The following is a 57,671-nucleotide window of genomic DNA, read 5'->3' as shown; positions in this document are numbered from 1 at the left end:
TTTCAAATAAAAATAGCGGTTGGTCGAAACGATCTTTTGCTAAAATATTACGACTGGAGCTCATTTTTTCATCTAAATCTTTTGGATCAATCCAACGGGCGATTTTATTGCCCATCGGTGTCATAATAACTTCGGCATTGTATTCATTTAGCATCCGGTGTTGAAAGACTTCAAATTGCAATTGACCGACTGCCCCGATAATATATTCATCAGAAAGATAGGTTTTGTATAACTGAATCGCCCCTTCTTGTACCAGCTGATTAATACCTTTATGGAAGGATTTTTGCTTCATAACATTTTTAGCTGTCACCTTCATGAAAAGCTCCGGCGTAAATGACGGCAATTCTTCATAGGCAACTTTTAATTTGCCTTCGTACAGAGTATCGCCGATTTGGTAATTTCCGGTATCATATATCCCAATAATATCACCAGCTACCGCCTCTTCAACATTTTCTCTAGCATCTGCCATAAATTGGGTGACGTTGCTGAGTTTTAATTTTTTGTTAGTTCTTTCCAAATTGACATCCATGCCCCGTTCAAAGGTGCCTGAACAAATTCGCAAAAAGGCAATCCGATCTCGGTGGGCTGGATTCATATTGGCTTGAATTTTAAAGACAAAGCCAGAAAATTCTTCTTCAAAGGGACTGACCTCTTCTCCTTCCACCGTTTTATGGGCGTGGGGTTCTGGAGCGAATTGTAAAAACGTCTCTAAAAAGGTTTGCACACCAAAATTGGTTAAGGCTGAGCCGAAGAAGACGGGTGTTTGATCGCCTTTTGCAATTTTTTCTGGTGAGAATTCATCGCCAGCTTCCTGCAATAGTTCGATTTCCTCTAAAACCTGCTGATAAACACTGTCGGTGTGTAATGGATTGTCAGCGGGAATATCACCATCGACTAAAGGAATCAAGCGTTCGCCGCCGTAGTTTTCCGGGCGGTATAATTCAACGCGTTTGTTATACACATCATATAAACCAGCTAAACCTTTTCCCATGCCGATGGGCCAGTTCATTGGATAAGATTCAATATTTAACAATTCTTCTAACTCTTCTAATAAATCCAACGGTTCACGGCCATCTCGGTCCAATTTATTGATAAAGGTAAAAATCGGAATGCCCCGACGTTTAACTACTTGAAAGAGCTTTTTCGTTTGGGCTTCAATCCCCTTCGCGCTATCAATCACCATCACGGCACTATCGACAGCCATTAAAGTCCGATAAGTATCCTCAGAAAAATCCTCGTGTCCTGGGGTATCCAAAATATTAATTCGTTTGCCTTCGTAATCGAATTGCATCACCGAACTCGTTACGGAAATTCCCCGTTGTTTTTCGATATCCATCCAGTCAGATTTAGCAAAGTTACCGGTCTTTTTTCCTTTGACGGTCCCTGCTTGGCGGATAGCCCCGCCAAAAAGCAGCAGCTGCTCAGTAATTGTTGTTTTCCCGGCATCCGGGTGAGAAATAATTGCAAAGGTCCGGCGGCGCTTGACCTCAGAAACTAAATTAGGGTTGTTCATTTTGTTCTCCTTTAAAATCGTAAATTTATCTTTTACCACAGGGAAATCCCTGTCAGTCAGTCTTTTTCAACTCACCTAGTATAGCATGATAGCAGGCGCAATTCAAAAAAATCCCCGTTAAATTTTACCAACAGAAACTTTTGGCAAAATTTTGGGAGATTTTGGATAGCTCGTTAATTTGTGATAGAAATTTTTATCTGCATCTTGGCTAATTTTTGTGGAAGTGCCTTGTCTGTGCCAGAATAATTTACAAATACGTGATGTATAGTTTTTGTTTGCTAAAAAAATCATGTTCTTCGTAATTTGGCTTTACTGATAAATTATCAATTGCCGAGCTTAACTTCAGCTAACAGCTTTCCAATTTTTTTCTATCAAAATTTCTCAGTCGAGACAAATAAAATCTGATTTGCCTCACTTAGCTAGTATTAACGCTAGCTTTCAACTAAGCTCACTGAAATAGTAAATTCAAAAAATCTTGATTGCTGAAATTAAAAATATATTCAGACACAGAATTTTTCTGTAAAAATTCTTTTAAGGCTGCTTCATTAAATTCCTGACCAATTAAGGTGCTAGTCAGCTCATGAATATCTTTTTCACCAAAGAAATCTCCCAGGATTTCAAAGGCGCTGATTTTGCCAGCTGCAATTGAAAAATGCAGCTCGACAATGCCAACTCCGGCTAAGCGAATTCTACGGCTGATTTGGTAATCTGGGGCAGCCCCGTATACCCACTGGTCATTGGCATAACGTTCAGCAAAAAGTTTTTCAATCGCTGCCTCATCTTCCGTTGTTAAGACGATTTGCTGCTGAGCAATCTCTGCTAAATCCTCGACTGAAAAAATTTGTCGCAATAATTCATCACGAAAATCAGCCGTGTCAGCAAATTGGAATTCAGGATTCAGATATGGTTTGATATTAGTGACATTTTTACGGACAGATTTGGTAGCTTTCGAGGCGATTTTTTCCGGATCAACTTTTAAAACATGGTCCAGCACTGATAAATCTACATCATACATTAAAGTGCCGTGGGAATAAGTTCGCTCCCCTTTTGAATACATGGCATTACCAGAGAATTTTAGGCCCTCAATATACAAGTCATTGCGGCCACCAACTTCAGCTTGCTTAGCACCCATCTGTTGCAAGACCTGAACAATCGGTGCAGTTGCTCCAGCATAGTCACCGAAGTCGCGTCGATTTTTGGCGGTCACAAAGCTAAAGCTCAGGTTGCCCAAATCATCATAGACCGCACCGCCGCCAGAAGTTCTTCTAGTCAGAGTTATTCCCTGCTCCTTTAAATACTGAAAATCAATTTCAGCGTAAGCATTTTGATTGCGCCCGATGATAACACAGGGCTTTTGGATATATAATAGTAAGGTCGGCTCAGTAATCGGCAAGGTCTTCATCAAATATTCTTCTGTCGCCAAATTGTAGCGAATGTCTTGGTGCGGCATTATAAAGTAACGCATTCTTGTATCAACCCTTTGAGTAAATTTAGTTTCGTTAGTCATTTTATGATGGGGGAAAGCCTGAAAAAAATCAAGAATTCTGTCCGTCTTTTCGTCGGCGAAATAAAAAAGGAATTCGCCTTTTTTCTATGAACGAAACAAAGAAACCCAGCCTGTTTCCTTTATTTTGTGAGAAATTCTAAACAAATCAATAAAGGAACTTTCATAATGGCGAATGATTTCTTCTGGCGTGTTATAATAACTAACTGAATAACAATCCAATTTTTATTAAGCCAAAAAGAGGTTAAGTCTAATGGAACAATTAAAATATAATAGTGTTTTTGATATCATTGGGCCAATTATGATTGGGCCCAGCAGCTCCCATACTGCCGGTGCTGCTCGCATCGGAAAAGTTGTCCGTAAAATTTTCGGGGAACAGCCGGATTCTGTTGATATTTACTTATACGAATCTTTTGCTAAAACTTATCGGGGACACGGCACTGACATCGCTTTAGTGGGTGGACTTTTAGGCATGGAGCCAGATGACCCTCATCTGAGCGATTCTTTGAAGCTGGCCTTTGAAGCGGGGATGGAGGTTCTCTTTGTTCCCAAACAAGAGCAGGCCGAACATCCTAATATGGTGCAGATAAAGTTGACCAAAGGCAGTCATGTTTTGACAGTCACGGGCATTTCGATTGGCGGTGGCAACATTCAAATTTCTGAAGTCAATGGCTTTAAGCTGTCACTGTCTTTAGGTGTGCCGACGTTTATCATTGTGCATCAAGATTTACCGGGAATGATTGCCCATGTCAGTCAATTTTTCTGTGATGCCAACGTCAATATCGGGACGATGACTGTTACCAGAGAAGCGGTTGGCGAGCGGGCCATCATGGTGATTGAAACCGATGAGCGTAATGAAGAAGTCCTAAGCAAAATTCAAAATCTCGAGCATGTTTTTAGTGCCTCGTATTTCGGTTAAGGAGGAGTCGCATGTTTTATAGTATTGAAGATTTAGTCGAGCAAAGTCAAAATTATTCTAGCATCAGTGAGCTGATGATTGAAACTGAAATCAAATTAAGCGGCCGCAGCCGAGAAGAAATTATTGAATTGATGGATAGAAATCTTGTCGTGATGGAACAATCGATTGACGAAGGTGTTGCCGGCGTGACCTCGGTAACGGGTTTAACTGGTGGCGACGCAACTAAGATGAATAATTATCTCGCTGAAGGCAATTTCCTCAGCGGTGAAACTATTTTGACCGCTGTTAGAAATGCGATTGCGGTGAACGAAGTCAATGCTAAGATGGGCTTGATTTGTGCAACACCAACTGCCGGTAGTGCTGGCGTTGTCCCGGGTGTTTTAATGGCGTGCCGGGAGCGCCTTAATTTATCCCGCAGCCAGCAAATTGATTTTCTTTTTACAGCAGGCGCTTTTGGTTTAGTCATCGCCAACAATGCCTCCATCTCCGGGGCTGAAGGCGGCTGCCAAGCCGAGGTCGGTTCCGCCAGTGCCATGGCGGCAGCGGCACTCGTGCAGGCCAATGGCGGCACACCTCACCAAGCAGCCCAAGCGGTGGCGATTACTTTGAAAAATATGATGGGTTTAATCTGTGATCCCGTAGCCGGACTAGTTGAAGTTCCCTGCGTTAAACGAAACGCCTTGGGCTCATCGCAGGCCTTTATCTCCGCTGATATGGCTTTAGCTGGCATCGAAAGTGTTATTCCGCCTGATGAAGTCGTTGAAGCGATGTATCGCGTTGGCCGGCAGATGCCAAGTATCTTTAAAGAAACTGCTGAAGGCGGTCTGGCAATGACGCCGACAGCCCAACGATTGACAAAAGAATTATTAGCAAAAGAATAAGACAAATTTACTAAAACTCCAGAGGGGCTTTTTGAAATTTAGACTCCGGTCTAAAGATTTGAAATGACTCGCTGGAGTTTTTTTCGAACAAGCACTAAGTAACTCACCGGCAAAAAGAAGCGACAGCCTTGGTAAACTTAGCTCGTTACTGCTGATATTTTATAATCCCTTAGAAATTAAAAAAACATCCCAGCGACTAGCTGAGATGTCTAAAAATTAAAAATACTTAAATTAACGACGAGGCTCATCCTCTTCAAATTCTTTACGGAATAAGCGGCGTTCTTCCTCTGGTTCCGTCGGTTCTTCCTCTTCATCGTGGAAGATGACCCGCAATTTACGAATGCGTGAGCCATCCATTTCCTCGCTGATTAAAGTCAGGTTGTCGATGTCAAAGGATAATTTTTCACCGGCATCGGGAATTGTTCCGAGAGCCGTAATCAAATAACCGGCCATCGTATCTACGTCGCTCATATGCAAATCAGTTTCAAACTCTTCATTGAATTCGTCAATCAGCATACGGCCTTGAACCAAATATTCTTTATCGCCAACTTTTTCGTAGAGTTTTTCCACTTCATCAGATTCATCGTCGATTTCGCCGACGATTTCTTCTAATAAGTCTTCTAGAGTAACCAAACCAACGACACCGCCATATTCATCTAAGAGCACGGCCATTTGATTTTGCGTTTTCTTCAATTCATACAGTAAATCATCGATAAAGATTGTTTCTGGTACAAATAAAGGTTCCTGCATGACTTTGCGTAAATCAAGATTATCAAAGCCTAATCTATAACCAGCCTTTAATAAGTTTTTCGTGTGCAAAATACCAATAACCTTATCCTTATCCTCTTGATAAAGAGGAATACGGGAAAAGTTTTCATTTAAAGCTTTTTCAATATTTTCTTTGACATCATCTTCAATGTCTAGCATAAAGGCATCGGTCCGGGGCACCATAACTTCCCGCGCCACTTTGGTATCCAAAGAGAACACACCTTGTAGCATTTCCAATTCGTCGTTGTCTAAAACGCCTTCTGTTTCCAGCATGTAGCGCATTTCATCCCGGGTCATCTTAGAGTCTTCGTCATCGAAGTCCATCGGGGTGATGCGGGCTAGCAAACTAGTAGAGGCTGAAAGCAACCAAACGAAGGGTTTAGCGATAATTCCCACCACGCGAATCACGCCAGAGGTAAATTGCGCCACCTCTTCTGATTTGTTTAAAGCAATTCGTTTTGGATATAATTCCCCAAAAACGATTGAGACGTAAGTCAAAATTGCCAAAACAATAATGTTTGCGATGCTGCGGGCCGCTGTGCCGCCGCCTAAAATTGGTGCTAAACGTGACGTCAAATTATCCGCCAGAGAGGCCCCTGACAAGATGTTGACCAGTGTAATACCGACTTGGATGGTGGATAAGAAATTTGTCGGATTATCTAGGATTTTTAATAATTTCTGGGATTTTTTATTGCCTTCCTCAGCCTTTTGTTCCACCCGATTTTTATTAATCGATACCACGGCAATTTCAGAAGCCGCTAAAAAGGCATTTATCAAGGTTAAGACAATTAATAAAAGGATTTGAAAAACAATCGACTGACTATCAGGGTCAGCATTCATAATACATTTCTCCTATTCAAAAAAAATCGTGGGTTATACCCACGATAAAACTTTATCATAAAGCGATTTTTTTGGCAATATCTGAAACTATAATTGTATTTGGTCAGCAGCCTGCTTGGTCTTGCTGTCTCTAAACATTCGAATCACAAAAATAACAATCGTCCGACAGATAGCGTAAAAAGGAACCCCCAAGAAAATGCCTAGTAATCCAGCTAGATTGCCAGCCACCAATAAAATCAAAATAATTGTTAAGGGATGGATGGCTAAAGATTTACCAATCACATTTGGATAAATTACATTACCGTCCACCTGCTGAACAATTAAAACAACAACACAGCATAGTAGCGCGCGAATTGGTGAATCAAACACTGTCACCACCACAGCCGGCGCTAATCCGATGTATGGACCTAAGTATGGAATCAAATTCGTTAGGCCGGCAATGACGCCGAATAAAAAGGCGTAATCGACACCAATTAACCAATAGCCTAAAAAGGTAAAGGTCCCAACAAAGAGACACTCAATTGCTTGTCCGCTAATATAATTGGACAAAGTTTTATTCAATTGGCCTAATAATTCCATAATTTGCGTTTGACGCTTTTCCGGGAAAACCTTCTGAATGCTTGGCGCAAACCGTTTGCCGTCCTTTAACATGTAGAACAAAACAAAAGGTACGGTGATAATCAGCACCGTCGCTGAAGCGATTGCCGACACTAATGAGCCTAAACTGCTAGATAGACTGCTGACAAACTGTTGGATAATTGAACCATAAGATAAATTCAACTGATCCAAATAGCTGCTTAAATCTAAGTTTTGCATCAGCGGTGTACTCGCAAAATCATTGACCCAAGTCTCCAATTGGCGAATAAAGCTCGGCAGGCTCGCCGACAATTGAGCCAGCTGATTGATCAAGCTAGGAATCACACTGAATAAGATTAAAATTATCGCCCCTAAAAGAACTAATAGCATAATCACCACTGCTAAGGTCCGCTTGATGTGGAATTTTTCCAAAAGTTCCACGACGGGATTTAGTAGGTAATAGAGAAAACCTGCCGTCAATAATGGCGCAAATAACGTTGAGAAGAAAGTCCCAATAGGTCCGTAGAGAAAGTTTAGATTGGCTAAAACAAAAATTAATGTTGCTACTACGAGCATTTCCACTGACCAGAAAAATAGTTTCGACTGGCGAAATTTATCAAACAAATTTCCATCCTCCTTATATAAATGATATCTTAATAAACTGCTGGTAAAAATCAGGTATCTTTTCGATTATAGCTGAAATCTTAAAAAAAAGCTTCTCAAAAAGTAATCCAACGAGCAGAATTCGCAAAGATTTGCTAAAATAGAAAAAAATTGAATTGAATCGAGGCTTACCATGAAAATTCTCCACTCCAAAGATACCATGAGTCCCATCTATTTAGACGCTTTAAAAATTCGCAACGAAGTTTTTATGAAGGAACAAGGCGTGCCCTTTGAAAGGGAAGTCGATAAAGACGAAGCTTTATCAGTCCATTTCGTCATGTACAATGACGAAAATCAAGCGATGGCCACCCTGCGCTTACTACCAATTTCACCAACAACTTTGAAACTACAGCGCATGGCGGTTTCAAAACCTTATCGCCAATTAGGCTTGGGCAAAGCTTTGATTGCTGAAGCTGAAAGATTCGCACAGGAGCAAGGTTTCAAAGAAATTGAATTAGGCGCACAAAAAACGGCCATCTCATTTTACGAAAACTTAGGTTATCACAGTTTCGGCGAAGAATTTATTGACGCCGACATGCCCCATCTGGCAATGAAAAAATTCTTTTCTGAAGAATAACTCTTGTTAGCCTATAAATTAGAATTCAGCATAGCATGAACTGTATTGAAAAAAATCCTGCTTAAGTAGGATTTTTTTATTAGGATGAACTGCTTGTCATAGCAAATAATTTCTGCCAATACTTTATCTTTTTAAAATCTATAGCATCTGGAAGTTTTTCTACAGACAAGAAAAAAAGCCCAGAAACTTTAAAAAGTTTCTGGGCTTTTGAATTAACCTTGAAAATATTTCTCCAAACCAGAGACAATACCGCTGGCGACTTGATCATAATATTCTTCATTCGTAATCGATAATAAGTCCGCATACGTATTGATATAACCTAGCTCCAATAATAGTGATGGATAAGGCGTTTCGCGAATAACCTCAAAGTTTTCAGTCCGCACCCCGATATTGCTTAAGGCATTGATGCTGCTGGTCAAACCAGAATTAACATCTTTGGCTAAAGCTTCTTCGTTTTCATAGTAGTAATAAGAAGTATAGCCGGACATGGTATTGGCCGTATCAAAACTGTCATAGTGGAGGCTGATAAAAATATCTGCATTTTCATCAATTCCCTTTTGTACTCGATCATCCAAGCTCACGTAAGTATCATCAGAGCGGGTCAAAAACACCATCGCACCTTTTTCCTCCAATGCGGCTTTAATGACTTCAGCTGTTGCTAGCGTTAAATCTTTTTCATAAAATTGTTCATTGGTACTGACAGCCCCGGCATCATTGCCCCCGTGACCAGGATCAAGAACAACAACGGCACCTGCCAAAGAAATATTAGAAGACTTATCAGAGACAGTCTGCACAGCACCGTTTTCAGCTAAGATATAGCCTTCATTGCCGGCATTGGTTTTAATATGAATAAAACCATCCGCTTGACCAATATAATCCGCCCATTCTCCGGTGAAAACTTGTTCGACGATAACACTGGCCGTATCCGCTTCAGTATAAACAGAAATATAGCTGGCTGTATCGTCTGTATTGTCAACGCCGCTATCTGAACTAGCGGCTGTACTATCTTCCGTTGCCGTCACCTGTAATTTTACCATTTCTTTAGTGGCGACCGGCTCAGCCTCAGCTGTTCCTTCTTCATCATTGGTCTTCGCTTGAGTCACCAATAATGATTCGGCATTGGCCGTAAAAACTCGGTCAAAGCCGTAACCTAATAAAATTGTCGCAGCACAAAGAATCGTCACAAATAAATTGAATTTTAATCGCAGCAAACGTGTGTTTTTTTTCATAGGCTTTATCCTCGGTGTTATTATGTATAATAAATAGCAATTATTCGGCTAAATAATTTATTAGCATTGTTATCTATTATTATACACGGTTTGCCTATAAAAACTATAAAAAAACTTTTAAAAAACTAAAAAAAGTTGACTCAAGGTCAACTTTTTTCGCTCATTTTTTCGACAATTGCTTGTAACGGTCATACCACACATCAATATAGCCTTCGCTAAAGGGGCCACGTTCATTATTAATCCAATCCACTAAAATTTTGACGTTCTCTTTTAAAATAAAGTCAATATCTTGCGGATAATGCATTTTTTTACGATGCATTTCATATTCATCTACATCTAAAAGACGTTTTTCACCATCAGGAAATACTTTGATATCTAAATCATAATCAATATATTTCAAGGCTTCTTCATCTAATAGAAAAGGTGAGGCTAGATTACAATAATACGACACTCCCTTTTCACGAATCATTGCTATTACATTGAACCAGTATTTGCGATGGAAATAAACAATCGCTGGTTCTCGAGTAACCCAGCGGCGGCCGTCAGACTCTGTCACCAAAGTATGATCGTTGACGCCGATGATTGAATACTCGCTTGTTTTTAAGACCATGGTATCCCGCCACGTTCGATGCAAATTGCCGTCATGCTTGTAACTTTGAATCGTTACAAACTCGCCCTCTTTAGGAACTCGCATTATAACCCTTCCCTCGGCAGACTTAACTGCTTGTGTTGGGTGTGCATTACACCGATATCAGAATTATTATATCAATAATTCTCGGCTTTGCCTACTAATGATTGTTGTGATTCCGCTTACTAGCTAGACTTTCCTAAAAAACTACGACTTTTTCCAACTTTCAATCATTTTATGTTGAACTTTTGGAAAAACAAAATCGGGAAAAACTTCTTGGTTGACCCACATTTCATTGTCCTTTATTGGAAAATTTTTCAAAGCTCGACCATAAAAGGGCAACACATGCCATTTTAGATGGGAATAGACATGGGTGACCTCTCTAAAGTGCCGCTTTTGCCAGACCACCGGCAAATCAGAAAAAATTGCCGGGCTTTCTTCTGCCACTAAATCCAAAGTTAATTGCTTATCATTAGCTTCGGGCCCTTGCCATTTTTCCTGCAACTCTTTAAAAAATTCTTGACTCACTTCAATCATTGGAAAAGTCCACATATTGGCAATTAAACCTTCTGCTGGCCGTTGTGCTAGCAGGTACTCTCCTGCTTGATTTTCGATAATCCCAGCGACTAAATACACATCTTTTGGCTTAATTTTTTTACTCTTCACCGGAAAATTTTCCTGCTGCTGAGTTGCATAAGCTAAGCAATATTGCTGAAGCGGGCAGCGTTGACAATCAGGCTTTTTTGGCGTACAAATAGCCGAACCCAAATCCATCAAAGCTTGATTGAAATCACCAGGGGCCTCATGGCTGATAATCAACCGCATCTTTTCATCAAAAACTTTACGGCTGCTGGGCTTGCTGATATCCTCTGACAAACAAAAAAGACGGCTGACCACCCGCATGACATTGCCATCAATTGCCGGTTCCGGTAAATTGAAAGCAATGCTAGCAATTGCGCCGGTTGTATAAGGACCAATTCCTTTTAAAGTTGCTATCTCAGCAGCTGTTTTGGGCATCTCTCCAGCAAAATCAGCCATAATCTGCTGAGCGGCGCTTTGAAGATTACGGGCTCTTGAATAATAGCCCAAGCCCTCCCAAGTTTTTAGTAGTTCAGCTTGATCAGCTTCTGCTAAGGCTTGGATCGTCGGAAACTTTTCCATAAACCGATAATAATAGTCAATCACGGTATCGACCCGTGTCTGCTGCAGCATAATTTCAGAAATCCAAACCCGATAAGGATCAGTATTTATCCGCCAGGGCAAATTTCTTTTTTCATGTTGGTACCATGTTAAAAAGTCTTTTTGAAACTGCTGGATTTTTAAAGAACTCCATTCAGAGTCTTTAGGAAGTTCGGGACCTTTATCAAAAGTTTTCTTCATCACTAGCTTCCTTTTCATCTAAAAATATTTGAATTGTATCTAACGCAAAGCCTTTTTGATAGAGGCTTTGTTTGATTTTCATATTGCGCTTTTTAGGCTCCAAACGCTGATGACGCCGCCAAAGTTTTTCTCCCTGACTGACTAAAGCCTGATACTCGCTTTCTTCGTCCGGCTCAGTTTCCAAGAGACTGAGCACCTCGTTAACAATCTCTTTGGAAAAACCTTTTTGCATTAATTGCAGCCGAAGCTTTTGTTGACTCTCCCTCAGACTTTTATTCCGTTGCACTTTAAAAAACTTTTCACCGCTTCTCAGAGCAATGGCCAATTGCTCTTTTTGAGGATAAAAAGTCAGCGCATTTTCAATCACTTCTGGCGCTAGACCTTTTTTCTTTAATTGCTGACTTAAATAGCCGGGGCCCTTATCACTCAGACGTACTTGGGTTCGAATGTAGCTGTCCCCAAAGTTTTGATCGTTGACTACGTCTAGCTCTTTTAAGGTTTCGACAATTTGATTTCGGTCGGCAGTTTCGATTTCTTTTTCCTTTAAGTATTTGCGGACTTCCATCTCAGAATGCATCTGGTAGCTGAGATAATTCATCGCCATCTGTAAGCCCATATCGTAGCCAATTTTCTTTTTGATTTCGTTAAATTCGGCTTCATCGAGTTCCTGGCCTTTTAATAGGCGATAACGGACTAACAAGTCTTCACTAATCCGTAGCTCCTCGCCATTTGAAAAAGCTGCTTTATAAAAATTACCCTTGACCTTCCGCAGGCTGACAACAGTAATCATCTGCATTCCTCCTTCTGCTGATAAGGTTTTTTTACAAAATTTCCACTACTGGCCTATTCTAACATAGGCAAATTAAAAATGAGAAAACTTTTTAATTATGGTAAAATGCTGACTGAAGCATCTGTATTAGATTTCAGAATTTATGGGGGAAATTATGGCAGTAGTAAAAGAAGCCCAACAAATAAAGCTTAAAATTAAACGCCTGGGTATCAATGGCGAGGGTATCGGCTATTTCAACCGGCTGATTGTTTTTGTACCCAAGGCTTTACCGACTGAGGAAGTTACCGTAAAAATTACTAAAGCAACGGAAAAATTCGCTGAAGGCGAGCTCATGACGATTCATAAAGCCAGCAAGGAACGAGTAACACCTCCTTGTAAAGTTTACGAGACTTGCGGCGGCTGTCAGCTTCAGCATTTGAGCTATCAGGGGCAGCTGGATTTTAAAGTGGACTTATTGAAACAAGCCTTGGCAAAATTCAAACCAGCCGGCTACCAAAACTATTCATTACACAAAACAATTGGCATGGATGACCCTTGGCATTACCGCAACAAAGCGCAATTCCAATTGCGCTATAACGGCAAACAACACAAGGCAGAAGCTGGTCTTTATCAGCCGAACAGCCATCAGCTAGTGGCTATCGACGATTGTTTGGTGCAGGAGCAACCAACCCAAGATGTGATGAACACGGTTGTTCAGTTAATCAACAAGTATCAAATTCCAATTTACGATGAGCGGAAAAACAGTGGTATTTTGAAAACCATCATGGTACGGCTAGCGATTGAAACCGGCGAAGTCCAAGTGGTCTTGATTTCCCATTCGAAAAAAATTCCTAGTGTTAATCCGTTAATTAGAGAGTTGACGCAACGCCAAAGCAAAGTCGTTTCTGTGATGCAAAATATCCAAAGCAAAAAAACTTCGTTGATTTTCGGTGAGGAAACACTGCTGCTTTATGGCAAGCCAGCTATTCACGAAAAAATCAATGAGGTCAGCTTTGAATTATCAGCTCGTTCCTTCTTCCAGTTAAATCCCCAGCAGACAAATCGTTTGTATCAAGAAGGGATTAAGGCTCTAGACCCGCAAGCGACAGATACAATTGTCGATGCTTATTGCGGTGTTGGCACCATTGGTTTAAGCTTTGCCAAGCAGGTTAAAGAAGTACGGGGGATGGACACGATTCCGCAAGCAATTGCTGATGCCAAAGAAAACGCTCAAAAATTAGGTGTTACCAATACGCATTATGAAACAGGTACGGCTGAAGATTTACTGCCAAAATGGTTGGCATCAGGTTTTAAACCAACGGGAATTGTCGTGGACCCACCCCGCACTGGTTTAGATGAAAAACTGCGGCAGGCCATTTTACAGGCCGCACCAGAAAAGCTGGTTTATATTTCCTGCAATGTGTCAACCTTGGCGCGAGACTTAGTTATGCTCAGCAAAAAATATCAAGTGGAATATTTGCAAGCCGTCGATATGTTTCCTCAAACTGCCCGCTGTGAAGTCGTAGTCAAACTGAGATTGAAATCCGCAAAATAAGTTAGAAAATTTCTGTCACAAGACACAGCATGTTGGTGATGGATAGAGTAAAAAACATCCGCAAAGATACTCTCGAACAACTGAGTGCCTTTGCGGATTTTTTGTCGGTTTTTTTAAACTGCGAAACTTTGGTTGCATTTTTTATACTGTTAAACTTGAGCTGCATTTTTGAAGTTGCTAAACTTTAGTTACACTTTTTTAAACTGTTAAACTTGAGCTGCATTTTGAAACTGCTGATTATTATAGAAATTTCTACAGCGCCTCGCGAATATCAGCAACGTTTTTTTGTGAAGTCTCAGATGCTGCTAACAAATAACACCTTGCAAAATTGCGCAAAAAAATCCTTCGTTTCTCGACAACTTCATTCTGCAAAACTACTACAAAAACAAAAAAATCCCCTCTCATCTCAAAGGCAATTGCTTTTTGAGAAGAGAGGGAAAGAATTTAAAATTTAATAACCATAGCTCGTGCTATCATCATAGGTGGTGTCGTTACCATAAGTGTAGGTATCAGAACTTGTAGTCCCATAGGTGGAGGTTGTGTAGCTATCCGCCAAAACTTCTAAATCAGGATAATCAGAAGCCAGTTCCGTAATGGTCGCTTCATTCAATTGTTCCTTCAATAGGTTTTGAACTCGGATAATTTCTTCTTCGGTCACTTGTTGGAAAGAAATACCACTTTCGCCGATATAACCATCACCAGTGTAATCCACACCTTGTAGTTGATCCGTCACAAAATTGCTTAAAGCCGGTGTATAATTTTGAACCAATGAGCTAATGGTTGACCAGTCTAAGTCGGTTTTGCCATTTTCACCCAATACATCCAGCAGGTTTTGATAATTGCTTAATGTGCCAACAGAAGTAATTTGGTTAAACAATTGCTCTAAGACTTCCCGCTGTCTTTCTTGACGGCCGTAGTCGCCATTAGGATCTTCGTAACGCATGCGGGCGTATTCAACCGCACGCTTACCAGTCAATTGTAATTCACCTTCATCAAAGTGTTCCATGTTTAAATCAAAAGCAAAAGCATTATTGACAGTCACACCGCCAACAGCGTCAATTAAATCGGCCATGCCGTCCATGTTGACCGTTGCATAGTGATCAATTGGAATATCTAATAAATCTTCGACAGTCTTCATGGCTAAAGCTGCTCCGCCATAAGCATAGGCTGCATTAATTTTATCGTACTGAATGTAAACATTTCCGTATTGATAATCCATTTCCACCAATGTATCCCGGGGAATGCTGACCATTGTTGTTTGACCAGTTCCTGGATTAATCGTGACTACCATCATGGAGTCGGTCCGGCCGGTGTCGCCTTCTTCAGTTCGTTCCACGTCGGTATCGACACCCATCAATAGAATTGAGATAGGTTCCAAGGAGGAGTAATCGACTTCCTCAGAGCGCTTCGTTTCAGAGATTCGTTCTACTGATTCATATGTTTGGGATGCTGTTGCTTTCAAATCATAATACGCCTTCGTACCATAGGCCACGACGCCGATGACAACTAAAAGGACTGCAAAGACAAATCCCAACACGATCTTTTGCCAAACTCGCATTTGTTCGCTCCTCTTGTGACTGTGAATCACATTTCTTTTTTCATTAAAGGAATATTTTTCCTTGTAAATTACATACGTCTAACAAACGATACCAAAAAATAGGCCCGATTTCAATCAACTACAGGAAATCCGGCCCGATTACAAACTTTATTTAACTCTTTTGTAATCTATGAAATATTTTCGTAAAATAAATGCGATATAAATTCTTTCAACGAAATTTCATGAATTTCACGAAAAAAATGAAAATAAATAAAGTGGTTGGACATAAGTTGAAACAGTAAAGAATTATCTGAACCCCATCAGTACAGGTACAAAATAGACTCGTTTGTCCGAGGCCCATTGGACCGCCAAAACAAAAAATAAATTCAGATAATTCTACTGTCAAAGACTTGTGTCACAACCACTTATAAAATATCAAAGATTATAATTTAACAACGTCAGCCGCTTGTGGTCCCCGTGCGCCTTCAACGATTGAAAATTCAACTTCTTGGCCTTCTTCTAAAGACTTGAAGCCATCCCCTTGAATAGCTGAGAAGTGTACGAATACATCATCGCTGCCGTCAGTTTCGATAAAGCCGAAACCTTTTTCATTGTTAAACCATTTCACTTTTCCTTGATTCATAATAATAATTGCCTCCAAATTTTCATTTGAGATAGTTAGTCTCTGAGGATTATTATAACGAAAATAGAAAACGTTAACAAGAACAAAATTTTAATTATTTTTCAATATTATTGAGAAATTTTTGATAGTCTGCCTGTTCATCCGTTTCAACAATCGTCAGCTTATCAAAATTTTGCTGCATAAAATCGTCCAGCTCACCTTCAATCAAATGGGTGTTGGTAGCATTACCAACTAGCTCCATCCAATAGCCGCCATCAGGATTTTCATGGACGACTGTTTGCACCATCCCGCCAGGGTTTTTAACATTAATCGGCTGCATAAAACGGCCGTCATTTAATAACACATGCATCAGACTGCTAGCACTCATCGCTGTGCCGCAAGCGTTGGTTAAACCAACACCTCGCTCAAAAGTTCTGACAAAAATCTCGTTTTGCCCTAAGACTTGGACAAAACTAACATTGACACCATCAGGAAATAAGTTATTTTCACCATTTACCTTTTGCGCAATTTCCTCTAGCAATGGACCTTTTAATGTCGTTTCATCGACAAAAGTGATTAGATGAGGATTGGGAACGGCCACCACCGAAAAAAGTAGCTCGTCAGATAGCTCAGGAATCTTTTGATTGATGACGCGGCCACCTTCGAGATTAGCCGGAACAGCCGCCAAATCAAAACTAACCGGTGAAATTTCGACTTGATAGGTCTCGATTTTTTCACCGAGGGCTGGTGCCTTACGCACTTTTAAATCCGCAAACATCGTTTCAACATTAAACGAATCCTGCTGATTCTTTTCCGCTAAATAGCGGGCCACTGTCCGCAGACCATTGCCGCACATGCTGGCTTCACTGCCGTCATTATTAATCACCCGCATCTGCCCTAAACTCAGACTGTTTTTAGCATCATCAACTAACAAAATGCCATCTGCTCCACCGACTAATCCACCCTCACGAGGTGTGATCGCCTGGGTCAGCTGATTGACTTGGCTGTCAGTTAATTTTTGTTGAAACTGGGTCTGATCCAAAATAAAAAAATCATTCTCTGAACCGTGCACTTTAATTAATTTCATCGTTTTTCCTTTCTTAAAGACCTTGACTAAATCCTGAACTTATTATAGTCAATTTTTGTCAAAAAAAAAAGAGTCCTGTCTTTTACTGACCTAAGAACTCTTTAAATCTATTTTGCTACCAAAACTTGAGGCTTTTTGCTGTCAGAATTTTTCTTTGCTTTTTTCAAACAAATATCTTTTCATCTCAGAAAATCCTACACTTTTAAACCCTCAACAAGTTTTGTCACAGCTAAGCCGCACTGTTTTCTATGCTTCTGATTTCCCCGGCAGCTGATGATGCTTGCCACTGAACTCAGAGATAACAATTTTGATAATCCCTGTCCGTTCCACCATCTTTTCAGGTATCGGGTCAAACTCAGTCAGAGCTTTTCCCGTTTCATGTTGCATCAGTAAAGCCAAGCCATGAAGTTTTTCGGTTGCATCCGTCACAATTTCTGCCTTGCCATAGCCGATAAAGCTCTCATAGGCAAAGGAATAGCCCTCGGCACGCATTCCCGTTTCAATTAGGGCATGCTTCCCATCAATTTCCACACAAACATGGGGATTTTTTTCAATCAAGCGAACTTTTTTACCAACGACTGCACCATGAATATAAAAAATAAGCTGATCTCCTTGCCACGCATAGCCATAATTTACCGGAACAACATAAGGAAATGTTTCATCAATCAGGCCAATTCTTAGCACATGCTGGGACTCAATTAATTCTTTGATAGCCCCCTGCTCCATTTGCCTTTTATTCCGGCGCATTTCTTCCATCTAAACATCCTCCTTTTTTCCAACAACTAAAAATGCAATGACTTGTAGTTTTAGCCATTATAAAGAAGTCTTTGCCACTGTGCAAGCGAAAATCAGCTCTTTAAACAGAAAGCTGATTGCATTTTTTCTACTATTATAAAAGCTACGCTCTACATACAAGAACATCCAAACTCTAAAAACCAAATTTAGAACAGGTTAAATACTTTTTTTGTAGTGGGAACTTTTTGAATACTTACCGCGGTGGAAATCGATTAAAGCCATTTACAAAACAACCTGCCATCAATAAAAAGAACAGGCTGTTGCTGTCTGCCTTTTTTTACTGAAAGATGCTGATTCCGGATAGCAATTGCTGCAGGTTTTCGGCATCCCAAGGCAAATATTCCGCGATAGTCAAGCCGACAATCTCACTGACTTCACTGATTGCGGCAAAAGTTGCCTGTACTTCCTTTAAACTCATTTGACCAGATTCTGATGGAAATTCGGTCACCCCTGGTTCTGTAAAATAAAGAGAGCGAAACTCATGGGGATTTAAGACATCTAAATCAAAATGAACCACTACTTTGGAAAAATGATTTCCCTTGAGCCATTTTTGAATGGCTTCTGACGAAAGTCGCTCGTTTTTTTGTACTTGATAGTTTAAATTTAAATCCGCTAATATCTTTTTCTCATCACTGGTCGGTTCCTGCAATCCGACATAAAGCACATCAGCCGCCTTAAATGGTGCTTTAACCTTGGCAGCAAGCACCGGGTCGCCTCCCGCCAGCAAATTGCCCAAGACCATCGCATGTTCATGGGAGAATACGTCTGGTGTAGAAATATCTGGATGGGCATCAATCCAAATGATGCCTAAGTCATCACCGTATTTTCCATGAAGATAATCAAAAGGCGCTTGAGAAACCAGACAATCGCCGCCAAGCGCAATAATTTTATCCGGTAGCTCCTCTTGAATTTTTTCATTGACTAAGTCGATATTGCCTGCAACAACACTTTGACCAACCACGCCATTTTCCTTTTCTAAAGGTCCACTATACTTAGGGATTGCCACATCAATTTCGACATGGTTGGCATTTTTTGGTGCTAACCAAGTCAATAGCTCTGAACCAAAAGCATAATTGGGATTGTTGCCTCCCTGCCATTGGGGAATTTTTAACCGAATTGTTTTCAAATTTCAAACACTCCTTTTTTTGCTAAGCTGTTCCATCTCAAAAATTCAAATGCAACTAAACTGGTGAAGCTAGCTTCACTATATCATCCAGGCTTGAAGAGAACAGTAGTAAAATCAAAAGTTGAAACATTGTCTCATTATTTGTCAGTTTCAGCTTGAATTTTTGAAACTTTGGTATCATTCACGTGATTATTTGCCAGTTCCTGTTTGATAACCATCAGAGAATTTTGGGTATTCTGCTGATAATCGCCAACCAGTTGAGAGACAAATAGAATATCTAAAACATAATTGACCGCTGTTATCGAGGTCATCACCTCCATACTTAAAATCGATTGTTTCTGTCTCAAAGCAATGTATTCATCCACCTGTTGTGCAAGTGCGTTTTCAGGATGATTGCCGATACCAATCACAAAGACACCCGCCTGCTTTAGATATTTGGCAGTCGTCGCCATCAAAGGATTGTTTCCAGAGAATGATAATAAAATAGCCAATCGATTTTCCTTTTGTCGCGTCGCAATCACATAATGTTCATTCAAGCCATTAAAGGCCTCCACCGGAACACCTAAAGTTGCAAACTTAAATGCCGCCATACTGGCAATCGAATAGGTGATGCCACTCCCGTAGATATCCAATTTTCCGATATGCTTGAAACGATTAATAATTCGTTTCAGCTGATTTTTATTTAATGATAGGCGGGCATTGGTCAAGGCATTTTCATAAATTGCCGGAACCAGCCCCATGACCTCTTCACTAGTTGTTTCTTGATTAACCGGCTCATCATCGATAATGTTGGCTAAATGCTTTCCAGCCACAAGTTCTTTGGCAATTTCCTTTTGCAAATCAATAAAACCCTTTAGCTTGAGCTTTTTACAAAAGCGAATAATGGTCGCCTTACTGGTAAAGGTAGCTTTTGCCAGCTCATCAATCGTCAAGTTTCCCAGTTCTTCAAGATGCAGCAGCAAATACTCAGCTATTTGCTTTTCTGATAGTGTAAAGTTTTTTCTTTTTTGTAATTGCTCAATTACCATGGCTATCCCTCCTTAATTTCTATTTATAAGCAAAATATAATCCGTATTCAACGAAAATAAGCATCAAAATCCAGCTTCAAAATTTTGAAGATTTTATTGGATTAACTATTTATCTCATGCGTGTTATTAAAAATATTAAAATGACTAAGCTGCTAGCTCTAACAAACTGAGTGTTCAGTAACAATTAAATGCTCTAGAAAATAAAACAGATGAAAAATCCAATCGAAATTAATTGTCATTTTCATCTTTTTGCTATTTATTTTTAGCTGTGCTAGCATAACAGAACCTAATGTTAACACAGCTTTTCCGAAAAATATTAAAAAAATTAATCATTACTGTTGGATTGTCAAGAGGAACTACTGGAACTCAGGAGCACACGATTTTAAGTCTCACTGATTTACTAGGCTACAGAAACTAATATTTAATTATCATTATGTTGACTTCAAGAAAATATTTCGTGTCACAGCCAGTTCCCACATCCTTCTATCCAACTTCTGACGGCAGTTCAACCTGCTCAGTTTCTTTTGTAATCAGCACCACGCCATCACCCAAAGGTAGTAAGGTCGAGGTTAAATCAGGATGCTGCATAATCACTTTTAAAAACTGATTTAGTTTACGATGAATCGCCCGTTGACCGCGAGGAATTTCTTCAATCGGCTGTAAAATTGTTCCAGCTTGAAAGACATCATCCACCATCAAGACGCCGCCCTTTTTCAAAAGTCGCAAACAGTCTGGTAAAAACTCAATATATTTTGATTTCGCGCTATCCATAAAAATAAAATCGTATGGACCGCTTAACGTTGGTAAAATATCAGCAGCTTGGCCTTCTAATAATTTGATTTTAACGGCATTCCCCAGCCGCTCATAAGTTTTTTTGGCCCTGCGAATCATCACATCAAAACGATCAATAGTTGTGACATGACCGCCATCTTGCAGTGATTCTGCCATTAAACTAGAGGAAAACCCAATGGCTGTGCCAATTTCCAAAATTTCTTTAGGCTTTAGCTGACCTAATAAAAATTGTAAAAAGACCACCGTCTCATGAGGGATGATCGGAATCTCCTCCTCATGAGCTTCCGCTTCAATTTTTCCCAGTTCTCCGGGTAATTGTTTTTGTTGGTTTCGCATAAAATCCAGTAAATCCTTTTTGACCACTGGCCGATGCATCATTTCATTGCGCACAAGACTGCTCCATTCTTCCTTTTGATATTTTCTTTAATATTATAGTGGTCTCCATCCCCGCTGGCAATAAAAAAGCAGCATTAGTGTTGGGGATGGAACTTTAGCCTAAATATCTTCCACCAAAGAAAAAGCTTTGGAGTCGATTAAACCCCAAAGCCATACATTTTTATGATACAGATTATCTAAAAGTTGCCATTAGCTTAATAAATTAAATCAACTAATTCCTCGGCTTCGATATTTCCAAAATATTTTTTGACATCAATACTGTCAATAATTTCTTTAATCGTCGCTTTTTCATATTTTTGACCAATTAATTTATCTTCTACATCGGAGATTTCTCCTAAGCCAAAGAAATCACCATAAATTTTGGCATCTTTAATCAAGCCGCTTTCCACATCTAAGCGCACTTCGACAGAACCGATTGGAAAACGATGACGTTTTTCAATATTGAAAGCCGGTGAATTGCCATAATTCCAGTCCCAGTTGCGATACATGCTATTGGAAATTTCTTCAATTTTTTTCCAGTCATCTGCCGTTAAATCATAGGTTTTAACATCGGCAATGTCATTGACGCCAAAAATTTTCAACAAAATTTCTTGCCGGAACTCTTTAGTGGTCATCCCTTGTTTATCCGCTGGTAAAAATGGTTTAATATTGGTCACCCGTGAGCGAATCGACTTGATGCCTTTAGATTCAATCTTGTCTTGGCGAACTTTTAGGGCATTCACCACTTCATTGATATCCGAATCAAACATAATCGTACCATGGGCAAACATCCGGCCATTGGTTGCATACATCGCATTGCCGGAGAATTTCTGGTCATCAATTACTAAATCATTACGACCTTTCAATTGTGCTCCCTCAACACCTAAATCATGGAGCGCTTGGACAATCGGCTGCGTTAATTTAGCAAAGTCTCTAAAGGAATTTCCGTCATCTGGCATAATAAAACTGAAATTTAAATTACCTAAATCATGATAGACGGCCCCGCCGCCGCTCAATCGACGAACAACATGAATACCGTGTTCCTCAACGTATTCTTTATTGATTTCTTCTATTGTATTTTGATTGCGGCCGATAATAATCGACGGTTCATTAATATAAAATAACAAAATTGGTTCATCCAATGGCATTTCCCGCAATAAATAAGTTTCAATAGCCAAGTTAATCCGCGGATCGATGTTTTCATTTGGTACAAAAATCATGTTTGATTCCTCCAATTTTAATTGTTTGTCATTATTTTCTATTGTAAAAATCGGCCTGCGTAAAAGGCAGATGCAATAGCTCAACATACTGGCTTAGATATCAAAAATTTTTCCAGTGGCTGCCAACTCGACTGGAATTTGTGGCCCAGCAGCTGCTTGAGCCTCCGCTTGTAAAAGCTTTAAATCACCGAATTGCGGTAAATGGGTCAAGACTAAGCGTTTTACCTTAGCCGCTTTGGCAATTTCCCCGGCTTCAAGGGATGTAAAGTGGGCCTTATGCCTTTCATTGCCTTTAAATAGATATGTGTCTGCCAAAAATAAATCGGCATCCTTGGCAAAATCATTAAATTTTTCCAAGTAACCGGAATCGCCGGTAAAGACCAAAACCTTGCCGCTGCTTTTTTCAACAAAGCGCATAGCATAACAAGGCACTGGATGAATCGTCTTCATAAATGTAACTAAAAACGGTCCTAAATTCAACTCATCTGTCTCGTAATACGGCTGTCCTTGGCTGACGCCCGCTAATGTCAAGTCATTGAAGTGAAATGAATCCTCTGTATGTCCGTGAATCGGCAAAATTTTCTCCTGATTGCGCTGGGGATTTAATTGCCAATCATATTGCAGCACCCCTAAATCAGCAATATGGTCGTGGTGATAATGACTTAAAATGACTGCATCCAGTGCCAACGGGTCTAAATATTTTTGCAATTGTAAAAGTGTGCCACTGCCAGCATCCAATAGTAAATTAAACTCCCCTGATTGCAATAAAAATCCCGTCGTTCCGTCCCCATCATAAGGGTACGCTCCTAAATAACCTAAAACCGTTAATTTCATTCGACAGCCTCCAAACAATTTTTGTTACTTCTATCCTAACACAAAAAGACGTCTTCAAAGGCTTTGAACCCCTGAAGACGCCGCTTAAAAATCAATTATACATTCATAAAGTCCCGTTCATTTTTCGCATTCAAGTAAAATTCAGCTAAGCTAGTATTGATGTACGGCACTACCCATAAAACTGGAATAATGAAAATACAGAAAATCCACCAGCCGATGAAGGAAAGATTCATCAAAATGTATTTACCAATCCGGTCCTTGATTAAATACCAAGCATAGGATAAAGCCTTTAATGTCGGCATTTCCGGATTTTCCAACTTCGCCCAAGCGGCAAATTTGAAAACCCCAGCAATGATATAAGAAACAATAAAGAATAACACAAGCACTGCTAAGATTAGCACCACAAAAATAATTGCAGTTGACGTGCTAATTTCGCCATCATTCAAGAGACGAGTCAGTCCATTCGTGCTACCACCAAGGGCAAAGGACATATAGGCGGTGAAACCAAAAATCAGCATAATTGGAACAAAAATAATCAAACTGATTAAGAAATTCAGCACCTCGCTAATTAAATTAAAGATCATCATAGGCACATAATATTTTTTATTGAAGATGGAAAAGACATCGCCGATTTCAGCTTTTTGCCCCTTCGCTACTTCTAGTGCAATATAATTTTGCCCATACGAGAATGCAAATAAAATAAAAATCGACAACGCATACGTAACTAATAGATAAAGCAGCCCATCCGAATTAGTGGCATTAAAACCAAATAATCTAGTCACGGCACCTTGAATCACCGTCGTAATAATGTAGACAAATAACGTAATAATTGCATTAATTCCCCATTGGCCTGCCAATGCTTCCCGGGCTTTTGCCCGCAGTTCATAATTTTCCATTTTTCTCTCCTTTTCTCACTTACCTTTTTTATAAAAATCAGAAAGATTTCCTACAGATGCAGAAAATCTTTCCTGATCATTCACCTGTGTTTAATAACTACGAATCTCTTTGACTTTATCACTGTCCAAGCGTTTTACCACTTCAGTGACTAGCTTCACCGTGTTAAGATAGTCATCCTCATGAATAACTGAAGTATGAGAATGCAAGTATCGCACTGGTACAGTAATCGCTAACGACGGAATCCCGTCTCTAGTCAAATGCATTTGTCCGGCATCCGTACCGCCGCCGGTAATCACCGTATATTGGAAGGGAATCTCTAATTCCTCAGCCGTATCAATCACAAATTTTAATAATTTTTTGTGAGGCACCATTGAAGCGTCAAAAATCAAAACTTGCGGGCCTTTGCCTAAAATTGAATCAGCTTCCTTAGGCGTCATGCCCGGAGTATCGCCAGCGGTTCCAGTATCCAAAGCAAAGGCAATATCTGGATTGACCAAATGGGTGCTGGTGCGGGCACCTCTTAAGCCCACTTCCTCCATAACGTCGCTGCCGGCAAATAAAACGTTAGGATGGTCTGCTTCAGCTAGATTTTCTAAAACTTTTAACGAAACAGCCGTGCCAATCCGATTATCCCAAGCTTTAGCGAGTAAAAATTTGGTATCGTTCAAGCGTTTGTATTCGATATAAGGTGTAATCATATCACCAGGCCGAACTCCCCAGCCCTTCACTTCCTCAGCACTGCTGGCGCCGACATCGATAAACATCTCTTTGACATCGTAAGGTTTTTGGCGAGCTTCTGGCGATAGCACATGCGGTGGTTTTGAACCAATCACCCCATGAATCACTTTATCGTCATCTGTAGTGATTTCAACTTGTTGTGCCAGCATAACCTGACCCCACCAGCCGCCTAAAGTTTGAAACTCAATAAAACCTTTATCCGTGATTTTCGTCACCATAAAGCCAACTTCATCCATGTGACCGGAAATAAAAATTTTTGGACCGCCCTTTGATCCGGAATGCTTGGCAATCACACTGCCCAATCCATCAAAGAAAACATCTTCGGCATAGTCTTTCGCATAATTTTTAAAAATCTCCCGGACTTGACCCTCATTTCCCGGAACACCTCTGGCACTCGTTAAATCAATTAATAATTGTTCTTCTTTTGAATCCATCGTTTCCCGCCTTTCTTTTCATAAAATTATAGCATAACGAACCGCTGATAAAAGCTTTTTTGCCCTTTTTCTGAAAATCTATAGATCCACCACTCGGCGATAAAAATTCGCCGTCAAGATGTAAAACATTAGATAGACCACCACGGTAAAAATAATAAAAATATTCGGTAGCCAAAAATTAGTAAAGGTTAGGTAACGGGACAACAGGTAAATCCCAAAAAAAGAATTTAGGACAATCACAGAAGTAATCGGAATAAAAACGAGGGCATTTTCCCAATACATGACCCGCAAGATTTTTCTTTTAGGAATTCCTAAAAGATGCAGCAGCTGATAATTTTCTTTGCCGTGTTCGGCCTCAGCAATCTGGCGTAGAGCAATAATACTGCCCGTTGTAATCAAAGCAATTAATCCGATAAAAACCGTCACATAAATCACTAAGCCTGATTGTCGGCGGGTCAGCCGCCAATTAGGATACTGACTAGAATAATTTAATCTTTGTACCATCGACGGGCCTTGGTTTCCACTGGCAATTTCGCCGACCACTGCTGAGCCATTCCAATTAAGGTCATAGCTAAGGGCGTAATCGTAAGCCACTGGCAAGTTTTCCGAAACAGCTTGCACTAAGGCCTCCAAATTTTGATTATTGGTGTTAAAGGCTGCTATTTGATAACTATAGCCCTCCAGCTGGTCAAACAGCTCATCTGAAACAACAAAAGTCACATAACCATAACGTAGAAGCGTCAATCCCAAGCGATCCGCTGTCGCCCGCTGAATCGTCACCGGCTGATTACCCAGATATGCTCTGGAATCATATTCAAAAATATAGCTGAAAAGATTTTGAACTGTGTCTAATAAAACCACCTGCTGACTATTTTTCAATTTAATATTCGGCAGCCCCTGATTAACTTCTTGATACTCTTGATAATTTGACAGTGAAATTACATCCACCAGTTCCACCGCTGAGCTGCCTTGATTGTTCACCAAATTGCCTGTCAGATAGCCGCCAACTGTTTTAAAGTTCAACGTTTCCTCAGCTGTTACTGCGCCATCATTTTCCTCAACAATGTCTTTGAGACGAGGATATTGATCGGCCGCCACTTGAAAATCAGTTGGGTCGGTATAATAAACCTCCCTCAGAGAAATCATAAAAGTTGAAAAGGCCAAACTGATTAAAATAATCGCTATGCTCATGGTGGCCGTGATGCCGGCAGTTGTGCGGCGGTTGCGGGTTAGACGGGCCCGCAGATTGCCAATCAGTAGACCTGTTAAATTCTGTTCTGTAATTTTGCGGCTGCGCCCGACAAGCCACAGCAGCCAGCGCAAACCCCAGATAAAGAAAAAAATGGTGCCGACACTCGCCAAAAACAGTGTAATCAAAATACCGAGAAAATTCGCATAAAAACCTGAACCATCAAAAAAATTGGCCAACCATCTTCCCAGAGCTAAGGTCTGAAAAGCTCCTAAATAGGAAAGTAATAGAAACAATACACTAATTGCCCCCAGCACCTTTTGCCAGCCCCTCATTTCAAGTTGTTGGCTGGTCAGCTGATCCATTTTAAACAATTGATGGGTTGAATAGTCCTGCAAAATCCAAGCGGTGCGCATGGCCACAATCAACAAAATAAAAAACATGGTACCCGCCGTTAAACCAACTGATCGCCAAGAAATAAAAAAGCTGCTTTCAATACTCAAGGCCATCGCCTTAACCAAAATCATGGAAAACATTTTGGAAAACACGATGCCAATCACAATACCAATTCCTAGACTTAAGATCCCTAGAATAATAATTTCACTAATAAAAAGCCCGGTAATTTTCCAGCGATTGAGACCGAATAAATGATAGATGCCAATTTCCTCTGCCCGCCTTCTTAAGAAAAAGCGATTGGTACTCAGCATAAAAAATAATAAAATCCCAATCACAGCAATTTGTCCTAAAACTAAGACCTGTGACAGGTGAATATCCTGATTAGCTCGCACAATAATCGCATCATTATAAGTCAGCGCACTAAAGGTATAAAAAATCGTCACCGCTAAAATCATACTCAAAAAATAAATCAGATAGCTTCTAACTTGCCGGCGAAAACTTTTAAAGGCTAGCCGAAATAGCATTGCTGCGCCCTCCCCCGCCGATAGTCGCCTGCATATCAATCACCTTATTGAAAAATTCACGGCGGGAACCCCGTCGCACAATTTCAGAAAAAATGGCGCCGTCTTTGATAAATAAAATCCGATTGCAATAGCTCGCCGTGTAAGGATCATGGGTCACCATTAAAATCGTGGTGTCCTTATGTAAAGAAATATCATGAAGGTAATTCAATAGTTCAGTGGCAGAAGTCGAATCCAACGCCCCAGTTGGCTCATCAGCAAAAATAATTTTGGGCTCTTCGATTAAGGCCCGAGCTGCTGCCACCCTTTGTTTTTGTCCCACCGATAATTCATCGGGATATTGATTCAAAATCCCTTTGATTCCTAACATTTCACTAGCCATTGCGATTTTTTGGTCGATTTCAGCCAGTGATTTTTTTTCAACCGCCAGTGGCAATAAAATATTGTCTCGGGCCGTTAAAGTATTCATTAAATGAAAATCCTGCAAAATAAACCCTAAATTTTTTCTGCGGAACTCGCTGAGATTATCGCCTTTAAGACTAGTTAAATCGGCACCATTAATTACAATGCTGCCGAGGGTCGGAAAACTGATTGTCGATAAGATATTTAATAAAGTTGTCTTACCGGCACCACTTGGCCCCATAATGCCAACAAATTCTCCCTCCTCTACAGAAAAAGAAATATTCTCCAGCACATTGACTTTATTTTTTCGACTGCCAAAGGTTTTGGTCAGATTTTTTACATCAATAATTGTTTTCATCTCATCACTTCCTCCCCTCTATCATAGCATATTCAGCCAAAAATCCCGTCAAACAAGCCTAAACAGTGGACCCACTATATCTGGTGGCTATCTTTCAAAATATTCTCTATAAAATACCAGATATTGATAAATATCTTCCGGAAAACTATTGCTCTATCTTGTGAAATGTTTTATTATAGAAAGCGAGATTAAAGGAAATGAGTGTGAAAAAAATGATGAAAATCCAACGGGAAAATACGGAAATTCTACTGCATCCAAGACTTGCAAAATTCAAAGTTGTCAAACGGGATGGTCGCTTAGTGGACTTTGACGACCAAAAAATTTACGATGCTTTAGTTAAAGCGGAAGCCAAAATTAATGGTTCCATCGACCCTTTAGCCCACGAACGAATTCAAGAAATTGTCAACCGGATTGACCAAGAAATCAGCGAACGCTTCGCCCATAACGTAAAAATTTATGAAGTCCAAAATGTGGTTGAACACATTTTACTTGAGAAAAACGAATATGACTTGGCTCAAGAATATATCAACTACCGGACGCAACGGGACTTTGAACGCTCCAAAGCAACCGATATTAATTTTACCATTGGCAAGCTGATTAACAAAGACCAAACTGTTGTCAACGAAAACGCTAACAAAGATAGTGATGTTTTTAACACACAGAGAGATCTGACCGCTGGGATTGTTGGAAAATCCATCGGCTTAAAAATGTTGCCGCCCCATGTGGCCAATGCTCATCAAAAAGGTGACATTCATTATCATGATTTGGACTATCATCCATACACACCGATGACCAATTGTTGCTTAATTGACTTTAAAACTATGCTGACTGAAGGCTTCAAGATTGGCAATGCCGAAGTTGAATCGCCTAAATCAATTCAAACAGCAACGGCTCAAATTTCACAAATTATCGCCAATGTCGCCTCTAGCCAGTACGGCGGTTGTTCAGCAGACCGGGTGGATGAACTACTAGCACCCTTTGCAAAATTAAATTACCAAAAACATTTAAAAGATGCGGAAGAATGGATTGAAGTTGCTGATAAACGTAAAGCCTATGCCTTAGCTAAAACTCAAAAAGATATTTATGATGCTATGCAGAGTTTGGAATATGAAATCAATACCCTGTTCACCTCCAATGGGCAAACACCTTTTACTTCCCTTGGCTTTGGCCTTGGCACAAATTGGTTTGAACGGGAAATCCAACGGGCCATTTTGCAAATTCGCATTAACGGACTTGGCAGTGAGCATCGGACAGCCATCTTCCCGAAATTAATTTTTACTTTAAAACGTGGTGTCAATTTATCTGAAAACGACCCGAATTACGATGTTAAGCAGTTAGCCTTAGAATGTGCTACTAAACGGATGTATCCTGATATTTTAAGTTATGACAAAATTGTTGAATTAACCGGTAGTTTTAAAGTACCAATGGGCTGCCGCTCATTTTTACAAGGCTGGCAGGATGAAAATGGCCAAGAAATTAATGTCGGCCGGATGAATCTTGGGGTAGTCACCTTGAATTTACCGCGGATTGCGTTAGAATCCTCCGGCAACCTTGATCGCTTCTGGCAAATTTTAGAAGAACGCTTAGGCATTATGAAAGATGCCCTTGTGTATCGTGTTGAACGCTGTAAAGAAGCTTCACCTGCTAATGCGCCAATTTTGTATATGTATGGCGCCTTTGGCAAACGATTAAACCGTAAAGATGCCGTTAATGAATTGTTTAAAAATAAACGTGCGACTATTTCCCTCGGCTACATCGGCTTGTATGAAGTAGCATCCGCCTTTTTCGGAGGCGAATGGGAGCAAGATGCTGAAGCCAAAGAATTTACTTTGAGCATCTTAAAAGAATTGAAGGCTCATGCTGATGATTGGGGCAACGAGTACGGCTATCACTTCAGCGTCTATTCTACTCCAAGTGAAAGCTTAACAGATCGGTTCTGCCGCTTAGACACTGAAAAATTTGGCGTTGTAGCTAATATTACTGATAAGGAATACTATACCAATAGTTTCCATTATGATGTCCGCAAGAACCCAACACCTTTTGAAAAATTGGACTTTGAAAAAGATTATCCAAAATATTGTTCCGGCGGGTTCATCCACTACTGTGAATATCCTGTGCTACAACAAAATCCCAAAGCTTTAGAAGCTGTTTGGGATTACGCCTATGACCGGGTCGGCTATCTAGGTACCAATACACCAATTGACCACTGTTATGAATGTGGATTTGAAGGTGACTTTAATCCAACTGCCCGCGGCTTTGAATGTCCCGAATGTGGCAATCACGATCCAAAGTCATGTGACGTTGTCAAAAGAACCTGCGGCTACCTTGGAAATCCTCAAGCTCGTCCGATGGTCCATGGCCGCCATAAAGAAATTTCATCACGAGTTAAACATATGAAAAAAAACAACTGAACAAACTCTCTTAATAAAACTAAGTCAAATAAAATTAAAAAAATTGCGCCTTGACCTTGTCTTGGCGCAATTTTATCTGTAGTGAATTGTTTGGCAGTATCTATTTTTTATTGTTTTCACTCACTTATTAAATAAAAGAATTTGCAAGGAGGGATTTTCTTGAATAATCCTCAACCAAAAGAGTGGTTGGCAAGTCAATATAGTAAAAATTATTATGCTGATTATAAACCCTTAAATTTTGTCGATGGCGAAGGCGTCAGAAATAGTCTTTATGTCAGTGGCTGCTTGTTTAACTGTGAGGGCTGCTTTAATAAAGCTGTCCAAAATTTCCAATATGGTCAACCTTTCACTGATGAACTGGAGGATCAAATAATGGCGGACTTACAACCAGACTATGTTCAAGGTCTGACCTTATTAGGCGGAGAACCTTTTTTAAATACAGAAGTCTGTTTGAAAGTTGTTACACGCTTACGAAAAGAATACGGAAGTAGTAGAGATATCTGGAGCTGGACTGGCTATACTTTTGAAGAATTACTACAAGAATCCTCAGACAAACTGGAGTTATTATCCTACGTAGATATCTTGGTTGATGGCCGTTTTGAGTTGGCAAAAAAAAATCTCAAGCTGCAATTTCGTGGCAGCAGCAATCAGCGAATCATCGACGTCCCAAAATCTTTAGCTGAAAACCAAGTTGTCATTTGGGAAAAGTTGCAAGCAGGAAAGTAATTACAGTTTCTTTTCTTAATTTAAAAAACTTTCTTAACACAAAAAACTAATTGTATTTGAAACGTTCTGAAAATCCAGACCACTTCAGATACAATTAGTTTTTTTCTTCCATATTTAGTGGACCAAGCTTCAATAGTCAATTTCTCCAACCACAGTCCAATTAATGGTGGCCTCATAAGCCCCAGCTTCAGGGGAACCTTTTACAAATAAGGAAAACCCATTTTTCTGGTTTTCTGCAGTCGCTTCCAAGTCTTTAGCATAGGTCCAGTTTTGTGAAATTTCATAACCTTCCTCCGTGCTGGCATCAGGGTCTACTTGCGGATCAAAAATTTTAAAGGAATTATCTACAAGATTAACTGATTGTCCATCTTTATAATACCTCAAAATCCCTTCCAAGGCTTTTCCTTCACCGCTGCCTTCCACTTTCTTTTTCAAAGGTTCACCAGTGACATATAGTTGCCAATGTTGTAGGTTAGAGCGATTCAATACATGAAGCTTGCCGTCAATTTTTTCAGGGAAAAACTCTGCTTCAGCAAAACCTGCAACCTGATCACCAAAGTCAATAATATTGGGTACCTCAAAACCAGGATTTACAGGAATCAAATAAGAGGTCAACTCAATAGCTCCCCCTTGTAAGTCTGATAAAGCTAAGTTAACGTAATCTCCCTCTTGAAAATGCTGGCTAGCTTCGCCAAGCCTGCCATATTCAAATTTCCAACCTCTTTGATCATACTTGTAATTCCTGAATTGGAAGGGATAACTTCCATCGACTAATTGGGTATCATCAACGGTCGTCTGTACCGACTCAAGTAATTCATTCACTTCTAAATCCCAATAATGAATGGTGAAGTGATACTCTCTAGGCAATACCTTTACCTTTTGTGAAATTATATTGGACTCCAAGCCAAATTTATCGACAGCTTTTAATCTAATTTCCTGTTCACCACAACCGCTCACATCTGTAAAAGGAAGGCTTTGCTGCCATTCCCGTTCCCCAATAATAGGATCTCCTGTTATTGTATCTCCTAAATTAATCCATTCACCTGCACCGATTGAATAATACACATCGGCTGTGTTTGATTCAACAGAAGAAACTTGACCAGAAAGAGTGATAGATTCACCTAGAGTAACTTCTAAATCATTTTGAAGATTTACTGAAAAACTTGGTGGGTCCACAATATGCTGGACAGTCAGTTGATTAGGAAGTATTGGTCCAACAGTATTCCCTCTGGTGGGCATTGCACTGCCGCTAAAGATAACCTTCTGGGGTTCATTAATAGCTGATAAGAAATAATCTAAAGGCTTTAGACTGCCAGTAGAATCTTCAATCTGCTGATTTACAGTAACCCTTCGCCCGCCATTATTTGTGATATCTTCTTTAGTAAAAAAGTCCACTACCCGCACAAAACGATTATTTCTGCCCCCTTGAGCTGTCAATGCTGGGTTATTTAAATCAAGATACGTCATTAAAGAACCATGATGATCAAGTGTCAATGAGCGATTCCACAAATTTTCTCCTGGCAAAGTTTGAGTATAACTGTCGTTGATAACTTCTAAAAACTCATCCGGATGGTAATCCCCTTGAGTATCAAGTTGGCTTTGCAGATTGTAGCTTTTAGTTGAATCTAAGTTCAAGCCTTCTGGTGACAGCCTGCCAGTCGGATCACGGAGTATGTCGATTGGTGAAAAGTAACTGCTCCAACTATTCACCTGCAAGTTAGTTTTTGCCTTGTTAGCTCTTATCTTATCTAAAACAAACAAGGTGTCTTCCACCTCATGAAGCGTTGAACGTTCATTGATACCCATAACTTCTGGAGAGAGTGTCTGGTCATTTGGCAGAATATAAAAATCTAAAGGAAGGGAATTTCGGATGAGGGGGTAAATTACCTCGTGTTAGAATTTTCCCGGGACTATTATCCGCAGCTTCAAAAGCCTGTGGATTTTTTTCAGGCGTAACTCCTAAAGCTAATAATTCTTCTGTGGATAGATTTCCTGTATAACGACTGATATCAAAAGCATAGTGGACAGTTCCTTCACCCGCTAAAAAGCCCAACCCTGTAACATTTACCAATCTTTCCATTTCCTCAGCAGAGGTTGTCATCTCTTCTTTTTGTTCATCAGTAAAATTTCGATAATCTACTCCTCTTATTAGCAAATAAATCGCTGAAGGATCTTCTTTGCTGTATTTTGTGTAGCGAGGTACAACAGTAATTGGAAAGTAAATATCAGAAAAAGTCGGAATTCCCATTGCCCTAATGTTGAACTTCGTACTAGCTCCCATACTGGACCAGTCAATACATTTGGCCATCGCCTGAGCATCTACTCCTGGAGGAAATTCCAACCGTAAATACAGACCATAATTGCCAGCTCTAAAATCATCTTTAGTTTTTTCCCAGCCACCATTCATATTATTACTCGCATAAATCGGTAAAAAATGCGAAACTTGGAATTTTCCGCCTTTAAGAGGCTCATTGGGAGAAGCAGGGGTATATTGGCCTTTCAGTTCACTTTTTTGCATCCACAGTATCGGCTCACGAATGGTAATTTTCGTATTGCTTAAGTGAGTGAAGTCATTATTTGTTGACCAAGCTCCGCCAAGCCCGGTACTTTGGGGTGTACCGTATTGTGCTTCCATCAAGGAAGTCAGAAAAATGCCATCCTCCACTACCTCCACTTCACCAGTCACACCAGTTTCACCTGTCAAATCTGCTGGATACTCTTTAGCAAAAACCCACGGGTCAAAGTCATTCGCCTGCTGAATTTTAGGCAGAGTAAATAAGCTAGCCGCAATTGTTGCCAGTAAAATAAGCCAAAAAATTTTTTTCATTTATGCCACCTTCTTACTCTCTCCGATATCCTCGCTTAATTTCACAGAACGCTTTAAAAACTCTATGGGTGACTTACCTTTCTGCTAATGTTTTTTTTCCTTTTGCTCTTTTTCTTTTCCTCTAGTTTAATTCTCTTTGACCGTTCGTAGTGATATTTCAGCCAAATAATCAGCATCAATGCTAGCAAACCACCGATGATTAGATAGGGGGGCCAATTAAATTTACTTTCTTTCATAGGTGGATCGTTGATGGCTTCTGCCGCCAACGCCTGCACCTCATTTTCAGTAATAGTAAAATTCTCCCGCCAACGCCAAGTTTTCTCTGACCATTTAGGGTCATTTGTAGTGGCCGTCAATTCCATCGTATATTGGCCCGCTTCCATCGGTTGATTTTCAAAGAATATGGGAAAACTATAGTTGGAGTTTGGTGCCATCGTTATGTTTTCTAGTGAATTTTTGTAAAGCACTTGATATTCATCTTTGGGCATAATTTCAGCGGCTACTTTCAGCTGAGAAACCACAGTTGGCAAATCATTTTGAAGATTTGCGTGCACTACTTTACGGTAGTTGTTCATGCCAGTTGTGATATCCAACAAGTTTAAATTAGGTTCGGCAATCTCTTGATTGACCGTCAATTTAATTCCCAATGCATAGCTGTATTTGTTAGAAATTGAGATGCCTTCCTGGCTATTTTCTCCTTCGACAACCTGATCTGCTCTTTCGAAATACCAAGAGCCTACATAAGCCCCGTCTTGAATATCCTCCGGCACTTGAATATCTACTGAAACAGTCTGGCTCTCCCCAGGAGCAACCTCGGCCTGAATATCAGAAGCAGCTACTGCAGCAAAGTCGCTGATTTTGAAGCGTAAACTTTTATCATAGGTTTCAGCGGCAGAAGTGTAGCTAATCTGCCCGTTTTCATTTGTATAGGTTGTAAATATCTCGGAATTTACCGTAATTGGCTGATCATCACTACTAAAAATAGTCGCTTGAATCCTTCGTTTTTCCCCCGGTTGGACTAGTAAATCAAAAAATGAACTGTTATTTGAAACTAGTGCTCCCTCAGGTTGCATCTTTTGAACTGAATAATTAGCACTATTTTGCTGATTATCTTCGCCACTTGCTCGCACTTCGATAGGCAGAAAAAATAAACTCCACAGACCGAAAAATAAAAGGTAAGATTTAATTTTTTTCATGATGACCTCCAATTATCCAACATCAGGATGTGATTTCTGCAGTCAATATCCAGTTGATTACTGATGTGAAGTTGCCTTCTTTTGCCGTTTTAGCTGGAATCTTCAAACTAACGCTTGCCGCATCCCACTCAGATGTTGAAACACCTTTTCCAGCGGCTTTATCAGCAGCAATGGAAAAAATACTCGTTTCTTGGCCCGCCCCAGCCGTCAAGTTCACTTGAGCCGTACTAAAATTACTATCAACGGCTGTCGGATCAATGTTCAAACTATTTCTGGCTTCTCCTTTTGGCAAAACTATTGTGGAGCCAGTTAATTGATCTGTACCGTTAACAAACTCACTGCGGGTTACTTTAACCACCCAGCCATCACTTTTAGTCCGGTTATCAGACACTTGTAAATAGTGCAATTTTCTTGTAGCCTCACTTGGGATATTGGGATAGATAACCTCGTTCATTTCAACTATCTGATCGCCAAAATCAAATAATGAAGGAACTAAATCTAGAGATAGAGGCCCTTTTTCTCCTGTCACATAATTATTTTTTAAAATATCTTCCAGTTCGGGATTAACTAGTTCGAGAGCTGGATTTTCAGGGTCTTTAGGTGTGGTTACTTTGTTATTCTCCTTAAAGTCAATGATCCCTTGAGTTTCACCAACATTAACTGGATCATCAGTAGCCAAGGCCGGAACAGCAGTCACAAGACAAAAAGCGCTTACAATTAATCCTGTTAAAATAATTTGTTTCTTCATAATATTCCCCTTCTCTTGTTATTATTAATCTGTACCAGTAAAAATTAAGCTGTCACAGTTGCCGTCAAGGTCCAAATAATCTCATTGCTGTATGCTCCCACAACTGATACACCATTTGGCACAGTCAGTTTTACATCTTTAGCTAACCAATTGGCAATTGAGACGGCTTTCCCATTATCAGTCCCAACCGGCAAGAAAAAATCTTCTTCTGCTGTTGTAATTTCGACTTCATCAATAAAAAAATCGGTCCCATTCAAATTTTCTTTGAGACTATTCAAGGCTGTCCGTTCTGGAATGGTCAAAAATGAGCCAGTCAGCTTATGTCCCTCAGCAGTCGCCAAATAATCGGCTTGTTTAACAGTAACTTTCCAACCAGAAACTTGACCACGATTATCGGTCACTTGAATATACTGTTTCTTTGTTGCATTCTCTGGATCATCTGCCTTTTGATTTACCCCTTGATAGACAACTTGCTCCAAACTCATTCTCTGTTGTCCAAAGTCAAATTCTTTAGGAATAACGTCAAGGGACAGAGGACCTTTATTATCCGTGATAACGTGTTCATCATCAGGATCTTCTAATTCTTTTGTGGGATCATCTGGATCTCTCGGCGTCGTCACCTCTTCATTTTCAAGTAATGACAAGCGCCCAGGTGTTATTTCACCAGTGTCAGCGGCTTGAAGGCCAGTTGGAGCAGCAAACCCGATTAATAGAATGACCGAAAACAAACAACTCAACATTTTCTTTTGCATTTTTTCCTCCTTTTGGTGAGAAACTAGTGTGACGAGTGGGTCTCAAAGTGGCAGTAGTTAATGGATTGAGACGACTGGTTGATTTTTTGAATCAGTTGGGCTATATTCCTGTAATTAAACTTGGAGAATAAAACTAACTTACCTGATTCCTTGATGCAAAAAAGCTCCAGTGTCACTAGTGATCATTCTGCATATCATACTCGCATTCTTTGTTCTCTCTATTCTAAGAAATCAGAATTGCCAACAACAATCTAAAAAACTGGCAACATCCACGTTAAAATGAAAAACAGCAAAGGACAAGATAAGTTAGTTTCTCTACAAAAGAAAGAACTCCTCTTAAGGAAAATATACTATTTCCCTCTTTTTTTGTCAATATAATTAATTATTATTATATATATTGAATAAAATATATCGTTTTGTAGATTTGTACAACTTAATCTCTCCATTAATCAAATTAAAAAAAATACATCCACAACTTCTCCACAGAATATAATTAACAATACCCATTGTTCTTCAACCAAAGTCTGCCGTAACAGTTAAAAAGATTTAAAGCTGATTGACAGCAAATCATGTTCTTACTTTTTGGCTGTATTTCAGGTAGTTTAAAATTCTGTTTTGTTGTGGACGCATTTTTTATTTTTTATGGGTCTCTGGCCATAATGGCAGCGTGATATTTTCATAAGTCATGGGATCTAGATTAGTAATTGTAACACCTAGCAAACGAATCCCTTTTTCAAGGCCTTGGACCTCCTCCCATATCAAACTGGCCTCAGCAAAAATCGCTTCTTTTTCATGCAGGTACTCCCGCAAAGTCGTTCTTTTAGTAATGGTCGTAAAATCAGCATAACGGACTTTCAGCACCACTGTTTTGCCATGTTTTTGCTCTTTTTTCAAAGCACCAGCAACTTTTTCTGAAAGTTGCCTTAGCTGAGTAAGAACCTCTGATTCAGTTGTCAGTAGTTTTCCATAGGTGTGTTCCTTGCCGACTGATTTGCGATTACGTAAGGTATTGACTGGGGAATCATGCACACCTCTGACTTTACGATAGAGGGAATACCCCATCTTGCCAAAGCGGCGAATCAATTCCATCTCGCTTTTTTCATATAAATCAGCGCCAGTAAAGATACCCAACTCCTGCATTTTAGGCACGGTTTTTTTACCTATACCGTGAAACTTTTCAATAGGCAATTCCTTTAAAAAGGTAATGGCCTCATCAGGCATGACAACCGTCATCCCCCTTGGTTTTCGATAGTCAGAGGCTAATTTTGCTAAAAATTTATTGTAACTAATACCAGCCGACGCCGTCAAATGGACTTCCTGCCAAATATCCCGTTGAATCAGACTAGCAATCTTGATAGCTGATTTACTCTGTAGCTTGTTTTCAGTGACATCCAGATAAGCCTCGTCAATGGAAACTGCCTCGACAATATCCGTATAACGATAAAAAATTTGACGAATCTGGCGCGAAATCTCTGAGTATTTTTGATGATCCCCCGGTTTAAAAATCGCCTGCGGACACAACTCAAAAGCCTTCTGAGCACTCATGGCAGAATGAATACCATACTTTCGGGCTTCATAGTTAGCAGTCGTCACCACTCCTCGACCGCCGGTATCACTGGGATGTCTGGCGATGACTAGCGGCTTTCCGACTAATTCAGGATGGTCCCGCTCTTCAACGGCCGCAAAAAAAGCATCCATATCAATATGAATAATCTTTCGCGAAGTATCATTTTTCAAAGGAAACTGTAGCTCCACCACGTCAATCACCTCCTCCACATTATAAACCAAACGTTAGTTCCCTTTCAAGTGGGGAAGCCACGACGTACACTCAAAAGATGCAAAATTGTCGAAAACTTTAGAATACTCCTTTATAGCAGAAAAAGCACCTGCGGCTTCGCAGATGCTTTTTCTGGAAATGCTATTTTGAAAAATTTATAAGGTAGACAATTATTTAAATTGCCGCACGTCCTCTTTCCCCCGTGCGAATGCGAATCGCTTCTTCAACATTGGTAATAAAAATTTTGCCATCACCAACACCCTCTGTACCGCAAATACTTAAAATCATGTCGATTACTCGGTCGACGTCTTCATCTTGTACGACAAAGCTGATTGCCACCTTTGGTAGTAAGGTTGTGATGACTTCCTGACCTCTAACATACTCTTTAAAGCCCTTCTGCCGGCCAAAGCCTAAAACCTGAGCAACTGTCATCCCGGAGGTTTCTGTTCCTTGATCAATAGCCGCTTTTACTTCTTCTAGTTTTTCCTGTTGAATAACCGCATCTATTTTTTTCATTGATAACTTCCTCCATTATTAAGAATCTAAGCCCATAAACGTTGGGTAAGCTGATTCGTCATGTTCGCTGTGATCTAAGCCCAGCGCTTCTTCTTGAGCAGAAACACGAATCGGCATAAACAATTTGATAATTCGGATGATGATAAATGTTGCTAAACCGGCAAAAATTGCTGTGAAGACAATTGAAGCGACTTGAGCGATAAATAAGTTGGCTTCACCATAGATTAAGCCTGTGTGGCCTAATGCTGGATCGGCAAAGATACCTGTCATGATTCCGCCGAAAATTCCGCCAATACCATGGCAACCAAAAGCATCTAATGCATCATCATAGCCAAGTTTATGCTTGATAACTGAAATAAAGTAATAACAGAAAGGACTAACTAAAGCACCGATAATCAATGAAGACCAAAGGCTGACAAAACCGGCACCTGGTGTAATAGCAACCAGACCGACAACCGCCCCAGTACAAGCGCCGACAACTGTTGGCTTACCAATTGTTAATTTTTCAATCAGCATCCAAGAAAGCATCGCTGCGGCTGCAGAAGTATTCGTTGTTAATAACGCATGGACTGCCAAACCATCTGCTGCTAAAGCCGAACCGGCATTGAATCCGAACCAACCGAACCATAAAAGCCCTGTTCCTAACACGATGAAAGGAATGTTATGGGGACGGTACTCCGTTTGCTTGAAGCCACGGCGCTGACCAACAACTAAAGCTAATACCAAACCAGAAATTCCTGAGCTGATGTGAACAACATTCCCACCGGCGAAATCGATTGAGCCGATTGCATCTAAGAAGCCACCGCCCCAAACCATGTGGGCCAATGGTGAATACACGATAACCAACCAAGCGGCAATAAATAAGAAAATTGCTGAGAAACGCATCCGACCAACAACTGAACCGGTAATAATTGCTGTGGTGATTAGAGCGAACATCATTTGGAATCCAGCAAATAATCCATCTGGAATCCCTTCGCCTTCACTCATCGAAACACCGTTTAAGAAAAGATTGTCTAAGTTCCCGATAAATAGACCGTCTCCACTAAAGGATAATGTGTAGCCAATACCAATCCAAATTACTGAAGCTAAGCCCATAACGCAGATAACCATCATCATGGTATTTAAAATATTTTTGCGTCGTTCTAAGCCCCCGTAAAAAAATGCTAGTGCCGGCGTCATCAAGAAAACCATCGCCGAACAGATAATAATAAATGCAATATTTGCTGCTTCCATAATTCCAACTCCCTTTTAAGTAAATTAATCAACCTTCAATTGATTATGTTAGATATAGTAACATCAAATTTCGGATAAAACTAGATTATTTTTGAAAATTATCAGAAAAAATGAAAAAAGCTCTATTTTCGCGTTAAGTTTCCTAACACGAAAAGAGAGCTCAACTTTATTTATTTTTCTTTTTAAGAGCCTTCAGCATTTTCAACGCCCGTTTTCGAGTTCTAATATTCGGGCTCTTTAAATTGCGATAAGCTGTTGATAAATTTTGTTTTTCCATCCTACTTCACCTATTTTTTTCTGTAAATTAATGTTGCTTAGTGAACCATCATCTCTTGGGCAATTTCAAAGCCGGATAAATCTTCAGGATAATAAGTCGGCCAGTGATCCATCTCTGCTAACAAAGCTTCTTGACTGTCATTACCAAAATAAATATGGAAATGGGCCGCTTTCGTTGAAGTAATATCATGATCACTAAATTGAACATATTTGAATGCGCCACCGCTGTCATCAAGTGCCTCAAATAAGTAGCGCACACCACGATTGCTGGCAGCATAATTTAAAATTTGATAGCCGGTATATTGATACTCACTGGAAACAGTTTGACCGTCTTCGTCTGTAAAGCTCATCGTATCTTCCGTGATTTCAATTTCATTGATGGTTGTCTGGTAGCCTGTTTGATAGTAGGCAAAATACTCGTCTAGTGTTTTACTCGAGTCTAGCTTGGCTTTATAAGCCATCACCTGATCTAATGAGCCATCTTCTAAATACGGATAGACAGATTGCCAGTTACCTTGCCAGTCTGATAGCGGGCGATTGCTTACATCACTATCAGCGAAATAACCGTTGTAGACAGTTTGTTCTTTTTCGACAGTCGGTAATGTCGAAGTCCGTTCATTATTAATGGTTCTAGTTAAGGCCGTCAGATTCTCCTCCATCACTGAAATATAATCTTCACCTGCTGCCTGCTGCTCCTTTGTTAGTCCTTCTAAAGGATTTAAAACTAATAACTCCACACCGGTTTCTTCCGCTAAGGTGCGAGCTACAGCTTCTGTGGCATTTTCCTCAAAATAGATATACTGCAAATCCTGCTCCAAAACAAATTCCTTTAATTCAGCTAAACGACTGGCAGAAGGTTCTTCATTTGCTGATAGCCCAGTAATCGGCACTTGATTCAAGCCATATTCTAAAGCTAAATAACCAAAGGCTGAATGCTGTGTGACAAAGGTTTTCTGAGTGGCGTTGGTAAGTTGATCTTGGTAAGCCTCATCCAATGCTGTCAATTTTTCAAGATAGGCTGCTGCATTCTCTTCAAAGGCCTGAGCTTTTTCAGGATAAGCCGTCATCAGTTGATCACGAATCGCCACAACTTCTTTGATCGCCAAACTTGGTGCTAACCAAACGTGGGGATCTAATTCATGGCTGTGACCTTCATGACCGGCCTCATCATGGCTATGCTCGTGTCCAGCCTCATCTCCAGGCAGTAAAATCATGCCTTCTGTTGCTTTCACCACATGAACATCGCCATCGGCTAGCGTACCTTCAATCTCTGGTACCCAAGTCTCCATATTTTCATTGTTGTAGACAAAGACATCTGCATCCTGGATATCTGCCAAATTTCTGGCACTTGGTTCATAATCATGGGCCTCTGTGCCAGCTGGTATCATCAGCTCGACTGTTCCCTCATCACCAACAATATTTTTAGTAAAATCATACATGGGATAAAAAGAAGCAATCACCTTGACTTCTCCTGTCTCGGTTTGCCCTTCTGTTTCCCCACAGCCACTCAAGCCACTCATTCCTAATAAAACGAATAGTCCCGCTAAATACTTTTTCACTGATATCTCCTTTTAAATCCCGAATTTTTTTGTTCAATCAATTACGATTTGCTCAACCCAAAGCGTAATGGTTTCGATTTGAACAGAAGGAGTTTACCAGAGGCTTTTTGACTTGTCAAATTTTTTACAAAAAAAACTGTGACACAAGTTTATACAAATATAGTTTCTCCGAAAACTATTCAGTATGAGCTACTAAATATTGTTCTTTTGTCATTTATAATCTTCAAATGACAAGGCACTCATACTATTTGTCTGGCAAATCTGATGATTCACAGGACAAATAGCAGCATTCGGATAATATATTTGTATAAAACTTCTGTCACAGTCATGCTTGACTAGTTAATTTTCATTTAATTCATGGTATGCATTATAAACGATTTGTTTTTTTAAATCATTGCGGCGGGCGGTTTCTTTAATGGCATCTTTTGTGGTCAGGCCATTTTCAATCAAGGCCGCCACCTGCTCTTTTAAAGTGCCTTCAGGTAGAGCAATTGTTTTAACACCAGTAAATCCGGCCACCAAAAGACAAATCTCACCTTTTAATTCCGTTTCTGCCAGATATGTCTGCAGTTCTGCTAAACTCCCCCGCAGATATTCTTCATGAATTTTAGTGAGCTCCCGACAAATTACAGCTTCCCGTTCCCCAAAGACCTCCAGTAAGATATCAATTGTAGCTTTGATTCGGTGAGGGGATTCATAAAAGATGCTAGTAGTTGATTCTTCTAATATTTCTTCAAGAAAAGCCACCTGTTCTTTTTTCTTACGGGGTAAAAATCCATAAAAGCTAAAGGGCTGCGGGTTTAAACCAGATGCGATTAAAGCTGTCACTCCAGCAGTCGGCCCCGGCAAAGCGACCACTGAAATATTTTCCGCTATACAGCTTTTGACCAGTTCATGACCGGGATCACTGATTGACGGCATGCCGGCATCACTCACCTGAGCAACATCTTTGCCGCTCTTTAAAAACTCAAGCAAATAAGGAATTCGCTCGCGATAGTTATGCTCATGTAAACTTTTTTGCGGTGTTTGCAAATCAAAATGATTCAGCAATTTTTGCGTGTTGCGGGTATCTTCACTGGCAATCAGGTCAGCATTGCCTAAAGTTTTGATGGCTCTAAAAGTCATATCCTCTAAGTTGCCGATTGGCGTCGGCACTAAATAAAGAGTACCCGCCACCTGTCCCTGCTGAAAGCTTTTTTGTTTATTCATTGGCAGTTCCCTTCTAGACGAAATAAAGACTGCAGCTTTAGTTTGCCAGACAACTATCCGAAATCATCACTACTCAGACTTATTTACTAAGTAGTTTTCGGAAATGTTTGTCAGGTTCACAACTAAAGTCACAGCCTCTTTTGTTTAATTTTTTTACATTGGTTCATTCACCGGCGACAAATGCTTATCGCCGTTTTTTCCAGCAAATTAAGCAGTTAAAATTTTATCGCTATTTGGTACTCTCGCGATAGATAACTCCTGAACAAAGCAGACAAGGTTCATCATTTTCCCGTCTGGAACCATAGAATTCATTACAGACATGAAAACCGTCTTCGTAAATTTTCTCCAGGTTCATCCGAGATTGCGATAGTCCAGCCGTCTTTTTAGCGCTGGCTTCTTTGGCTTGATCCAGCTCCTGTAAATGCTGCCGTAGACGCTGATTCTCCATCTCCAAGGTTGCATTTTTTTCTACCAATTGTAATAAAGATTCCTTCATGCGAATCAATTCAGCCAAGGAATTGCTTAATTCAGTTTCCAATTCGTTCAATCCGTCATATAGGGATCTTTTATCCAATTGTTTCACCTGCTTTGGCTAAAGCTGTAGCTTCTTTGATTTCTTCATTGGTGAACTCGACTGCTGCTTCATGGCCAGCTAAGCGGACTTTGACAATCCGACTAAGCATATTTAGCCCAACGACCCGACCTTTGCCATCTGGCGTGATGACTTCTTTGCCATAATCCGGCATTTCTTTTTTGGCAACTTTGTACTCGTCATTTTCATATTTCAAACAACACATCAAGCGACCACAGAGACCGGAAATTTTAGCAGGATTTAAAGACAACCCCTGATCCTTTGCCATCTTAATTGAAACAGGAATAAAATCCCCTAAAAAAGTTGAACAGCAGAGCTGGCGGCCACAAGGACCAATCCCGCCTAAAGCCTTGGCTTCATCTCTGACCCCTACTTGGCGCAGCTCAATCCGCGTGCGAAAAACCGCAGCTAAATCTTTGACTAATTCTCGAAAATCGACCCGACCATCAGCGGTAAAGGAAAAAATAATTTTACTGCGGTCAAAGGTGTATTCCACCTGTATTAGCTTCATTTCTAAGCCGTGTTCTTTGATTTTTTTCTTAGCAATCTGAAACGCTTCTTTGGCATCCTGCTGATTTTCTTCAGCTTTTGCCAATTCTTTCGACGAAGCCTTATGCAAAATCGGCTTCAATTCCTCCGGTAAATCCTCCGGCGCAAATTCCTTTTTAGGAATCGCCACGGTCGCCATAAATTTGGCCTGTTGAGATTCGACAATTACTTTTTCATCGTATTGATACTCGGCTTTACCAGGGGAAAAATAATAAATGTGTCCAGCTGGACGATAACGAACTCCGACAACTTCTACCACCTAAAAGCCTCCTTAGATTAGAGATTTTTTTTAAGAGTCTCGGCTGTGATTTTCAAAGCCAATTGCTCACAGAGATTTTGAAAAGAAACATTGGCACCAAGTTTTTGCTCAGCTGTCAAAATCAGCTGAATCTGTTGAATAATGTCGGCAATTTTTTGCGGCAGTCCTTGCTTGACTGCCTCCTTTAAATAACCTTGGTAGAAATGCAACAAAATACTCAAGCCCTGCTGCTGCTGATTTTTTTCTTTAAAAATCGTCAACAATTTCTTTTGGACATAGATAAAACTTTGCAAATCACGGTTTTTTAAATAATTAAACCATTGCGTCATAGATTCTTTAGCTTCATTAAACCATTCATCTTGGGAGATTTCAACTGCTTTATCATAACTATTTGTCAAATCGGTTAAGAGGGCAGCCGACTGTTTACCGATACCTTGCGCCTGTAATTTTTCCTGCAAAACTTTTTTTGAGAGACTCTGAAAATGCAAAATCTGACAGCGGGATTGAATCGTCGGTAAAATCCTTGCCAGGGCCGTTGTCTCCAAAATTGCCAAGAAACCACCAGCCGGTTCTTCTAAAAATTTCAGCAGGCTGTTAGCGGCACTGAGATTCATTTTCTCTGCATCCTTTAAAATGAAGACCTTGTGCTGGCCTTCAAAGCCACTCTTAGAAAATTCCGTCTGCAGCTCGCGAATTTGATCGACTTTAATCGTCTGACCGTCAGGCTCCACCACTAGCACATCTGGATGAATTCCTTCGTCAATTCGGGTACAGTTATTACAGACATTGCAGGGCTGATCATTAATTTTTTGCTGGCAGAAAATTTCTTTTGCCAGCCATAACGCCGCCTGATCTTTGCCGGTCCCCCGGTCCCCTTCAAAAAGATAAGCATGGGCTAATCGCCCATGCTTCACACTTTTTAATAATAGAGCGGAAACTAGCGGCTGCGTTTTAAAAAAAGCCGGTGTTTGTTCCATGTTAGCTGCTCCTTATTTCTTCAAAAATTTAGTAGCTCTTTGACTGCCAAAAATGACAGCCAGCTAATCGTATTGCTTCTTAATACTGATGGAAGCCTTCAACTGGCAAGACGAAAACTGTTGCTCCGCCAACTTCCACTTCCACTGGATAAGGAATTTGTCCATCCATTGAAATATCTAACGTCACAGGTGTCGAAACATATTGTTTTCTCGATTGGCAAGTTCTTTCGATTAACTCTAACGTTTCCGGGACCCGCTCGTCTTCAATTCCGACGATAAACGTGCTGTTGCCGGCTTTTAAAAAGCCGCCGGTTGAAGATAATTTTGTTGCCCGAATGTTGGCATCAATAAATTCATTGGCTAAACGGTTGCTGTCTTTATCTTGAACAATAGCTAAAACAATTTTCATAGTTCTACACCTTCCTTTTAGTTAATTGAAAAATACTCAGGATAACGGGTTAAAATGGCATCAAGGCATTCATTGACGACGGCTGGCAAACTCTGGGTTGCATTGACTTTAGTAATTCGTTGGGGATTTTCTTCTGCCAAACGCAGATAAGCGTGGCGTACCCGCTGATGAAATTCCAAGCCTTCTGAATCCAAGCGATCCACCTGATGACGGCGATTAGCCCGAATCCGCCGCAGGCCAGTATCAGAATCAACATCCAAATAAAGCGTAAAATCAGGCGTTGTTCCTTCAGTCGCAAATTCATTGATTGAAGCAATTGCCGCTAAACCAATTCTGCGGCCAGCTCCTTGATAGGCCATGGAGCTGTCGACGAAACGATCACAGAGGACAATTTTGCCATCAGCTAAAGCCGGGAAAACTTTTTCAACTAGATGCTGGCGTCGAGCTGCTGCATACAAGAGAGCTTCCGTTCTTTCATCCATCGTTTCATGACGTGGATCTAAGATGATATTGCGAATTTTTTCAGCAATTGGAATGCCCCCTGGTTCGCGTGTTTTCAATAAGGGCCGTTTCGCTCTTAATTGTAATTTAGGATAAAGCTCTTCTAAGACACTCGTCTTACCAGCTCCATCTGGTCCTTCAATCGTGATAAATAATCCGTTCACGTTTTTGCCTCCATTTTTTCTAACCTGTTAAATTTATTGTAAAGGAAAACTGTAAAAAAAGATATACTAGAGCTCACGCCGGCCTTCCACGGCCTTCAATAACGTGACTTCATCAGCATATTCAATATCGCTGCCGACTGATAAGCCATGGGCCAAACGAGTCACTTTAATCCCCGCTGGTTTAATCAAGCGGGAAAGATAAATCGCCGTGGCCTCGCCTTCAGTCGTAGCATTCGTAGCAATAATCACTTCTTTGACCTGATCGTCATGCAGTCGCTGAATCAACGGGGCAATGTTGATATCCTCCGGCCCGGTTCCTTCCATCGGCGACAAAACACCGTGGAGGACATGGTACAGGCCGTGATACTCCCGCATTTTTTCAAGCGCCATCACATCTTTGGGTTCTTCCACCACTAAAATCATGCTGCGATCTCGGGTGGTATCTGCACAAATCTCACAGGGATCATCTTCAGTGATATTGCCACAGATACTGCAAAAATGTAAATCCCGTTTAACGCTTAAAAGGGATTTGGCAAATTCATTGACGACCTCATCCTTCATATCAATTGTGTAAAAGGCCAAGCGGGTGGCGGTCTTTTGACCAATCCCCGGCAGCTTCATGTAGCTGTCGATTAACTTAGCTATCGGTTCTGGGTATTGCATAGTTTTTAGCTCCTTTGACTTGTCTGCATAAACTAAAGTCTAGAAGCCAGGCATACCTTTCGTGTATTGTCCCATGGTCGCTTCTGTTTCAACTTCAATTTTTTCTAATACGTTGTTGACTGCCATCACAATTAAATCCTGCAGCATTTCAACATCCTCTGGATCAACGACACCTTCATTGATTTCAATGTCCTTCATCTTACGGTCGCCAGTAAAGACCACCTTGACTAAGCCATTTGTCGCTTCTCCGGTGAATTCTTTTTCATTTAAAGCATCCTGTGCCTTCACCATTTCTTTTTGCATCTTTTGTACTTGTTTCATCATGCCTTGCATATTTCCCATGCCTCGCATCATCTTCATCACTCCAATTTTATTAGTTTTAGTTAATCATCAACAACTGTGACCAAAGAGCCAAATAATTTTTGAGCCTCTTCGACACTTTCTTCGCTGTTTTGCGGCATTGCCACCTGATCTTCATTGCCGATTTCAGCAATCTGCTGAGGCTGCTCTTGAGCAATCGTGACAAAAGCCTGCCGCAGCTCAGGCCACGCCTCTTTTGGAATAAAGAGGGGCTCTGGTGCGTAATCCGTCGTTAAACGGCTGAGATTATTTTGCAGCGTCGCCTTTAAATTTACATCATCTGTGGCCCGCTGACAAATAATTTCATATTCAAAGGCCAGTAAAAACTTATTAGGACCCGCAGCAATTGGTTCGCTATGGCGCATCAGCGCTTTTTGCTGAACCGGCAGCATATCCAATAAATCTCCCCAGACTTGCCGCAGCTGATTCAAATTGTCTCGAGTAGCCTCCTGCAAAATTTGGAAAACCTGCTCTTTAGGAATCCGCATCGTCGCCGTTTTGCGATTTTCAGCTTTGCCGTTTGTAACAGGCTTTGCAGACACTGGCTGACCAGTGTCTTTTAATTGCTGTAATTCCTGTTGCAGCTGACTGATTTGCTGTTGCAACTGGCCAATCTCAGCTGTTGAAGCAAGCATCTCATCAGATGCTTGACTCTCAGCAACGAGTGCAGGCTGTGCTACTGGGCTGGCCGATTTTAAAGTCGCCAGCTTGACGGTGACAACCTCTAGATAAATATTCGGACTATTTGTAAAACGAACCTCACTTTGAGTTTCATTCAAAAGACGAATGTATTCGTATAAAACATCAGCCGGGATTTCTTCAGATAAGTTTTTAAAACTATCCGTCAGTTGACCGGACTTCTCTTCAATAATTTTTGGCGCCTGCTGATACATCAGTAAATCTCTACAATATAAAAGCATGTCCTCTAAAAAGCGGCGGGCTTCCTTGCCTTCAGCCAAAATTGCCGTCAAGCTTTCTAAAGCTCCCTCCACCTCATGATGAAAGGCTTGGCTCAGATATTGATCCATCATTTCATAGGTCAAACTACCGGTAACTGCCATTGCATCCGCCAAGGTAACTGTCCCATCACTGAAGGAAATTGCCTGATCCAAAATACTTAAAGCATCCCGCATCCCGCCTTCTGCTGCTCGGGCGATTACGAAAATTGCTTCTTCTTCAAAGGCCACATCAATTTCTTTTAAAATATGTTCCAAATGCTCAACGATATCCTGCACCCCAATCCGCTTAAAATCAAAGCGCTGGGTCCTTGAGATAATCGTCAATGGAATTTTATGGGGCTCTGTTGTCGCTAAAATGAAGATAACATTTTCCTTGGGTTCTTCCAAAGTTTTCAACAAGGCATTAAAAGCTCCAGTTGAAAGCATATGAACTTCATCAACGATATAGACCTTGTATTTAGCTTGAATAGGTGCATAATTGGCCCGGTCGCGGATAAAACGAATTTCTTCGACGCCGTTGTTACTAGCAGCATCGATTTCGATAACATCCTCCTGCCGGCCTTCGGTAATCGACAGACACATCTCACAATGATTGCAAGGCTCCCCGTCGACACTGTTGGGACAATTAATCGCTTTAGCAAAAATCTTAGCGGCACTGGTTTTCCCTGTCCCCCGCGGTCCCGTAAACAAATAGGCATGGGACGTTTTATGCTGGATAATGGCATTTTTTAACGTTTGGGTAATTGCCTTTTGCCCGACAACATCAGCAAAGCGCTGCGAGCGCCAGACCCGATATAAAGCTTGATAAGCCACGGCCTTCATCCTCTCAAAAAATCACTAGTATCTATTATAAGGGATTGCCGATAAAAAAACTACACTAAATCCCCAGCAAAATCTTCCCGTTGAAAGACTTAAGAGATAATTTATTTTTAAAGAAAATCTCCTTCATAGCCCACAAGAATCCCTCCTTGTTTACGTTGAGCTTCTAAAAAAATTCACGCTTTCTCCGCCTTAAGACCTACCGCTTAAAGCCTAGTGCTATGGTATACTAGGAGTAGCAAATTTTTTTGTAAACTAACCTGAGGAGGCTTTTCATATGGGTTTAATTAAAGCAGCAACAAGTACAATTGGTGGTGGCTTAGCAGATCAGTGGCTCGAGGTCATCGAACCAGCAGAATTAACCGAATCCACTTTGGTGACAACCGGCGTGCAAGTACGTCAGGACAGCAAGCGGGGAAGTAATCGCAAAGGGACTGAAGGGGTGATTACCGACGGCTCTGTAGTCCATGTTTATCCAAATACCATGATGCTGTTAGTTGATGGCGGCCGAGTGATTGACTACACCGCTGAAGAAGGCTACTACACTATCAAAAATGAGTTGGCGCCTTCAATGTTTAATGGCGATTTGAAAGACGCCATCAGCGAAACTTTTAGCCGTTTCAAATTCGGTGGCACCACTCCGCAAAAACAACAAGTCATCTATATAAATTTACAGGAAATTAAAGGTATCAAATTCGGCACCGCGACACCGATTAATTATTTCGACAATTTTTACAATGCCGAATTATTTCTGCGGGCTCACGGGACTTATTCAATCAAAGTCACTGACCCGATTTTATTTTATGCCAATGCGATTTCCAAATCTGCGCCGCAAATGGATGTCAAAGATATTAACGAGCAATATATGGCAGAATTCTTAACGGCCTTACAAGCCGCTATCAACCAAATGTCGGCTGACGGTCAGCGGATTTCTTACATCCCATCAAAAAGTATGGAACTTAGCCTATATATGGCGGATGTCTTAGATAAAAGCTGGCATGAATTACGGGGCTTAGAGATTGTCTCCGTTGCTGTGGCTAGCATTTCTTACACAGATGACTCCACTCGCCTAATCAATATGCGTAACGAAGGCGCGATGCTCGGCGACCCCGGCATTCGTGAAGGCTATGTTCAAGGATCTGTTGCCCGAGGAATTGAGAACGCTGGAAAAAATCCAAGTGGCTCTGGCTCTGCCTTTATGGGCGTGGGTATGGGGATGAACATGGGGGGCGATTATTTAAGTCAAGCTTCAAAAAATAATCAAGAAGCTGCCCAAAATCAACAGGCTCACCAACATAATCAGACCGGCGAACAAGCGGTCACTAATGACGCTACTTGGACTTGTCCAAATTGCCAGACAGAAAATACTGGCAATTTTTGCACCAATTGCGGCACACCAAAACCGCAACCCAAAGCGGCAGTTAAATTAGAAATGCGCTGTAGCGAATGTCATGAAATTGTCGATTTAACTAACGGCATTCCTAAATTCTGCCCTCATTGCGGCAAACCGTTTGTCGGAATTCCGGTAGAGTAAGAATACTTTGCACCCTTGAAAGACTGAAGCCGCTGTGAGCAATTCAGCCTACTGAAAAAGTGCAGCTGATACAACCTACTTCAGTCTTGATTGACTTATAACAAAAGAAACGAGGCCTTTTATGGATGTCCTGACATACAAATGTCCAAACTGCGGTGGCCCTTTAACCTTTAATCCAGAAGATCAAAAATTCCATTGTGATTATTGTTTGAGCATTTTCACCGAAGAACAAGTTAGCGCAGTAGCCAGCCAACAAGCGGCTGCTCAAATGGGCTCTGACACCGCTACTCAGACGATTGATGCAACCGACAGCGAACCAACTGCGGCGACCTTAACTGAAACAGAACCGGTTGAAGAGGCACAGCTGGATTTATTTTTATGCCCCAGCTGTGGCGCTGAAATCGTCACTGATACCACGACAGCGGCAACCTACTGCTACTATTGTCACAATCCGGTCGTCTTGTCAGAACGCTTAAGCGGAAAATTTTTACCGGACAAAGTCTTACCCTTTGCCGTTGAAAAAGAAGAAGCCGTTGAAAAATTTATTGCATGGACAAAAAAGAAATGGTTTGTCCCCAAAAATTTCTTTAATAAAGCGCAAATCGAAAAGCTAACTGGTGTCTATTTTCCTTACTGGGTAATCGATGCCAATTTAAAAGGCTCCCTCTCCGCCACCGGTACAGCCATCCGTGTTTGGCGGGTGGGAGATATTGAATACACTGAAACAAAAATTTACCAAGTGCAGCGGAAAGGCAAATTAGCCTTTTTCGACCTCGTAAAAAATGCTTTAAGTAAAAATACTCAGCAGAAGATGGTCCACATGGTCCAGCCCTTTCCTTTAGAAAAGGCTGTTAAATTTAAGTCCCAGTATCTTTCCGGTTTTCAAGCGGAAAAAAGAGACATTGAAATGCAGGCGCTGCAGGAAGAAGTCCGTGGCAATTTAAAGGATTATAGTGAAGACCTGCTGCGGGACACGGTTGCTGGATATGCTACAGTCACTAATGTCAATACAAACATTGCGATTGAAAATGAAAACAACCGCTATCTATTGCTGCCGGTCTGGTTAGTTACTTATCGTAGCAATGGCGACGGCAAAAAAGTTTATTTTTACGCTATGAACGGTCAAACCGGCAAAGTCAGCGGCATATTACCCATCAGCTCTGGCCGCCTCGCCTTAGCTAGTTTAGGAATTTTTGCTGTAGTCCTACTGATTGCCTTGATTGGGGGCTACTTTATATGAAAAAGCTCTTTTTAATTTTAAGTTTTTTGCTGTTTACTTGTCTTTTAGTTCAGCCAGTCAAAGCTAGCGCCAGCAGTGTCGAAGATAACGCTGGCTTATTCACGACTGAGGAAATTACCCAGCTTGATGAGGCAATCGACAATTTAAATCAGCACAGTGATGCTCAAATGTTTATTGTCACTAGCTCTACCAGTGTTGGGACAATTCGCAACTACGCAGATAATTACCTGCGGGACAAAGTTGGCAATAACAACAATGGTACGGTGCTGGTCATTGACATGGCTTCGCGAGAGGTCTACATTTCAACTTCAGGAAATATGATTGAGACCATCACGGATAGTCGATTAAACAAAATCTTGGATAATGTGCAGGGCAGCCTGCAGGATGGCGATTATTATGGGGCAGCCAATGATTACGTCAAAGGCGTGCGTCGCTATTTTGTAAAAGAAGTTACTTTGATAGAAGGAATTATTGCTGGTGTGATTGCCGTAGTCGCTGGCCTAGCCGTCTTTTTCACCAATCTTTCCCGCTATCAATTAAAGTTCGGTGGCTACAAATATCCTTTCCGAGAAAGATCTAGTTTGGACTTAGACACCCAAACTGATCAATTAGTTAATTCCTATATCACCACCCGTAGAATCCCCCGCAACAACAATAATGGTGGCGGTGGCTTCGGCGGCGGCAGTTCGACCCACTCCAGCGGCGGCGGCACATTCGGCGGCGGTGGACGCAGTTTTTAAGCAAAATAAAAACAGTTGCTATTGACAAATTTCACGCTGAAGCTTGTCACAGCAACTGTTTTTTTATTTGACTTTGTCAAACCACCATTCAAGGCCTAAGGTATCATAAATGGTGATAATCTGTTCTTTACCATCAATAAAGAAATCCTGCTGCAAAGCTTTCAAATGCTCCTTTAAAGCATCAAAGCTCGTCCCATCAACATCAAACTTCAAAAAGTCCAAGCCGTGAACTTCTTTTGTTGATAGACGGATTGGCTGGCTATCTCCTTGATGAAGCCCCACTTGAAAGTGACCTTCATTTAAAACAAAGAAGCCATGATTTTCATCTTGGGCAGTCAAGCCTAAGATATCTTGATAAAAATCCATTTGTTGCGCCACGTCTAATACGTGCAGATGAATTTTGTCAAAACGAACATCTTTAGAGAAATGAGGCATTTCGCCTTTTGCTTGCGCCAAAATAGCCGCTTCAGAAAGATTCTCAGTGGTTTCCCGCTGACCTTCTTTATGCTCTGAGCAAAAAAATTCAAACTCATTTCCCTCAGGATCAGTCACGACAAAGCCAAGACGACCGTGATTTTCCAAAGCTTCCTTAATTGGATACTCGGCTTTTTTTAGCCGGGCGTAAATTTCAGCAAATTCCGCCTCAGAAGGAATAATCATGGACACCCGCGCCATTTTCCGGGGTTGCCCCGCAAACTCATCGGCCCGAGGACTCTCCTCCAAGACTAGCAATTCACTGTCTTTATCAACTGTGCCAAAAATGGCTAACTCATTTTCTTCTCTCTTTAAGTAGAAGCCTAAAGTTTGAAAAAATTTTATTTCTAAATCACGATTTTTTACTCGAATAGCCAAACTTTTCAATTTCGTGGCTGGACTCAAAGCAAATGTTGTCATGCAGTTTCTTCCTCCTTTATATCCCAAAAGACATTTTACACATCTTAGCCTTTTTAAACAAGCAAAAGCCTGTCTGAGGGCGATTTTTTTTGAAGAAAGAGGAATAAAAACAGCATATTTTGCAAAAATTTATTTCATCTCTAAATAAAAACAGACTAGCTGCCACAAATTTTTGAAGCAATTAATTTACCTGATTTTTTATGTGACCTTCTAAAAAGCCTTTGACGTTGTCGACAGCAATCCCCATTGACCGCTGACGGCTCTCTACTGCCTGCCAGGCAATGTGAGGAGTCAAATAGCTATTCGGTGCGCTAAGCAGCGGATTATCGGCTTTAATCGGCTCAGTAGAGACTACGTCTGCTGCAAAAGCCTGCAGTTTGCCAGATTCTAAAGCCTCCGCCACAGCTGCCTCATCAACTAAGCCTCCCCGAGAAGTATTTAGCAAGATAACTCTGTCCTTCATCATCTTTATAGAATCCCCATTAATCATTTTTTCAGTGTCGCTGTTTTGGGGGACATGCAGACTGATGATATCCGACTGCTGATATAAATCCTCCAAAGAAACCTGCGTCAGCCAGTCTTCAGAAAATTCCTTCGGACGATGATTATAGAAAATAACTTTCATATCAAACGCATGGGCAATCTTAGCAGTTGCTCTAGCAATATGACCGAAGCCAATCATCCCAAAAACTTTCCCCTGCAATTCCATTAAAGGATGTTTAGTATAGGAAAAATCAAGACTATTTGTCCATTCGCCAGCGTGAACTGACTGATTATGCAGACCAACCTGATTGGCGATTTCTAATAATAAAGCGAACGTAAACTGAGCCACTGCCTCGGTAGCATAAGTCGGAATATTGGTCACGACAATCCCACGTTTTTTAGCCGCTTCAGTGTCCACCACATTATAGCCAGTCGCTAAGACGCCAATGTATTGTAAATTAGGTGCAGCAGCCAATACCTGCTCATTAATCGGGGTTTTATTCGTCAAGACTAGTTCAGCGTCACCAATTCTTTCGCTGATCTCTGCGTCGACATACGCCGTCCGCTCGTAGATTGTCACCTCGCCTAAGGCCTTTAAGTTATCCCAAGACAAGTCTCCAGGATTTAATACATGTCCATCAAGTACCACAATTTTCATTTCAGTCACCTACAATTCAGTATATTTTTGATGCGAAGCCCGACTTTTTTCCACCGGATATTTCTCCGCATTTTTGACTAATTTCTCCGCAATAATCTGCTCTATATCAAAATCCAAATTATCTGCTAGCATATAAGCATAAATCAGCACATCAGCTAATTCTTCCTTCAAGCGCTCCTGTTGTTGGACGGCTTCTTCTGCTGTCTTCCACTGAAAAAGCTCTAGTAACTCAGCCGCCTCCAAAGAAATCGACAACGCCAAATCCTTTTCATTATGAAACTGTCGCCAGTCCCGTTCGTCCCGAAATTGATTGATCTTATCCATTGCGTTCATTTTATCTAACCCCACTTTGGTTTTAGTATAGCGAATAAGCCATCAGAATGCCAAAATTACTTTCTTAATTGCTGAAAAAGTTACAGCGCATTTTTCATCAGTGCGAAGATTTTTTAACTTTGCTATACTGATAGTATCAATAAGGAGGCCATGCTATGAATCCATTACTAGACGAACTACTAAAACAACAATCCGAATTATACAATAAAGCACTTCCCGTTTACGAATTAGTTACCACCCGCAACTTTGATCGCGAACGGGCCTTACTCACCACCAACGAGTTCTATACTGATTGGCAAAAATTAGAAATCTTTTTATGGTTGCATCCAGAAATAGCCAACGAAAAGGAAAAAAACTTTCTTGCAGCCCTTGACGCCTTTTACGATGAACTAAAACAAGTCTTATTCAAAGAAGAAAAAGACACGGCTCAACTCTACAGCAAATTGAGCCAGCTAAAAGATGCCTTTGAAGCCTCAGATTGGTTTGACAAATTATAAAGAAGGATTTGATTCAGATGACACCAGAAGAAGTTTTAGAACGTTTAAAAGAAGAATTAGGTATTCCTCTCTTCAACGGCAAGATTGACGAAAAAACCTATAGTGAAGAAGATTACCAAAAACTTAAAAAAGAACTCAGTGACTATTTTGATAATTATGTTCGTAATGTTGAAAACTAGCCCATCGTCAATTAGACAGCAAAAAAAGCATTTTTCTAAATTAGAAAAATGCTTTTTTTGCTACTCTGCTCTTTTTAGCCAAAATACTTTAAAAGATTCATTATTATAAAATAACATAATAGAAAATGACTAAACTTTATTTAAATAACACATCATTACTCAAAAAATAATCTAGATAAACAAAAACCGCTGGTTGGTTAGGCCAGCGGAAAAGGAGTTTTTACCCCAAAAGGAGTAAAATGAAAAATAAAAAGGTTGTTGTTGGTTATGAATTTATAATACATCAAAATATCAGAAATTACATAATAAAATGATTAGAAAATAATTAAATTATTCACTTTTAACGGTTCAATAATATTTTTGTCATTCGCTCAATTGAAAAAACGATGACATCAGAGGCTTCGTCTTGCTTTTGTTCTGCTTGATCAAAGCCTTCAATGTTGACAGTTGCCGCATCTGGATTGATACTTTGGATCATTTCTTGACAACCCTCGACATAATTCATGTAAGCCTTTTCGAATTTTTTATGGATGCCCATGACTTTAGCTGGCGGCCGCAAAGTTTTGACTTTCTCCAACATCGTCTGGTATGAACTAGTCCCCGTTTCAAATTCATTAATAATTTGTGACAACTCTTCTGTAGTCAAATCAGACAACTGATCATTATCAATTCCGTTACGAATAATTTCGTAACTTGGATTCATTTCTCCACCAATCTTTTCAGTATCGTTAACAATGTCATTAATTGCCTGCACATAATAATTCAAATTTGGTCGCATAGACTTTTCCTACTTTCAGTTATTTGCATTTTAAGTTACTCTCTCAAATTTTACCAAAGCTCCATGCTAATGCCAACCTGATTTATTGAGAAATTTTAAACAGACGGTTTGTATTTTAAACACCTCAAAAGAATCTATTACATTGGGTTCATAAATGGGGGGGGATACAATTTTCGTAATTGTTTAGGAATAGTCCGATTCAAACGGTATCCTGACCGCATTGTCGATAAATTCAAAAAAACATTTTCGAAATCTGCTAACTGAAGACAAAAAAAGCTGCTAGAGTAAAGAGTTGTTAGCAACTTACCTTATTTCTAGTATTTTATTTTGTCCCACTAGTAACAATTGGCAAAAATATGAAATTATATAAAAAACCAGCAAACAATATACTTAATTGTCTGCTGGTACAAAATCGAAATTATTAAATTACTGTTTTCTAATAGTAATACCTTCTGAAAACAAAAAAAGATAGCTCAACTATCTTACCTTAGAAATAACTCCGGCAGTAGGACTCGAACCTACGACATCATGATTAACAGTCATGCGCTACTACCAACTGAGCTATGCCGGAATAAACAACTGCGTGGCGACGTCCTACTCTCACAAAGGGCAACCCTTCACTACAATCGGCGCTAAGAAGCTTAACTTCTGTGTTCGGCATGGTTACAGGTGTATCCTTCTCGCTATCGCCACCACACAA

The 57,671-nt window shown here is 40.5% G+C and carries 55 protein-coding genes, 1 tRNA gene and 1 rRNA gene (1 of these 57 running past the window's edge); 11 read left to right on the top strand and 46 right to left on the bottom strand.

What is annotated here, in order from left to right; translation table 11 throughout:
* Both AC1Z3S_RS10420 and lplA (AC1Z3S_RS10415) read right to left on the bottom strand, forming a co-directional pair.
* Nucleotides 1-1,513, bottom strand: partial view of a peptide chain release factor 3 gene (locus AC1Z3S_RS10420; protein WP_461740329.1) — the 5' portion only. Its footprint begins 65 nt before the window's first position; 1,513 of the gene's 1,578 nt are visible here — the first part of the coding sequence; it begins with the start codon at nt 1,511-1,513; its stop codon lies beyond the left edge, outside the window.
* 448 nt (nt 1,514-1,961) lie between these two features.
* The gene (lplA, locus tag AC1Z3S_RS10415; RefSeq protein WP_461740328.1) at nt 1,962-2,978 is read right to left on the bottom strand and encodes a lipoate--protein ligase; all 1,017 of its coding nucleotides are present in this window, start codon (nt 2,976-2,978) and stop codon (nt 1,962-1,964) included.
* 292 nt (nt 2,979-3,270) lie between these two features.
* Between lplA (AC1Z3S_RS10415) and sdaAB the strand changes: the two genes are divergently transcribed.
* Entirely contained in the window at nt 3,271-3,936 is a 666-nt protein-coding gene (gene sdaAB, locus AC1Z3S_RS10410; RefSeq protein ID WP_461740327.1) for an L-serine ammonia-lyase, iron-sulfur-dependent subunit beta, read from the top strand.
* 11 nt (nt 3,937-3,947) lie between these two features.
* Nucleotides 3,948-4,817, top strand: coding sequence for an L-serine ammonia-lyase, iron-sulfur-dependent, subunit alpha (gene sdaAA / locus AC1Z3S_RS10405; protein ID WP_461740326.1), 870 nt, complete (start codon nt 3,948-3,950; stop codon nt 4,815-4,817).
* A gap of 231 nt (nt 4,818-5,048) precedes the next feature.
* On the opposite strand, the gene AC1Z3S_RS10400 is transcribed toward sdaAA, so the two are convergent.
* Together AC1Z3S_RS10400 and AC1Z3S_RS10395 are read right to left on the bottom strand one after the other, a co-directional pair.
* Nucleotides 5,049-6,425, bottom strand: a complete 1,377-nt coding sequence (locus tag AC1Z3S_RS10400) for a hemolysin family protein (RefSeq protein ID WP_461740325.1) — start codon at nt 6,423-6,425, stop codon at nt 5,049-5,051.
* An 87-nt stretch (nt 6,426-6,512) separates the two neighbouring features.
* Nucleotides 6,513-7,625, bottom strand: coding sequence for an AI-2E family transporter (locus tag AC1Z3S_RS10395; protein WP_461738364.1), 1,113 nt, complete (start codon nt 7,623-7,625; stop codon nt 6,513-6,515).
* 172 nt (nt 7,626-7,797) lie between these two features.
* Between AC1Z3S_RS10395 and AC1Z3S_RS10390 the strand changes: the two genes are divergently transcribed.
* Complete coding sequence (locus AC1Z3S_RS10390; RefSeq protein WP_461740324.1) at nt 7,798-8,241, top strand: GNAT family N-acetyltransferase; 444 nt, start codon at nt 7,798-7,800, stop codon at nt 8,239-8,241.
* Between the two features lie 212 nt (nt 8,242-8,453).
* Here the strand turns inward: AC1Z3S_RS10390 and AC1Z3S_RS10385 are convergent, their stop codons facing one another.
* From AC1Z3S_RS10385 to recX, 4 genes are all read right to left on the bottom strand, one after another.
* Nucleotides 8,454-9,470: an N-acetylmuramoyl-L-alanine amidase gene (locus tag AC1Z3S_RS10385; RefSeq protein WP_461740323.1), complete on the bottom strand. Its 1,017-nt coding sequence runs from the start codon at nt 9,468-9,470 to the stop codon at nt 8,454-8,456.
* 160 nt (nt 9,471-9,630) lie between these two features.
* A complete protein-coding gene (gene ntdP, locus AC1Z3S_RS10380; protein WP_265458833.1) occupies nt 9,631-10,164 on the bottom strand; it encodes a nucleoside tri-diphosphate phosphatase in 534 nt (177 codons plus the stop codon).
* Between the two features lie 141 nt (nt 10,165-10,305).
* Complete coding sequence (mutY, locus tag AC1Z3S_RS10375; RefSeq protein ID WP_461740322.1) at nt 10,306-11,478, bottom strand: A/G-specific adenine glycosylase; 1,173 nt, start codon at nt 11,476-11,478, stop codon at nt 10,306-10,308.
* A complete protein-coding gene (gene recX / locus AC1Z3S_RS10370) occupies nt 11,462-12,268 on the bottom strand; it encodes a recombination regulator RecX (RefSeq protein ID WP_461740321.1) in 807 nt (268 codons plus the stop codon). The genes mutY and recX overlap by 17 nt, the downstream gene beginning before the upstream one ends.
* Nucleotides 12,269-12,422: 154 nt before the next feature.
* On the opposite strand from recX, the gene rlmD reads away from it, so the two are divergent.
* Entirely contained in the window at nt 12,423-13,802 is a 1,380-nt protein-coding gene (gene rlmD, locus AC1Z3S_RS10365) for a 23S rRNA (uracil(1939)-C(5))-methyltransferase RlmD (RefSeq protein ID WP_461740320.1), read from the top strand.
* A gap of 451 nt (nt 13,803-14,253) precedes the next feature.
* Here rlmD and AC1Z3S_RS10360 read toward each other — a convergent pair whose 3' ends face one another.
* From AC1Z3S_RS10360 to AC1Z3S_RS10300, 13 genes are all read right to left on the bottom strand, one after another.
* The gene (locus AC1Z3S_RS10360) at nt 14,254-15,360 is read right to left on the bottom strand and encodes an LCP family glycopolymer transferase (protein ID WP_461740319.1); all 1,107 of its coding nucleotides are present in this window, start codon (nt 15,358-15,360) and stop codon (nt 14,254-14,256) included.
* 421 nt (nt 15,361-15,781) lie between these two features.
* Complete coding sequence (gene cspD / locus AC1Z3S_RS10355; RefSeq protein ID WP_265458821.1) at nt 15,782-15,982, bottom strand: cold-shock protein CspD; 201 nt, start codon at nt 15,980-15,982, stop codon at nt 15,782-15,784.
* A gap of 94 nt (nt 15,983-16,076) precedes the next feature.
* On the bottom strand, nt 16,077-17,048 hold the full coding sequence (gene dapF, locus AC1Z3S_RS10350; RefSeq protein WP_461740318.1) for a diaminopimelate epimerase: 972 nt from the start codon (nt 17,046-17,048) through the stop codon (nt 16,077-16,079).
* A gap of 246 nt (nt 17,049-17,294) precedes the next feature.
* On the bottom strand, nt 17,295-17,804 hold the full coding sequence (locus tag AC1Z3S_RS10345; protein WP_461740317.1) for a pyridoxamine 5'-phosphate oxidase family protein: 510 nt from the start codon (nt 17,802-17,804) through the stop codon (nt 17,295-17,297).
* 316 nt (nt 17,805-18,120) lie between these two features.
* Complete coding sequence (locus AC1Z3S_RS10340) at nt 18,121-18,969, bottom strand: arginase family protein (protein ID WP_461740316.1); 849 nt, start codon at nt 18,967-18,969, stop codon at nt 18,121-18,123.
* A gap of 137 nt (nt 18,970-19,106) precedes the next feature.
* The gene (locus AC1Z3S_RS10335; RefSeq protein ID WP_461740315.1) at nt 19,107-19,997 is read right to left on the bottom strand and encodes a MurR/RpiR family transcriptional regulator; all 891 of its coding nucleotides are present in this window, start codon (nt 19,995-19,997) and stop codon (nt 19,107-19,109) included.
* Between the two features lie 483 nt (nt 19,998-20,480).
* Nucleotides 20,481-21,179 (bottom strand): O-methyltransferase, encoded by a 699-nt coding sequence (locus AC1Z3S_RS10330; RefSeq protein ID WP_461740314.1) that lies wholly within the window; start codon nt 21,177-21,179, stop codon nt 20,481-20,483.
* Between the two features lie 200 nt (nt 21,180-21,379).
* Nucleotides 21,380-22,384 carry a lipoate--protein ligase gene (gene lplA / locus AC1Z3S_RS10325; RefSeq protein WP_461740313.1) on the bottom strand — a complete coding sequence of 335 codons (1,005 nt, stop codon included), beginning with the start codon at nt 22,382-22,384 and terminating at the stop codon, nt 21,380-21,382.
* 93 nt (nt 22,385-22,477) lie between these two features.
* Nucleotides 22,478-23,218 carry an MBL fold metallo-hydrolase gene (locus tag AC1Z3S_RS10320; protein ID WP_461740312.1) on the bottom strand — a complete coding sequence of 247 codons (741 nt, stop codon included), beginning with the start codon at nt 23,216-23,218 and terminating at the stop codon, nt 22,478-22,480.
* 95 nt (nt 23,219-23,313) lie between these two features.
* Nucleotides 23,314-24,114 (bottom strand): DUF975 family protein, encoded by an 801-nt coding sequence (locus AC1Z3S_RS10315; protein WP_461740311.1) that lies wholly within the window; start codon nt 24,112-24,114, stop codon nt 23,314-23,316.
* A 90-nt stretch (nt 24,115-24,204) separates the two neighbouring features.
* On the bottom strand, nt 24,205-25,287 hold the full coding sequence (locus AC1Z3S_RS10310; protein WP_461740310.1) for a M42 family metallopeptidase: 1,083 nt from the start codon (nt 25,285-25,287) through the stop codon (nt 24,205-24,207).
* A 78-nt stretch (nt 25,288-25,365) separates the two neighbouring features.
* Entirely contained in the window at nt 25,366-27,396 is a 2,031-nt protein-coding gene (locus tag AC1Z3S_RS10305) for an FtsX-like permease family protein (RefSeq protein ID WP_461740309.1), read from the bottom strand.
* The gene (locus AC1Z3S_RS10300; RefSeq protein ID WP_461738379.1) at nt 27,374-28,153 is read right to left on the bottom strand and encodes an ABC transporter ATP-binding protein; all 780 of its coding nucleotides are present in this window, start codon (nt 28,151-28,153) and stop codon (nt 27,374-27,376) included. The genes AC1Z3S_RS10305 and AC1Z3S_RS10300 overlap by 23 nt, the downstream gene beginning before the upstream one ends.
* Nucleotides 28,154-28,365: 212 nt before the next feature.
* Between AC1Z3S_RS10300 and nrdD the strand changes: the two genes are divergently transcribed.
* Nucleotides 28,366-30,564 carry an anaerobic ribonucleoside-triphosphate reductase gene (gene nrdD, locus AC1Z3S_RS10295; RefSeq protein WP_461740523.1) on the top strand — a complete coding sequence of 733 codons (2,199 nt, stop codon included), beginning with the start codon at nt 28,366-28,368 and terminating at the stop codon, nt 30,562-30,564.
* A 159-nt stretch (nt 30,565-30,723) separates the two neighbouring features.
* Nucleotides 30,724-31,290, top strand: coding sequence for an anaerobic ribonucleoside-triphosphate reductase activating protein (nrdG, locus tag AC1Z3S_RS10290; protein ID WP_461740308.1), 567 nt, complete (start codon nt 30,724-30,726; stop codon nt 31,288-31,290).
* A 129-nt stretch (nt 31,291-31,419) separates the two neighbouring features.
* Here the strand turns inward: nrdG and AC1Z3S_RS10285 are convergent, their stop codons facing one another.
* The 19 genes from AC1Z3S_RS10285 to dnaX all read right to left on the bottom strand — a co-directional run bounded on the left by AC1Z3S_RS10285 (nt 31,420) and on the right by dnaX (nt 49,629).
* Nucleotides 31,420-33,096, bottom strand: a complete 1,677-nt coding sequence (locus AC1Z3S_RS10285) for a hypothetical protein (protein WP_461740307.1) — start codon at nt 33,094-33,096, stop codon at nt 31,420-31,422.
* 22 nt (nt 33,097-33,118) lie between these two features.
* Nucleotides 33,119-34,117 (bottom strand): hypothetical protein, encoded by a 999-nt coding sequence (locus tag AC1Z3S_RS10280; RefSeq protein ID WP_461740306.1) that lies wholly within the window; start codon nt 34,115-34,117, stop codon nt 33,119-33,121.
* Nucleotides 34,118-34,179: 62 nt separating this feature from the next.
* A complete protein-coding gene (locus tag AC1Z3S_RS10275; protein ID WP_461740305.1) occupies nt 34,180-35,313 on the bottom strand; it encodes a WxLIP family cell surface protein in 1,134 nt (377 codons plus the stop codon).
* Between the two features lie 22 nt (nt 35,314-35,335).
* Nucleotides 35,336-36,061, bottom strand: a complete 726-nt coding sequence (locus AC1Z3S_RS10270; RefSeq protein WP_461740304.1) for a WxL domain-containing protein — start codon at nt 36,059-36,061, stop codon at nt 35,336-35,338.
* Between the two features lie 44 nt (nt 36,062-36,105).
* A complete protein-coding gene (locus AC1Z3S_RS10265; RefSeq protein ID WP_461740303.1) occupies nt 36,106-36,813 on the bottom strand; it encodes a WxL domain-containing protein in 708 nt (235 codons plus the stop codon).
* Between the two features lie 633 nt (nt 36,814-37,446).
* Nucleotides 37,447-38,571: a DNA polymerase IV gene (dinB, locus tag AC1Z3S_RS10260; RefSeq protein ID WP_461740302.1), complete on the bottom strand. Its 1,125-nt coding sequence runs from the start codon at nt 38,569-38,571 to the stop codon at nt 37,447-37,449.
* A gap of 193 nt (nt 38,572-38,764) precedes the next feature.
* The gene (locus AC1Z3S_RS10255) at nt 38,765-39,106 is read right to left on the bottom strand and encodes a P-II family nitrogen regulator (RefSeq protein WP_461738385.1); all 342 of its coding nucleotides are present in this window, start codon (nt 39,104-39,106) and stop codon (nt 38,765-38,767) included.
* 18 nt (nt 39,107-39,124) lie between these two features.
* On the bottom strand, nt 39,125-40,339 hold the full coding sequence (locus AC1Z3S_RS10250) for an ammonium transporter (RefSeq protein ID WP_461740301.1): 1,215 nt from the start codon (nt 40,337-40,339) through the stop codon (nt 39,125-39,127).
* Nucleotides 40,340-40,505: 166 nt separating this feature from the next.
* Complete coding sequence (locus AC1Z3S_RS10245) at nt 40,506-40,616, bottom strand: putative metal homeostasis protein (protein WP_265458796.1); 111 nt, start codon at nt 40,614-40,616, stop codon at nt 40,506-40,508.
* Nucleotides 40,617-40,653: 37 nt separating this feature from the next.
* Entirely contained in the window at nt 40,654-42,135 is a 1,482-nt protein-coding gene (locus AC1Z3S_RS10240; RefSeq protein ID WP_461740522.1) for a zinc ABC transporter substrate-binding protein AdcA, read from the bottom strand.
* A 378-nt stretch (nt 42,136-42,513) separates the two neighbouring features.
* Complete coding sequence (gene rsmI, locus AC1Z3S_RS10235; RefSeq protein WP_461740300.1) at nt 42,514-43,383, bottom strand: 16S rRNA (cytidine(1402)-2'-O)-methyltransferase; 870 nt, start codon at nt 43,381-43,383, stop codon at nt 42,514-42,516.
* 229 nt (nt 43,384-43,612) lie between these two features.
* Entirely contained in the window at nt 43,613-43,957 is a 345-nt protein-coding gene (locus tag AC1Z3S_RS10230) for a DNA replication initiation control protein YabA (RefSeq protein ID WP_461740299.1), read from the bottom strand.
* Nucleotides 43,950-44,783 (bottom strand): PSP1 domain-containing protein, encoded by an 834-nt coding sequence (locus AC1Z3S_RS10225; protein WP_461740298.1) that lies wholly within the window; start codon nt 44,781-44,783, stop codon nt 43,950-43,952. Before AC1Z3S_RS10225 ends, AC1Z3S_RS10230 begins: the two co-directional genes overlap by 8 nt.
* A gap of 17 nt (nt 44,784-44,800) precedes the next feature.
* Nucleotides 44,801-45,760: a DNA polymerase III subunit delta' gene (gene holB / locus AC1Z3S_RS10220; RefSeq protein WP_461740297.1), complete on the bottom strand. Its 960-nt coding sequence runs from the start codon at nt 45,758-45,760 to the stop codon at nt 44,801-44,803.
* A 79-nt stretch (nt 45,761-45,839) separates the two neighbouring features.
* The gene (locus AC1Z3S_RS10215; RefSeq protein ID WP_265458790.1) at nt 45,840-46,169 is read right to left on the bottom strand and encodes a cyclic-di-AMP receptor; all 330 of its coding nucleotides are present in this window, start codon (nt 46,167-46,169) and stop codon (nt 45,840-45,842) included.
* A 17-nt stretch (nt 46,170-46,186) separates the two neighbouring features.
* Nucleotides 46,187-46,834, bottom strand: a complete 648-nt coding sequence (gene tmk / locus AC1Z3S_RS10210; RefSeq protein WP_265458788.1) for a dTMP kinase — start codon at nt 46,832-46,834, stop codon at nt 46,187-46,189.
* Nucleotides 46,835-46,900: 66 nt separating this feature from the next.
* A complete protein-coding gene (gene recR / locus AC1Z3S_RS10205; protein ID WP_461740296.1) occupies nt 46,901-47,497 on the bottom strand; it encodes a recombination mediator RecR in 597 nt (198 codons plus the stop codon).
* Between the two features lie 39 nt (nt 47,498-47,536).
* The gene (locus AC1Z3S_RS10200; RefSeq protein ID WP_265458786.1) at nt 47,537-47,851 is read right to left on the bottom strand and encodes a YbaB/EbfC family nucleoid-associated protein; all 315 of its coding nucleotides are present in this window, start codon (nt 47,849-47,851) and stop codon (nt 47,537-47,539) included.
* A gap of 29 nt (nt 47,852-47,880) precedes the next feature.
* On the bottom strand, nt 47,881-49,629 hold the full coding sequence (gene dnaX, locus AC1Z3S_RS10195) for a DNA polymerase III subunit gamma/tau (RefSeq protein ID WP_461740295.1): 1,749 nt from the start codon (nt 49,627-49,629) through the stop codon (nt 47,881-47,883).
* A 283-nt stretch (nt 49,630-49,912) separates the two neighbouring features.
* On the opposite strand from dnaX, the gene AC1Z3S_RS10190 reads away from it, so the two are divergent.
* The 3 genes from AC1Z3S_RS10190 to AC1Z3S_RS10180 all read left to right on the top strand — a co-directional run bounded on the left by AC1Z3S_RS10190 (nt 49,913) and on the right by AC1Z3S_RS10180 (nt 53,149).
* Nucleotides 49,913-51,169: an SPFH domain-containing protein gene (locus tag AC1Z3S_RS10190; protein WP_461740294.1), complete on the top strand. Its 1,257-nt coding sequence runs from the start codon at nt 49,913-49,915 to the stop codon at nt 51,167-51,169.
* A 121-nt stretch (nt 51,170-51,290) separates the two neighbouring features.
* Nucleotides 51,291-52,409 carry a TFIIB-type zinc ribbon-containing protein gene (locus AC1Z3S_RS10185; protein WP_461740293.1) on the top strand — a complete coding sequence of 373 codons (1,119 nt, stop codon included), beginning with the start codon at nt 51,291-51,293 and terminating at the stop codon, nt 52,407-52,409.
* Complete coding sequence (locus tag AC1Z3S_RS10180; protein WP_461740292.1) at nt 52,406-53,149, top strand: TPM domain-containing protein; 744 nt, start codon at nt 52,406-52,408, stop codon at nt 53,147-53,149. Before AC1Z3S_RS10185 ends, AC1Z3S_RS10180 begins: the two co-directional genes overlap by 4 nt.
* Nucleotides 53,150-53,212: 63 nt before the next feature.
* On the opposite strand, the gene AC1Z3S_RS10175 is transcribed toward AC1Z3S_RS10180, so the two are convergent.
* From AC1Z3S_RS10175 to AC1Z3S_RS10165, 3 genes are all read right to left on the bottom strand, one after another.
* Nucleotides 53,213-54,043 carry a VOC family protein gene (locus AC1Z3S_RS10175; protein WP_461740291.1) on the bottom strand — a complete coding sequence of 277 codons (831 nt, stop codon included), beginning with the start codon at nt 54,041-54,043 and terminating at the stop codon, nt 53,213-53,215.
* A gap of 181 nt (nt 54,044-54,224) precedes the next feature.
* Nucleotides 54,225-55,184, bottom strand: a complete 960-nt coding sequence (locus tag AC1Z3S_RS10170) for a D-2-hydroxyacid dehydrogenase (protein ID WP_461740290.1) — start codon at nt 55,182-55,184, stop codon at nt 54,225-54,227.
* A 9-nt stretch (nt 55,185-55,193) separates the two neighbouring features.
* Nucleotides 55,194-55,517: a nucleotide pyrophosphohydrolase gene (locus AC1Z3S_RS10165; RefSeq protein WP_461740289.1), complete on the bottom strand. Its 324-nt coding sequence runs from the start codon at nt 55,515-55,517 to the stop codon at nt 55,194-55,196.
* Nucleotides 55,518-55,672: 155 nt separating this feature from the next.
* Between AC1Z3S_RS10165 and AC1Z3S_RS10160 the strand changes: the two genes are divergently transcribed.
* Both AC1Z3S_RS10160 and AC1Z3S_RS10155 read left to right on the top strand, forming a co-directional pair.
* Nucleotides 55,673-56,014: a hypothetical protein gene (locus AC1Z3S_RS10160; RefSeq protein ID WP_461740288.1), complete on the top strand. Its 342-nt coding sequence runs from the start codon at nt 55,673-55,675 to the stop codon at nt 56,012-56,014.
* Nucleotides 56,015-56,031: 17 nt separating this feature from the next.
* Nucleotides 56,032-56,193 (top strand): hypothetical protein, encoded by a 162-nt coding sequence (locus AC1Z3S_RS10155; protein WP_461738399.1) that lies wholly within the window; start codon nt 56,032-56,034, stop codon nt 56,191-56,193.
* A 340-nt stretch (nt 56,194-56,533) separates the two neighbouring features.
* On the opposite strand, the gene AC1Z3S_RS10150 is transcribed toward AC1Z3S_RS10155, so the two are convergent.
* From AC1Z3S_RS10150 to rrf, 3 genes are all read right to left on the bottom strand, one after another.
* Nucleotides 56,534-56,971, bottom strand: a complete 438-nt coding sequence (locus AC1Z3S_RS10150; RefSeq protein ID WP_461740287.1) for a hypothetical protein — start codon at nt 56,969-56,971, stop codon at nt 56,534-56,536.
* A 497-nt stretch (nt 56,972-57,468) separates the two neighbouring features.
* Nucleotides 57,469-57,542, bottom strand: a tRNA-Asn gene (locus AC1Z3S_RS10145).
* 10 nt (nt 57,543-57,552) lie between these two features.
* Nucleotides 57,553-57,668: ribosomal RNA gene (gene rrf / locus AC1Z3S_RS10140) — 5S ribosomal RNA — on the bottom strand.
* Nucleotides 57,669-57,671: the final 3 nt, after the last annotated feature.

The sequence above is a fragment of the Enterococcus sp. LJL90 genome, from assembly GCF_056924355.1.
Note: the sequence above shows the minus strand (reverse complement) of the source record. Positions and strands in the feature narration are given on the sequence as shown.

Bases quoted from the DNA above. Each gene is read 5' to 3' on its own strand.
- AC1Z3S_RS10165 (WP_461740289.1), bottom strand. From the start codon at position 55,517: ATGAACGCAATGGATAAGATCAATCAATTTCGGGACGAACGGGACTGG.
- AC1Z3S_RS10345 (WP_461740317.1), bottom strand. From the start codon at position 17,804: ATGGAAGAAATGCGCCGGAATAAAAGGCAAATGGAGCAGGGGGCTATC.
- AC1Z3S_RS10400 (WP_461740325.1), bottom strand. From the start codon at position 6,425: ATGAATGCTGACCCTGATAGTCAGTCGATTGTTTTTCAAATCCTTTTA.
- recX (WP_461740321.1), bottom strand. From the start codon at position 12,268: ATGATTACTGTTGTCAGCCTGCGGAAGGTCAAGGGTAATTTTTATAAA.
- AC1Z3S_RS10190 (WP_461740294.1), top strand. From the start codon at position 49,913: ATGGGTTTAATTAAAGCAGCAACAAGTACAATTGGTGGTGGCTTAGCA.
- sdaAA (WP_461740326.1), top strand. From the start codon at position 3,948: ATGTTTTATAGTATTGAAGATTTAGTCGAGCAAAGTCAAAATTATTCT.
- AC1Z3S_RS10215 (WP_265458790.1), bottom strand. From the start codon at position 46,169: ATGAAAATTGTTTTAGCTATTGTTCAAGATAAAGACAGCAACCGTTTA.
- AC1Z3S_RS10390 (WP_461740324.1), top strand. From the start codon at position 7,798: ATGAAAATTCTCCACTCCAAAGATACCATGAGTCCCATCTATTTAGAC.
- AC1Z3S_RS10175 (WP_461740291.1), bottom strand. From the start codon at position 54,043: ATGACAACATTTGCTTTGAGTCCAGCCACGAAATTGAAAAGTTTGGCT.
- AC1Z3S_RS10360 (WP_461740319.1), bottom strand. From the start codon at position 15,360: ATGCGAGTTTGGCAAAAGATCGTGTTGGGATTTGTCTTTGCAGTCCTT.
- AC1Z3S_RS10285 (WP_461740307.1), bottom strand. From the start codon at position 33,096: ATGGGTATCAATGAACGTTCAACGCTTCATGAGGTGGAAGACACCTTG.
- AC1Z3S_RS10385 (WP_461740323.1), bottom strand. From the start codon at position 9,470: ATGAAAAAAAACACACGTTTGCTGCGATTAAAATTCAATTTATTTGTG.
- AC1Z3S_RS10180 (WP_461740292.1), top strand. From the start codon at position 52,406: ATGAAAAAGCTCTTTTTAATTTTAAGTTTTTTGCTGTTTACTTGTCTT.
- AC1Z3S_RS10310 (WP_461740310.1), bottom strand. From the start codon at position 25,287: ATGGATTCAAAAGAAGAACAATTATTAATTGATTTAACGAGTGCCAGA.
- AC1Z3S_RS10305 (WP_461740309.1), bottom strand. From the start codon at position 27,396: ATGCTATTTCGGCTAGCCTTTAAAAGTTTTCGCCGGCAAGTTAGAAGC.
- AC1Z3S_RS10160 (WP_461740288.1), top strand. From the start codon at position 55,673: ATGAATCCATTACTAGACGAACTACTAAAACAACAATCCGAATTATAC.
- AC1Z3S_RS10320 (WP_461740312.1), bottom strand. From the start codon at position 23,218: ATGAAATTAACGGTTTTAGGTTATTTAGGAGCGTACCCTTATGATGGG.
- lplA (WP_461740328.1), bottom strand. From the start codon at position 2,978: ATGCGTTACTTTATAATGCCGCACCAAGACATTCGCTACAATTTGGCG.
- holB (WP_461740297.1), bottom strand. From the start codon at position 45,760: ATGGAACAAACACCGGCTTTTTTTAAAACGCAGCCGCTAGTTTCCGCT.
- nrdD (WP_461740523.1), top strand. From the start codon at position 28,366: ATGATGAAAATCCAACGGGAAAATACGGAAATTCTACTGCATCCAAGA.
- AC1Z3S_RS10200 (WP_265458786.1), bottom strand. From the start codon at position 47,851: ATGATGCGAGGCATGGGAAATATGCAAGGCATGATGAAACAAGTACAA.
- AC1Z3S_RS10250 (WP_461740301.1), bottom strand. From the start codon at position 40,339: ATGGAAGCAGCAAATATTGCATTTATTATTATCTGTTCGGCGATGGTT.
- mutY (WP_461740322.1), bottom strand. From the start codon at position 11,478: ATGAAGAAAACTTTTGATAAAGGTCCCGAACTTCCTAAAGACTCTGAA.
- AC1Z3S_RS10170 (WP_461740290.1), bottom strand. From the start codon at position 55,184: ATGAAAATTGTGGTACTTGATGGACATGTATTAAATCCTGGAGACTTG.
- ntdP (WP_265458833.1), bottom strand. From the start codon at position 10,164: ATGCGAGTTCCTAAAGAGGGCGAGTTTGTAACGATTCAAAGTTACAAG.
- rsmI (WP_461740300.1), bottom strand. From the start codon at position 43,383: ATGAATAAACAAAAAAGCTTTCAGCAGGGACAGGTGGCGGGTACTCTT.
- AC1Z3S_RS10335 (WP_461740315.1), bottom strand. From the start codon at position 19,997: ATGGTAATTGAGCAATTACAAAAAAGAAAAAACTTTACACTATCAGAA.
- AC1Z3S_RS10185 (WP_461740293.1), top strand. From the start codon at position 51,291: ATGGATGTCCTGACATACAAATGTCCAAACTGCGGTGGCCCTTTAACC.
- AC1Z3S_RS10275 (WP_461740305.1), bottom strand. From the start codon at position 35,313: ATGAAAAAAATTAAATCTTACCTTTTATTTTTCGGTCTGTGGAGTTTA.
- recR (WP_461740296.1), bottom strand. From the start codon at position 47,497: ATGCAATACCCAGAACCGATAGCTAAGTTAATCGACAGCTACATGAAG.
- AC1Z3S_RS10245 (WP_265458796.1), bottom strand. From the start codon at position 40,616: ATGGAAAAACAAAATTTATCAACAGCTTATCGCAATTTAAAGAGCCCG.
- cspD (WP_265458821.1), bottom strand. From the start codon at position 15,982: ATGAATCAAGGAAAAGTGAAATGGTTTAACAATGAAAAAGGTTTCGGC.
- AC1Z3S_RS10270 (WP_461740304.1), bottom strand. From the start codon at position 36,061: ATGAAGAAACAAATTATTTTAACAGGATTAATTGTAAGCGCTTTTTGT.
- dapF (WP_461740318.1), bottom strand. From the start codon at position 17,048: ATGAAATTAATTAAAGTGCACGGTTCAGAGAATGATTTTTTTATTTTG.
- AC1Z3S_RS10240 (WP_461740522.1), bottom strand. From the start codon at position 42,135: ATGAGTGGCTTGAGTGGCTGTGGGGAAACAGAAGGGCAAACCGAGACA.
- AC1Z3S_RS10155 (WP_461738399.1), top strand. From the start codon at position 56,032: ATGACACCAGAAGAAGTTTTAGAACGTTTAAAAGAAGAATTAGGTATT.
- AC1Z3S_RS10255 (WP_461738385.1), bottom strand. From the start codon at position 39,106: ATGAAAAAAATAGATGCGGTTATTCAACAGGAAAAACTAGAAGAAGTA.
- rlmD (WP_461740320.1), top strand. From the start codon at position 12,423: ATGGCAGTAGTAAAAGAAGCCCAACAAATAAAGCTTAAAATTAAACGC.
- AC1Z3S_RS10280 (WP_461740306.1), bottom strand. From the start codon at position 34,117: ATGAAAAAAATTTTTTGGCTTATTTTACTGGCAACAATTGCGGCTAGC.
- sdaAB (WP_461740327.1), top strand. From the start codon at position 3,271: ATGGAACAATTAAAATATAATAGTGTTTTTGATATCATTGGGCCAATT.
- AC1Z3S_RS10300 (WP_461738379.1), bottom strand. From the start codon at position 28,153: ATGAAAACAATTATTGATGTAAAAAATCTGACCAAAACCTTTGGCAGT.
- AC1Z3S_RS10150 (WP_461740287.1), bottom strand. From the start codon at position 56,971: ATGCGACCAAATTTGAATTATTATGTGCAGGCAATTAATGACATTGTT.
- AC1Z3S_RS10315 (WP_461740311.1), bottom strand. From the start codon at position 24,114: ATGGAAAATTATGAACTGCGGGCAAAAGCCCGGGAAGCATTGGCAGGC.
- AC1Z3S_RS10265 (WP_461740303.1), bottom strand. From the start codon at position 36,813: ATGCAAAAGAAAATGTTGAGTTGTTTGTTTTCGGTCATTCTATTAATC.
- lplA (WP_461740313.1), bottom strand. From the start codon at position 22,384: ATGATTTTTGTACCAAATGAAAACATCGATCCGCGGATTAACTTGGCT.